The organism is Cohnella hashimotonis, assembly GCF_030014955.1.
GTDB classification, from domain to species: Bacteria; Bacillota; Bacilli; order Paenibacillales; family Paenibacillaceae; genus Cohnella; species Cohnella hashimotonis.
Genome location: NZ_JAGRPV010000001.1, coordinates 6,799,647 through 6,857,317 on the forward strand (window position 1 = coordinate 6,799,647; position 57,671 = coordinate 6,857,317).

General features: G+C 61.3%; 44 protein-coding genes (2 of these 44 cut by a window edge). 11 read left to right on the forward strand and 33 right to left on the reverse strand.

Annotated features, from left to right (window positions below; translation table 11 throughout):
• Window positions 1–805, reverse strand: partial view of a sensor histidine kinase gene (locus tag KB449_RS27030; RefSeq protein ID WP_282911336.1) — the 5' portion only. The gene continues 1,088 nt to the left of window position 1, outside the view; only the first 805 of its 1,893 coding nucleotides appear in the window; the start codon lies at window positions 803–805; the stop codon falls past the left edge of the window.
• A 231-nt stretch (window positions 806–1,036) separates the two neighbouring features.
• Between KB449_RS27030 and KB449_RS27035 the strand changes: the two genes are divergently transcribed.
• Together KB449_RS27035 and udk are read left to right on the forward strand one after the other, a co-directional pair.
• Complete coding sequence (locus tag KB449_RS27035) at window positions 1,037–1,288, forward strand: hypothetical protein (protein ID WP_282911337.1); 252 nt, start codon at window positions 1,037–1,039, stop codon at window positions 1,286–1,288.
• On the forward strand, window positions 1,282–1,911 hold the full coding sequence (gene udk / locus KB449_RS27040) for a uridine kinase (protein ID WP_282911338.1): 630 nt from the start codon (window positions 1,282–1,284) through the stop codon (window positions 1,909–1,911). Before KB449_RS27035 ends, udk begins: the two co-directional genes overlap by 7 nt.
• Before the next feature lie 150 nt (window positions 1,912–2,061).
• Here the strand turns inward: udk and KB449_RS27045 are convergent, their stop codons facing one another.
• From KB449_RS27045 to KB449_RS27065, 5 genes are all read right to left on the reverse strand, one after another.
• Window positions 2,062–4,152 carry an alpha-galactosidase gene (locus tag KB449_RS27045; protein ID WP_282911339.1) on the reverse strand — a complete coding sequence of 697 codons (2,091 nt, stop codon included), beginning with the start codon at window positions 4,150–4,152 and terminating at the stop codon, window positions 2,062–2,064.
• Window positions 4,149–6,530 carry an alpha-L-rhamnosidase-related protein gene (locus tag KB449_RS27050; RefSeq protein WP_282911340.1) on the reverse strand — a complete coding sequence of 794 codons (2,382 nt, stop codon included), beginning with the start codon at window positions 6,528–6,530 and terminating at the stop codon, window positions 4,149–4,151. Before KB449_RS27050 ends, KB449_RS27045 begins: the two co-directional genes overlap by 4 nt.
• 78 nt (window positions 6,531–6,608) lie before the next feature.
• Window positions 6,609–7,430, reverse strand: a complete 822-nt coding sequence (locus KB449_RS27055) for a carbohydrate ABC transporter permease (RefSeq protein ID WP_282911341.1) — start codon at window positions 7,428–7,430, stop codon at window positions 6,609–6,611.
• Window positions 7,427–8,296 carry a carbohydrate ABC transporter permease gene (locus tag KB449_RS27060; RefSeq protein ID WP_282911342.1) on the reverse strand — a complete coding sequence of 290 codons (870 nt, stop codon included), beginning with the start codon at window positions 8,294–8,296 and terminating at the stop codon, window positions 7,427–7,429. Before KB449_RS27060 ends, KB449_RS27055 begins: the two co-directional genes overlap by 4 nt.
• A gap of 52 nt (window positions 8,297–8,348) precedes the next feature.
• Window positions 8,349–9,710 (reverse strand): ABC transporter substrate-binding protein, encoded by a 1,362-nt coding sequence (locus KB449_RS27065; RefSeq protein WP_282911343.1) that lies wholly within the window; start codon window positions 9,708–9,710, stop codon window positions 8,349–8,351.
• Window positions 9,711–9,880: 170 nt separating this feature from the next.
• On the opposite strand from KB449_RS27065, the gene KB449_RS27070 reads away from it, so the two are divergent.
• The 3 genes from KB449_RS27070 (at window position 9,881) to KB449_RS27080 (ending at window position 15,948) form a co-directional block, all read left to right on the forward strand.
• Window positions 9,881–11,674, forward strand: a complete 1,794-nt coding sequence (locus KB449_RS27070; RefSeq protein WP_282911344.1) for a cache domain-containing sensor histidine kinase — start codon at window positions 9,881–9,883, stop codon at window positions 11,672–11,674.
• The gene (locus KB449_RS27075) at window positions 11,674–13,194 is read left to right on the forward strand and encodes an AraC family transcriptional regulator (RefSeq protein ID WP_282911345.1); all 1,521 of its coding nucleotides are present in this window, start codon (window positions 11,674–11,676) and stop codon (window positions 13,192–13,194) included. Before KB449_RS27070 ends, KB449_RS27075 begins: the two co-directional genes overlap by 1 nt.
• A 186-nt stretch (window positions 13,195–13,380) precedes the next feature.
• Window positions 13,381–15,948 (forward strand): glycoside hydrolase family 183 protein, encoded by a 2,568-nt coding sequence (locus KB449_RS27080; protein ID WP_282911346.1) that lies wholly within the window; start codon window positions 13,381–13,383, stop codon window positions 15,946–15,948.
• Between the two features lie 120 nt (window positions 15,949–16,068).
• On the opposite strand, the gene ltrA is transcribed toward KB449_RS27080, so the two are convergent.
• The 3 genes from ltrA to KB449_RS27095 form a co-directional block, all read right to left on the reverse strand.
• Window positions 16,069–17,352 (reverse strand): group II intron reverse transcriptase/maturase, encoded by a 1,284-nt coding sequence (gene ltrA, locus KB449_RS27085; RefSeq protein WP_282907093.1) that lies wholly within the window; start codon window positions 17,350–17,352, stop codon window positions 16,069–16,071.
• A 756-nt stretch (window positions 17,353–18,108) separates the two neighbouring features.
• A complete protein-coding gene (locus tag KB449_RS27090) occupies window positions 18,109–18,864 on the reverse strand; it encodes a MerR family transcriptional regulator (protein WP_282911347.1) in 756 nt (251 codons plus the stop codon).
• 74 nt (window positions 18,865–18,938) lie between these two features.
• Window positions 18,939–20,096: a glycosyltransferase family 4 protein gene (locus tag KB449_RS27095; protein WP_282911348.1), complete on the reverse strand. Its 1,158-nt coding sequence runs from the start codon at window positions 20,094–20,096 to the stop codon at window positions 18,939–18,941.
• A 190-nt stretch (window positions 20,097–20,286) separates the two neighbouring features.
• Between KB449_RS27095 and KB449_RS27100 the strand changes: the two genes are divergently transcribed.
• A complete protein-coding gene (locus tag KB449_RS27100) occupies window positions 20,287–20,820 on the forward strand; it encodes a phosphatase PAP2 family protein (RefSeq protein ID WP_434082526.1) in 534 nt (177 codons plus the stop codon).
• A 225-nt stretch (window positions 20,821–21,045) separates the two neighbouring features.
• On the opposite strand, the gene KB449_RS27105 is transcribed toward KB449_RS27100, so the two are convergent.
• From KB449_RS27105 to KB449_RS27190, 18 genes are all read right to left on the reverse strand, one after another.
• On the reverse strand, window positions 21,046–21,900 hold the full coding sequence (locus tag KB449_RS27105) for a sugar phosphate isomerase/epimerase family protein (RefSeq protein ID WP_282911350.1): 855 nt from the start codon (window positions 21,898–21,900) through the stop codon (window positions 21,046–21,048).
• 41 nt (window positions 21,901–21,941) lie between these two features.
• Window positions 21,942–22,760, reverse strand: a complete 819-nt coding sequence (locus tag KB449_RS27110) for a carbohydrate ABC transporter permease (protein ID WP_282911351.1) — start codon at window positions 22,758–22,760, stop codon at window positions 21,942–21,944.
• A gap of 29 nt (window positions 22,761–22,789) precedes the next feature.
• Window positions 22,790–23,662 carry a carbohydrate ABC transporter permease gene (locus KB449_RS27115; protein ID WP_282912919.1) on the reverse strand — a complete coding sequence of 291 codons (873 nt, stop codon included), beginning with the start codon at window positions 23,660–23,662 and terminating at the stop codon, window positions 22,790–22,792.
• 128 nt (window positions 23,663–23,790) lie between these two features.
• Window positions 23,791–25,158, reverse strand: coding sequence for an ABC transporter substrate-binding protein (locus KB449_RS27120; RefSeq protein ID WP_282911352.1), 1,368 nt, complete (start codon window positions 25,156–25,158; stop codon window positions 23,791–23,793).
• A gap of 117 nt (window positions 25,159–25,275) precedes the next feature.
• Complete coding sequence (locus KB449_RS27125; protein ID WP_282911353.1) at window positions 25,276–26,079, reverse strand: HAD-IIA family hydrolase; 804 nt, start codon at window positions 26,077–26,079, stop codon at window positions 25,276–25,278.
• 226 nt (window positions 26,080–26,305) lie between these two features.
• Window positions 26,306–31,744 carry a glycerophosphodiester phosphodiesterase family protein gene (locus KB449_RS27130; protein WP_282911354.1) on the reverse strand — a complete coding sequence of 1,813 codons (5,439 nt, stop codon included), beginning with the start codon at window positions 31,742–31,744 and terminating at the stop codon, window positions 26,306–26,308.
• A gap of 250 nt (window positions 31,745–31,994) precedes the next feature.
• Entirely contained in the window at window positions 31,995–32,558 is a 564-nt protein-coding gene (locus tag KB449_RS27135) for a glycerol-3-phosphate responsive antiterminator (protein ID WP_282911355.1), read from the reverse strand.
• Window positions 32,559–32,791: 233 nt separating this feature from the next.
• The gene (locus KB449_RS27140; RefSeq protein ID WP_282911356.1) at window positions 32,792–33,706 is read right to left on the reverse strand and encodes an N-acetylglucosamine kinase; all 915 of its coding nucleotides are present in this window, start codon (window positions 33,704–33,706) and stop codon (window positions 32,792–32,794) included.
• Between the two features lie 216 nt (window positions 33,707–33,922).
• On the reverse strand, window positions 33,923–35,509 hold the full coding sequence (locus tag KB449_RS27145) for a glycoside hydrolase family 3 protein (protein ID WP_282911357.1): 1,587 nt from the start codon (window positions 35,507–35,509) through the stop codon (window positions 33,923–33,925).
• An 80-nt stretch (window positions 35,510–35,589) separates the two neighbouring features.
• Window positions 35,590–36,735, reverse strand: coding sequence for an exo-beta-N-acetylmuramidase NamZ family protein (locus KB449_RS27150; RefSeq protein ID WP_282911358.1), 1,146 nt, complete (start codon window positions 36,733–36,735; stop codon window positions 35,590–35,592).
• A gap of 3 nt (window positions 36,736–36,738) precedes the next feature.
• Entirely contained in the window at window positions 36,739–37,443 is a 705-nt protein-coding gene (locus KB449_RS27155) for a PIG-L deacetylase family protein (protein ID WP_282911359.1), read from the reverse strand.
• On the reverse strand, window positions 37,440–38,426 hold the full coding sequence (locus KB449_RS27160) for a GNAT family N-acetyltransferase (protein WP_350356245.1): 987 nt from the start codon (window positions 38,424–38,426) through the stop codon (window positions 37,440–37,442). Before KB449_RS27160 ends, KB449_RS27155 begins: the two co-directional genes overlap by 4 nt.
• A gap of 875 nt (window positions 38,427–39,301) precedes the next feature.
• Entirely contained in the window at window positions 39,302–40,675 is a 1,374-nt protein-coding gene (locus KB449_RS27165) for an anhydro-N-acetylmuramic acid kinase (protein WP_282911360.1), read from the reverse strand.
• 37 nt (window positions 40,676–40,712) lie between these two features.
• Window positions 40,713–41,573 carry a carbohydrate ABC transporter permease gene (locus KB449_RS27170; RefSeq protein ID WP_282911361.1) on the reverse strand — a complete coding sequence of 287 codons (861 nt, stop codon included), beginning with the start codon at window positions 41,571–41,573 and terminating at the stop codon, window positions 40,713–40,715.
• Window positions 41,574–41,592: 19 nt separating this feature from the next.
• Window positions 41,593–42,495 (reverse strand): carbohydrate ABC transporter permease, encoded by a 903-nt coding sequence (locus tag KB449_RS27175; protein ID WP_282911362.1) that lies wholly within the window; start codon window positions 42,493–42,495, stop codon window positions 41,593–41,595.
• Window positions 42,496–42,597: 102 nt separating this feature from the next.
• The gene (locus tag KB449_RS27180; RefSeq protein WP_282911363.1) at window positions 42,598–44,061 is read right to left on the reverse strand and encodes an ABC transporter substrate-binding protein; all 1,464 of its coding nucleotides are present in this window, start codon (window positions 44,059–44,061) and stop codon (window positions 42,598–42,600) included.
• Between the two features lie 63 nt (window positions 44,062–44,124).
• Window positions 44,125–45,039, reverse strand: coding sequence for an N-acetylmuramic acid 6-phosphate etherase (gene murQ / locus KB449_RS27185; RefSeq protein WP_282911364.1), 915 nt, complete (start codon window positions 45,037–45,039; stop codon window positions 44,125–44,127).
• Between the two features lie 209 nt (window positions 45,040–45,248).
• Window positions 45,249–46,112, reverse strand: coding sequence for a MurR/RpiR family transcriptional regulator (locus KB449_RS27190; RefSeq protein ID WP_090116962.1), 864 nt, complete (start codon window positions 46,110–46,112; stop codon window positions 45,249–45,251).
• Between the two features lie 248 nt (window positions 46,113–46,360).
• Here KB449_RS27190 and KB449_RS27195 point away from each other — a divergent pair, with 248 nt between their 5' ends.
• Both KB449_RS27195 and KB449_RS27200 read left to right on the forward strand, forming a co-directional pair.
• Window positions 46,361–47,641 carry a 6-phospho-beta-glucosidase gene (locus KB449_RS27195; protein WP_282911365.1) on the forward strand — a complete coding sequence of 427 codons (1,281 nt, stop codon included), beginning with the start codon at window positions 46,361–46,363 and terminating at the stop codon, window positions 47,639–47,641.
• Between the two features lie 1,309 nt (window positions 47,642–48,950).
• Complete coding sequence (locus KB449_RS27200) at window positions 48,951–49,973, forward strand: N-acetylglucosamine kinase (RefSeq protein ID WP_282911366.1); 1,023 nt, start codon at window positions 48,951–48,953, stop codon at window positions 49,971–49,973.
• A 208-nt stretch (window positions 49,974–50,181) separates the two neighbouring features.
• Here KB449_RS27200 and KB449_RS27205 read toward each other — a convergent pair whose 3' ends face one another.
• A complete protein-coding gene (locus KB449_RS27205) occupies window positions 50,182–50,556 on the reverse strand; it encodes a c-type cytochrome (RefSeq protein WP_282911367.1) in 375 nt (124 codons plus the stop codon).
• A 157-nt stretch (window positions 50,557–50,713) separates the two neighbouring features.
• On the opposite strand from KB449_RS27205, the gene tatC reads away from it, so the two are divergent.
• Window positions 50,714–51,451: a twin-arginine translocase subunit TatC gene (gene tatC, locus KB449_RS27210; RefSeq protein ID WP_282911368.1), complete on the forward strand. Its 738-nt coding sequence runs from the start codon at window positions 50,714–50,716 to the stop codon at window positions 51,449–51,451.
• A gap of 73 nt (window positions 51,452–51,524) precedes the next feature.
• A complete protein-coding gene (locus KB449_RS27215) occupies window positions 51,525–51,725 on the forward strand; it encodes a twin-arginine translocase TatA/TatE family subunit (RefSeq protein ID WP_282911369.1) in 201 nt (66 codons plus the stop codon).
• Window positions 51,726–51,814: 89 nt separating this feature from the next.
• On the opposite strand, the gene KB449_RS27220 is transcribed toward KB449_RS27215, so the two are convergent.
• From KB449_RS27220 to KB449_RS27240, 5 genes are all read right to left on the reverse strand, one after another.
• Entirely contained in the window at window positions 51,815–52,507 is a 693-nt protein-coding gene (locus KB449_RS27220) for a hypothetical protein (protein WP_282911370.1), read from the reverse strand.
• A gap of 137 nt (window positions 52,508–52,644) precedes the next feature.
• A complete protein-coding gene (locus tag KB449_RS27225; protein ID WP_282911371.1) occupies window positions 52,645–53,349 on the reverse strand; it encodes a GDSL-type esterase/lipase family protein in 705 nt (234 codons plus the stop codon).
• A 13-nt stretch (window positions 53,350–53,362) separates the two neighbouring features.
• Window positions 53,363–54,487 carry a glycoside hydrolase family 88 protein gene (locus KB449_RS27230; protein ID WP_282911372.1) on the reverse strand — a complete coding sequence of 375 codons (1,125 nt, stop codon included), beginning with the start codon at window positions 54,485–54,487 and terminating at the stop codon, window positions 53,363–53,365.
• A 179-nt stretch (window positions 54,488–54,666) separates the two neighbouring features.
• Window positions 54,667–56,382 carry a GMC family oxidoreductase gene (locus KB449_RS27235; RefSeq protein ID WP_282911373.1) on the reverse strand — a complete coding sequence of 572 codons (1,716 nt, stop codon included), beginning with the start codon at window positions 56,380–56,382 and terminating at the stop codon, window positions 54,667–54,669.
• Window positions 56,383–56,404: 22 nt separating this feature from the next.
• Window positions 56,405–57,181 carry a gluconate 2-dehydrogenase subunit 3 family protein gene (locus KB449_RS27240; protein WP_282911374.1) on the reverse strand — a complete coding sequence of 259 codons (777 nt, stop codon included), beginning with the start codon at window positions 57,179–57,181 and terminating at the stop codon, window positions 56,405–56,407.
• Between the two features lie 125 nt (window positions 57,182–57,306).
• On the opposite strand from KB449_RS27240, the gene KB449_RS27245 reads away from it, so the two are divergent.
• Window positions 57,307–57,671, forward strand: the beginning of a protein-coding gene (locus KB449_RS27245; RefSeq protein WP_282911375.1) for a hypothetical protein. The gene runs 382 nt beyond the window's last position; the window shows 365 of its 747 coding nt (coding positions 1–365); it begins with the start codon at window positions 57,307–57,309; its stop codon lies off the right edge, out of view.

Below are 57,671 nucleotides of genomic sequence, written 5' to 3' on the forward strand. Positions count from 1 at the left end.
GATGCTCGAAAATCGAATCGTATCTGCGCTTGTTGGAGTCGGCGATCCGCAGGGCAAGCCGCTTGTCCAAAATCTGGCTCGCCATGACGAGCGCGAGGATAAAGAGCATCGAGCCACCTATAATGGCGGCCAGCAAAGCGTTTCCCGCCTGCATCCGTTCCGTCGTCTCGCGTGCGTGCATCGCCTCGGCCTCCGTTCCCGCGAACGAGACGGCCGCCATCCCGGTGTAGTGCATGCCCGCGATCGCCGCGCCGAGCAAGAGGGCGAGCAGCATCTTGGCGCCTTGGCCCGCGGCCCGTCCCTTCCGCTGGTTGGCGTGGGACAGCTTGAGCGCGGCAAAGGACACGGCGAACGCGATGCCGACCGATGCCGCGACCAGCAGCCAGTCGTAGCGCTGGTTATAGGGCATTCGAATCGCGGCCATGCCGCTGTAATGCATGCCGACGATGGCGACGCAGAGCCAGAAGCTGCCGATCGCCATGGAGAGATGGCTCGCCAGATTGCGGGACATCATCCGGAAGGCCGCGTACACCGCCAATACGGGCAGTAGTATGGAGACGACCAGCCATCCCGCATGGTAATGAATGTTAACGGGAAGATGATACGCGAGCATGCCGATAAAATGCATGGACCATATCCCGAAGCCCATGGCTGTCGAGCCGAGCAGCATCCATAAATTGCGGTACCCTCCCCGCAATGTCAACACGCGCTCGTAAACGAGCAGGGAGCAGTAGGAGGACAATACGGATATGAGCACCGACAAAACGACCAGAGGCGTATAATAGGTGCCATGGAGCTCTGTCATGGGATGTCCTTCCCGGGCTGTTCAGCGTCATGGGCCCATTTATGGTAGATGAACTTGTAGATAAAGCCTAATATTGCTATTTTCAGTCTAGCATACGACAGCGTTTTCAAAAGGAATGGCAAATCCTATTTTTCCGACCTCCGTCGACAATCTATTTCTAAGTATATAGGATGATACTCACCTGCGAAAAGACCTACTTTGCATGAGAGGGCCCGGGATGGCACGGGACGGATGGATGGCACGGGGCGCATGGATGGCGCGGGACGCATGGATGCGCGGGACGCATGGATGCGCGGGACGCATGGATGGCGCGGGACGCGTGGATGCGCGGGACGCATGGATGGCGCGGGACGCGTGGATGCGCGGGACGCATGGATGGCGCGGGACGGCATGCTGCGGCGAGCCGCCGGCCTGTGCTACAATACTGGCATCGAGAAAGCCCTTCAATACGGGCAAGCGGGAAGGTTGATCGAACCATGCTGATTATCGGCATCGCCGGAGGCACGGGCTCCGGCAAGACGACGGTCGCGCGTTCCGTCATCGAGCGTCTTGGCGCCGGCAAAGTCACGTTTATTTCGCAGGACAGCTACTATATGGACTATCCGCATTTGAGCATGGAAGAGCGCGCCAGGATGAATTACGATCATCCGCTCATGTTCGACAACGACCTGCTCGTCGAGCATCTGGGCATGCTGAAGACGGGACGCACGGCCTATGCGCCGGTATACGACTTTGGCTTCTACGGCAGGTCCGCCGACGAGCGGGAGGCGCTGCTCCCCAATCCGATCGTCATTCTCGAAGGACTTCACGTGCTGTACGAGGAAAAGCTGCGGGAGCTGCTCGACATCAAGGTGTTCGTCGACACGGATCCAGACGTGCGCATCCTGCGGCGGGTCGTGCGCGACATCGAGGAGCGCGGGCGGACGATCCAGTCGGTGTACCGCCAATATATGGAGACGGTCAAGCCGATGCACGAGGCGTTCATCGAGCCGTCGAAGAAGTATGCCGACCTGATCCTGCCCGAAGGCGGGCACAATCAGGTCGGCATCGAATTGCTTACGGTGTTGACGGAGAAATATTTGGACGGCGCTCCGCGCCGGTCTTGAACCTTGCGCGGCGCACGGCCCCGTCGCCTGAATTCGCGCAAAGCGAAAACAGCCCCTTGCCTGAAGTCGCGTCCGAGCGAACGGAACTCGTTTGCTCGGGCGCGCTTAGGTTGAGAGGCTGTTTTTTTGCAGTTTATCCGGGGGAAGGCGCTACTGCGCGCCGAACAAGACGATCGCCGCGGAGGACGAGGAAAATTCGGCCTCGATGACCGCGCGGCCGGACGCGTCCCACGCGAGGGTGACCCCCTCGGAGTGCCAGACCGGCAGCGCCGGCTTGCCCTTGGTAGCGTAAGTATATTTTCCGGGCGTCGCGGAGAAAAGCGCGACGAGACCGCGGCCGTTCATCGCGGACAATTTTTCGTGCACTTCCGCCGCACCGCCTATCTCGCCCTCCCGCACCGGATCGCTGTCGGCAATATCGTCCCGTACTTGCTTGTAGCGGTCAAGCGTCCCGCGTATAAAATCGCGGTCCGCTCGCGACAGCGCCGGCAAATCGCCCCATAAGCCGTTATGGCCGAGCATGAGCGAGGCAAGGGAGAGCAGCTGGTTGTCCCGCGGCGCATCCGGCAAATAATGCGCGAGGAACAGCGTCGACGGCAGCCAGCGATCGTAGGCGAGCGGACGGCGGCAGATCCAGCCTCGCGCGGGACCGGGATGAAAAAACAGGTTCCAGTTGTCCCGCTCCCGGTCGATCGGCACATCGTAATTAAAGTAATACGGACCGTTGTTCACCAGAAAATACTTGCCGGAACCCAGAAATGCCAATCCCATCGCGCGGCCTCCCTCGGTCACGTCGAAGTCGACGATCGCCTGCGGGCACGCCGCGCACAGCCGATCGACAATGCGCGCCATGGCCTGCACCTGCTGGAACGCGTAGCTCTCCCGCCGTTCCAGGCGGCTATGTCCCGCATCGCCGTGATCGTGCCCGGGCGCGTCGCAGCCGTACTGCGCGATCGCGTCCCATTTAAAATACCGGACGCCGTAATCCCGGGCCAGCCGGATCAGCTCCCCGGCGAACGCGTCCGCATACCGGCTCGCGAGGCAAAGCGGCACGCTCGCCTCCGTCTCCCACACCTCGGCCGGCTCTGCCTCCCGGCCTTCCTCCGACATGACGCAGTCCCGATGGGCGGCGAGCATCTCGCTGCCGAGCGCGGCCACCGTCGGGTTGAACCACAGCCCGAGCTTCATGCCGTAGCCGTCAAGCCGCGCCCTGACCTCGCGCAGATCGTCGGGGAAGCGCTGCGGATCCGCTCGCCAGTCGCCGGTCCGGCCGTACCAGCCCGTATCGAGGACGTATACTTCCACGCCCAGCTCGTGCGCGGCGTCGATATCGAGCAGCGTCCGCTCAAGGCGCATCGGATCCAGATACTTGCCGCCCTGCTCGTTGCGGACTCGCTCTTGATAGTTCCAAGTGTTATAGAAAATATAGGGCCTGCGGCTCTCCGCGTTTTCCGACCAATGGCGCAGGGCGAAGCGGCGGTAATGCGAAGCGAGCGCGTCATCGTCTCCCTCGATCGCAGCCGCTTGCATCCATACCGTTCGATAGGGCCGCTCCAGCGTCGGGGCGCTGCCGTCCAGATAATTGCCCTTGACCGCCTCCAGCTCGACCGTCCGGTCCGGCCGGAGCCGGTACTGAATGAAGGCGTCCGGGTACTGGGATCCGTGTTCGTAGGCAAGCAGCAGCCGGCGGCTCCCGTCTCCCGCGGTCAGCATCGGCCCCATCAACGTCTCTTCCCGCCTGAAATGCAGCTCGTCCACCTGGCGCTCGGTCAGGCAATAGCTGTGTACCGGTTCCACGAATTCGGACAACCGCCGCTCGACCGTAAGGTCGCAGCCGTCGAGGGAAGCCGAGACGTAGCGCAGCCGGTCGCTGCCGGTCCGCTTCGTCAAACGCGCGCCGTCCCGCGATGCCAGCTCATAACGGAAGCGGACGACCGGATTGCCGCCGTCCGCCACGCGCACGATCCAATGCAGGTCGGTACCCGGCGCGTCGCGCAGCGGTCCGCCCACCCGGTATTCGGTCACGCCGCATGTAAGCGTCCGGCGCGGCGCAGTCTCCGCGAGCGAGGCGAGCGCGCCGGACACCATCCGCCCTTCCAGCTCGAACGCGGGACTGCCGAACGTCCAGCCCGTTTCGATGCCGCCCGTATATTCAATCGCCCAGAAGCGTTTTTCCCCGCCATAGCAGACGACCTGCATGCCGGATCGCTCCGGACTGCGCCATGCTTGTTCCTCCGTCATCCCGGCTGCTCCTTCCGTTGCCATGCGTAAGGCCCTTCAATCTCAAGCGCGACCTCATAATCGTCCGGGATGTCCGTCTCGATGTGCAGCTTCCCGTCGGCATAGCGCCAGGACATCGCCAGCAGGTCGCCGCCGGCAGGCAGCATGCCCGCGCAGGACGACAACCCCGACGCCCCGGGACGAAGCACCACCGTCCGGCGCAGCGGGTCGACGCGGCGGAAGCCGAGCAGGTCTCGATACGCCACATGGACGACATGACTGACGAAGCCGTGGCTGCAGCTGGCGATCGGCTCGTCCTGCTCCCACAGCGTGCCGGTCACCCTCGCCATCTCGCCCAGCAGGTCGGGCAGCTCGGCCGCGATGACGTCGGCCCGGCCCGCGGCGGATAGCGCCTCGAGGCGCAGCATGTTGCCGATGAGCTGGTTCGTCGGCGCGACGCCCGGCGCACGGCCGCTCCCGATGCAGCGGCGGCGCGGTCCAAGACGGTCCACAAGCTTGCGCCACAGCTCAGGGTACGTATCCGGCTCCGCGATGCCGAAGCAGAAGGCGTAGTACTGGCACGCCTCCGACACGTGGCCGGTCTCGATCCGCAAGCCATCCGCGGTCCGCACGGCATGATCCGCGAAGTATTCGCCCGTAAAAGATTGGGACCGCACCGCGGTCCTCACCGCTTCGGCCTGCCGCAGCCAGTCGTCGAAGCCGTACAGCCGGCCCGCCGCCTCAAGCGCTGCCGCATACAGCATGTTGGTCGGATAGCTGACATCCTGCACCCACTCGCGCGCCGGCGACCAGTCGACGAAGATCCAGCCGTCCAGCCGCTCCAGCAGTCCGTCTCCGTTGCGGAAGGGCTCGAAGTACCGCATCAACGACTCGACGCGCGGCCTCAGACGCGCCAGCATGTCCGCATCGCCGCTGCGCGCGTCGTATTCGTCCAATTGAAGGACGAACCACAGCCCCCAGTTCGGAATAAAATTGCCGTCGAAGTGGTCTGCCGGATAACACATCGGCACCATTCCTTCGGGGAGATGGGCGAAGCGTTCCGGCAGCGCGTAATTTTCCAGAAACAATCGTTCATATAACGTCGTGCCGCTCAGCGCCGCCGCCGTGCGCGCCATGAAAAAGCTGTCGCACAGCCATCCCGCGCGCTCGCGCGACGGGCAGTCCATAAAGATGTCGACCGCATTCTGCCTGTAGGTCTCGATGCCCGCCGCGACGATCGCGTCGAGCGCCGGATCGCTGCTGGCGAACGAGCCCCGGACGGCATCGCCGCACACGTATTCCCGGACGCCGATGCCGCGGATATCGGCCGTCCCCTCCCATACGAGCAGCTTCAGATAGCGGAGCGAGTACGGTTCCATCGTCTCCAGGCTGTGGACGCCCGGTCCCAGCTTGTAGGCGACGGCATTGACGGCATCGAGCCGCAGGAAGTCGACCTCGCCGCCGCTCAGCACCTCGTCGAACAGCAGATACAATCGCGCCGATTCCGCGCAGACGACCTCGGCCTGAATGAAGCCTGCGACGACGCGGCCGAAGTCCACGATGCGGTAGCTTCGCGCTTCGATCCTCAGCGCAGCGTCCGGCAGATAAGGCCGATCGCAGGCGCGCCGGCCGGTCGTGACGGTCTCCTGCAGCAGCAGCGACGGGACGGTCTCCAGCTCGGCCTCGGGATAGCCGAGATAAAGCGGACCGACGCCCGTCAGCGAGCGGTCCTTGCGGTAGCCGTCGGATGGCAGGCGATGCGCCACGGCGCCGGATTCGCATATGAAGAGCGGCTGCAGCGTTGGAAAAGCCGGCAGCGGTACGCCCCTGGGCAGCGACAGCCGGCCTGATACGCGAGCCCAGTCCGCCCTTGCACCCGGGACGGCGGATGCCGAGAATCGCCAGTCCGCCGCGTCCGCCTCCAGCCGGTATGCCTCCGTGAAGGCTCGCTGGAAGCTGTACCGCTGCGTCCGGCGCAGCCGCTCCCGCAGCTCGCCGGCCTCGAAGCCCCGCTCGTCGTCCGCTCCCGTCCAGCAGAGCGGGCGACCGTCCGATGTCAGCAGCTCCGCCTGCAGGAACGAGGGCTCCGCCAGCGTATAGAAGCTGTTTACGTTATAGCCGGCGACCTCGATCGCGATGATCGTCTCTTCCTCCGCCCCGTCTCCGGGAAGCGCCCATTCGTCGACGCGGCAATACCCGTGAGGCGCGGCCGCCGGACCGTGGCCGACGAACCGCCCGTTCGCATAGCAGCGGTAGATCGACGCGGCGGCGATCCGCAGCCGCGCCCCTCTCCCAACAGGCGCGGCGACGCGGGCTCTGAAGCCTGCCGTCACATTCATCGTGTCTTCGAGCCCCGACAGCCAGACGGGCTCGGCACGTTCAAAAGCGAACGTTTCCATTGTCGTCTTCCCTTCTTCCCGGTCGCGAGCCGCCATTCCTCGCCAGTCTCGCAGCCCTTTTCTCGCAGTTTCCGATCCTCATCCCTTGATCGCGCCGGCCGTCATCTCCTCGATGATGAACCTTTGACCGACGGCGTACACGAGCAGCACGGGGGCCATCGCGATCAGCAGGTCGGCGAAGACGTAATTCCAGTCCGTGCCGAACTTCGACTTGAACATGTAGACGGACATCGGGATCGTCCACATGTCGGAGCTGCCGAGCAGGTAGAGCGGCCATTGAAAGTCGTTCCAGACGCCTAGAAAAACGAATACGGTCGCCGTCGTAATCGAGGGCAGCAGCAAAGGCAGTATGATCCGTATGAAAAGGCCGAACCCCCTCGCCCCGTCGACGAAGGCGGACTCGTCGATCTCGCGCGGGATTGCCTTGACGAAGCCGGTCATCATGAGCAAAATGAACGGCGTTTGCAGCGCCGCGTACAGCAGGATGACGCCCAGAAATTGATTGTTCAGCTGCAGCGACTGCATCAGCTTGACGGTCGGGATGATCGAGGGCGGCGCGATCAGTCCCGCCAGGAACAGCGTATAAATGACCGCGATCAGCCTTCCGGACCGCCGGGCCGCGATAAACGCACCCATGACGCCTATGGAGATAGACAATACGACGGAGCCGGTCGTGACGATCGCGCTGTTGGTCAGTCCCCGCAGCATCCGGCCCTGCTCGAATACAATCTTGAAGTTGCTCCAATGCCAGGCATCGGGCAGTTCGAGCCGCATAAGCGCCGCCTGCTGTGCGTCCTTGACCGCGCTGAGCAAGATGAACAGCAGCGGCACGACGACAATGAGGCTGAGCGCCAGCAACAGGACCAGCCTGAGCGCGGTCAGCGCGCCGCTCATCCTCATAGCTGAACCTCCCTTCGGCGCAGCAGATGCAGCGCGTAGAAGGAGATGACGGCGATGACGAGGAACAGGCAGACGTTGGCCGCCGTACCGTAAGCGTACAAGCCGTCCGAGAATCGATCGAAGATATACGTGTTGACGACCTCCGTGGCATCGCCCGGACCGCCGCTCGTCAGCGCGAACACGATCTCGAATACTTTTAGCGAGCCGATCAGGCTCAGAATGACGTTAATGGTGAACGAGGGCGCGAGCAGCGGAAATATCACGTAGCGCACGCGCTTCAGGTAGCCGCTGCCGTCGATGATCGACGCTTCGATCAGCTCCTTGGGAATGACCAGGATGCCGGCGATGTAGATCGCCATCGCGAAGCCTGCATACTGCCAGACGTTGGCGACGGAGATGGCGTAAAGCGCAACGTCGGCGTTGCCCAGCCAGTCCGTCGTCGCGAACCCGAGACCGACGAAGCGCAGCAGCTCGTTCAGGATCCCCTCCGGCCGGTAGATGGCGGAGAAGACATACCCGATCACGAGCGTGCTGAGCACGCAGGGCAGGAAAAAGACCGTGCGGAACGCGTTGCGGCCCGGCACCCTGGTCGTCAGGATCAGGGCCAGGCCGAGGCCCAGCCCGTTCTGGAAGACGGTGACGATGGCGGCGTAGACGAGCGTGTGCCGGACGGCGTGGACGAGGTCCCCGGCCGCCAGCAGATCGCGGTATTGCTGCAGGCCGACGAAGCGGATGCTTTCTTTATAGATGTTCCAGTCCGTCAGCGAATAATAGAAGCCCGACAGCGTCGGATAAATGTAGAGCGCTCCGTATACGGCCAGCACGGGCAGCAGCAGCCACAAGGGGTACATTTTTTTGATGTGCATGTTGCGTCAGCTCCCTCCTGCCCGGCCGGCGCACCCGGCCGGGCCCAACCGCTTACCAGCCCGCGAGACCCGCCGCCTTGGCGGCGGTGTCGATGTTTTTCTGCAGCGCCTTGGCGACTTCGGCCGCCGTCTTGTCGCCGCCGTAGAGCGCCTGCAGTTCCTTCGTATAGTCGCCGACCGACACGGCCGTCAGTCCGTTGAAGAACGGCGCGGCGCGCCCGGCTTCGACGACCGGCTGCAGATCGGCCGTGCCCCCGTTCAACGCGGCATCCACGCCGAGCCAGCTCGGCATTGTCTTGGCGGCGTCATAATACATTTTGAGCGTTTCCGGCTCCGCGATATAGGCAAGCAGGTCTTTGGCCTGCTCGACGTTCTTGGAGTTTTTGAATGCAAAAGCCGCCTGCGGATCGCTGATGCCGACGTAGCTGTCCGCTTCGAACGGCTGCGGGAACATGCCGACCGGCGCATCCGGATACTTGGCCAGCAGCGTGGGCAGCGCCCAGTCCGCGTTGATGACCATGGCCGACTTGCCGGTGGCCAGCTCGTCGAGCGACAGGTCGTACGTGCCGGAGAACAGATTTTTGTTGGCATAGCCCTTTTTCACGAGATCCGCCTGCTTCTGCAGCATATCCACGAACTCGGGGATCTGGTCGAACGTCGTCTGGTGCGCGTTGATCTTGTCCATCAGATCGGGCTGCTTGGCGAGCAGATTGGCGAATCCGCTGAAGGTGAATACCTGGAGCGGCCAGCCGTCCTTCCCCGCCTCGTAAAAGGGGGTGATACCCGCGGCCTTGATCTTCTCGGCGTCTGCGAGCAGCTCGTCGTACGTGCGGGGTACGGACAGGCCGAGGTCGGAAAATACTTTTTTGTTATAGAGGACGCCCGACACGTTCATCCCGCTCGTCGGAATGCCGTACACCTTGCCGCCGTCCTGCAGGTAATATTTCAAAATGGTCGGATTGATCCGCGAAATATAAGATTCACCCGACAAATCGACGAGGTTTTTTTCCGGATTGAGCTTCTTGATGGCGCTGCTCTGGCTGAAGAAAAAGAGTACGTCGGGGATGTCCTCGGTCGCGATCTTGGTCAGCACCATCTGCTCGAAGTTGTCGGACACGATCTGCAGATCGACCTTGTTGCCGCTTTTCTCCTCGTAGCCCTTCATGATTTTTTCCCAAGGTCCGCCTTTGGCCCAGTCGGCGTGCATAATGACGGACAGCGTCACCGGCTTGGCGGCGGGGGCCGTCTCCGACGACTTCGCGGAAGCGCTTGCCGAAGCGGACGGCGAAGGGGATGTGGACGAGGAAGGCGAGGCGCCGCTGCCGCTCTCGCCTCCTCCGCAGGCTGCGAGCGCTGCAGCCGTCAGCACGGACATGGCCACGGCGAGGCCGGACTTGATCTGTTTTGCATGCATAGGTTGACCCTCCAGAATTAAATGATGGCAGCGAGTATGCCGTATTCCTAACGATAATGAAGCCGCCTCGTCATGGAAATGGAAAATGTGCAGGTAGCGGCCTGTAAAATTCCTAGATCGGCTCCGCCGCGCGATCGTCGGTGCTATACTGCTAGCAAGAGGTGGGAGTCATGCTAAGCCGGCTGAGCATACGGGTCAAGCTGTTTCTGGCGTTTACGCTGTGCGTCAACATCATCATCGGATTGCTCAGCTACTTATACTATCGGCAGACGGCGGACGTCATCTACCTGCGTAACCGGGAGGCGACCCAGCAGATGCTGTACAGGTTCGTCACGTCCATCGACCGGATGTACAAGGACCTTGACCGGATTTCCGCGCAGATTTTGTACAACAACGATATTGCCGCCTATTTTTCGCCCCCCGAGCCGGACTTCGACAGCTCTTACGCCGCCTTCGTCAAAGTGCAGAAGCTGACAAATCTGCTCGAGTACTTCAACGGACCGCAGATGACGGCCAAGCGCATACTCGTCTTCAACCTGAACGGCGACTATATCGATTACGGTTTGAACTGGGACACGTATCCAAGTTTACGGGAGCGCTTCCACCAGGCGTCGTGGATCGAAGATACGCTGGCGCTCGGCGGCGAGAAGCTGCTCGTGCCGCCCCGGCCGACCGAATGGCAGACGACGGCGGAGGTTGTCTTCTCGGTCGCCCGGCGCCTGAACGCGCATACGCTGATCGAGGTTCAGCAGCCCTATGCGCTGCTCGAGCAGACGCTGACCGAGGGGCGGGACGCCGCCGAAGCCAGCCTGTTTATTTACGATGACGACGGGCGCATCTTCTATCCCTATGGCGCCGCGCGCATCCCGTTCGACGGCCGGGCGTTCGCAGCCGGGGCGGACGGCAGCGAGATCCGGCGGCTCGATACCGGAGAGACGAACGTCGCCAATCTGACCCGATCCTCGTATACCGGCCTCAATGTCGCCCTGCTGCAGCCAAAGGAAGCCCTGCTGAAGCCCATCCAGCGGCTCCATCAGCTCAGCATCGTCATCATCGGCGCGGCGGAGCTGCTCGCGCTGGCGCTCTCCTACGCGATCGCGCGCACGATCACGTCGCCGATCTTCCGTCTGCAGCGGTACGTGCGCAGCGTAGAGCTGGACTCCCATCCCGCGACGCCGGCGCCTCGCGCGTTCGCGTACTCCCGCGAGGTGAGCGACCTGTACGAGACCTTCGTCAAGATGACGCAGCGGCTGCACCGATCCATGAACGAGCTCATCGACCTTCGCAGCCGCGAGAGCACGGCGCAGATCCAGGCGCTTTATGCGCAGACGAACCCGCATTTTCTCTACAACACGCTCACTTCGATCGGCCGGCATGCAGAAGAAGCGGACGATCGCGAGGTCGCGGAGATGTGCTATGCGCTCACGCAGATGCTGCGCTACAGCAGCGTCGCGCCGGCGGCCCCCGTCGCCGTGCGCGAGGAGCTGGCCAACGCCCGCGCCTACCTGGAGCTCATGAAGCTTCGCTACGAATTCCAGCTGCAGTTCGATATCGCGCTCGACCCGCTTCTGGCCGAAGAGCCGATACCCAAGCTGATCGTGCAGCCCTTTCTGGAAAATTGCTTCGCCCACGCCTTCAGGCAGGTCGAGCCCCCGTGGCATATATCCGTCGCCGTCCGCGCGAGGCAGGACGACCCCGGCTGCTGGGAGCTGTCGATCGCGGACAACGGCGCCGGCATCGGCGACGAGACGCTGGCGGCCGTGCGCCGGCGGATCGAGACGCTGCGCGCGGACGGGGACGGCGAACTCTCGCAGATCACCTCGCGCGGTCTCGGTCATGTCGGCATCGAGAATACGCTGGCGCGCTGCCGGCTGTTCTGGGGCGACCGGGTCCGCTTCAACGTCGGCCGACTACCCGAAGGCACCGAGATTGTCATCAACGTCCGCAAGGAGGAATGCGACTGATGTTCCGCGTCGTGATCGTCGAAGACGAGCCGCCCATTTTGCGCAGCATTAAGCAGAAGATCTCCGCCATCGATCCCGACTTCAAGGTCGTCGGCGAGTACTACAACGGCGCGGCGGCGCTGCTTGAGATGGATATCGTGCAGCCGCACGTGCTGATCACCGACCTGCACATGCCTGTCATGGGCGGAGAAGCGCTGCTCGAACGCGTGCGCGAGCGGTACCCGGACATGCTCTGCGTCATCCTCACCGGCTACCAGCAGTTCGAGTACGCGCGCATGGCGGTCCGCATGGGCGTCGTCGACTACTTGCTGAAGCCGCCTACCGAGGCTACGATCGGCGAACTGCTGGTCTCGCTCCGCAGGCGGCTGCTGCAAAACCAGACGCTGGTCGAGTCGTTTATTTTGCAGCGTCTGCTGCTGCCCCATTCGTCCGTCGCCCATGCGGGCGCGGAGCTGGAACGGTATGCGCGGGAGTACTTTTACCACGCCAGCTATATGCTGCTGTACGCCTGGCTGCCTCCCGAACTGGAGCGGGACTTCCCGGCAGCGCAGCTGCGGAACGCCGCGGAGGCATGGCTGCAGGACGGCGAGCGATGCTACGCGCTCGCCGCTCCGTCGCACGAGTGCATCCTGCTGCTCGGCGTACACGAGCTTGGCGGGACGCGGCTCGGCGCCTGGGCGGCGGCCGGCGGTCCGGGCGGCCCGGACGCGGCCGCCGTGCTGGCGCTCCCGCTCCGCAGCGGCGGCATCGCCGGCGTGCCCGGCGCGCTCCGGCTGGCCCGGCGGGCGGCGCCGCAGCTCAGCCGCATGGCCGGCGCGGCGTTCGCTGTCCTCTCCCCGGGCGAGGCGGTGGGCGAGCCGCTGCGGGCGGAGCTGCCGGCCGCTGCCGTGTCGCACATGGCCGCCTTCCTGCGCAAGCGCAGGAAACCGGAGTTTATGCAGGCGCTGACGGGAGCGATCGGCGACATCGGGCTCGGCAGCCTGCCGCGGTCGACGTGGATCAGGACGCTGCAGCGCCTCGCGCGCGAGCTCGCGCCTCATGCGGGCGCCTCGGGGACCGACGGCGTACCGGAGCGGATGGAGAATGAGATCGCCCAGGCCATATGGGGGGCGGCACAGCCGGAGATCGCCCTTGCGCATCTGACGCGGATATTCGGACGGCTGTGCGAGGAGGAAGGCTCCGACGAGGAGAGTGCCGGATGGCCCGAGGAGGTCGAGGCTTACTTAAAGGCGAACTTCACCTCCAATCTGTCGCTCGCGGACCTCGCGGAGCGCTTCGGCCTGAATCCCTCTTACCTAAGCTTCGTATTCAAAAGCAAACGGGGCAAGTCGCCGGGCGATTACCTGATCGAGCTGCGCATCCAAGAAGCGAAGCGGCTCATCCGCGAGTTTCCGCGGCTGCTGTTCAAGGACATCGCGGAGCAGGTCGGTTACCCCGATCCGTATTATTTCAGCAAGCTGTTCAAGCAATGGGTCGGCTTGACGCCTACGGAGTACAAGCGGGGTCAGCGCTTCGACTAGCTGCGTCTCGGCCTTGGTATGCCCGGGCCCGCTAAGTGTGCCGCTAAGCGTGACGCAGAGGGTGACGCGCCGGGCAAGCCTGCGAATTTTACAAGCCGCATGCTGAGATTCGTCCATTTCGTTCTCCCTCCCTCGGGTGTAAGCTTTTCGTGGTAACGCTTACAACATTTTCGAGGAGGCAATGACGTGCGAAAAAAGCTATGGTACGGCTTGATGGCATGGCTATTGACGGCGGGGCTGGCGCTGTCGGCAGGACCGCAAGCGGCGGATGCCGCCGGCAACGGGCTCAAGGATACGTTCTCCGGCGGCGCAGGCGGCTGGAGAGCCGCGTCGGGGTCCTGGTCCGCCGCAGGAGACGAGTACGTGCAGAGCGCGACGGCGAACGGCACCTACTGGACCACGATTGCCGGCAAGCGTTGGGGCGACGCCACCTACGAGCTGGATCTGAAGCTGCTCGACAACGGCGGCAGCAGTCTGAGCTGGGCCGGCCTGCAGTTCAAAAAAATGGGCCAGGACGACGGTCCGTTCGATAGCGGAATGCTGCTGTACGTGCGGGCGAACGGCACCATCGAACTGTACAAGGTGAACAAGGTGCTCGTGTCGGCCGCCACCGGCCTATCCTTCGGCACTTACCGCCACCTGAAGGTCGTCAACAGCGCCCACAACATCAAGGTGTACGTCAACAACGAGACGACGCCGCGTATCGACTATACCGATTCGACCTTCGCCAGCGGGTATGCCGGGCTTGCGGCGAGCACGAGCAGTTGGGCGTTCGACAACGTGAGCGTGTCGGGACCCGATCTGCCTTACACGATCAACGTCGGCAGCCCGAACCTGCTTTACGCGGACGCGCAGATGCCGATCACGATGGACGCATCGTTCGCCACGCTGCGGGAGAGCGCGAGCGCGATGCATTTTTACCATGCCGAGTTCCTCCAGCATCTGAAAGGCCCGCTGGACGCTCCGTTCCAAACTTACGTGTCGGCGGGCGGCAGCAATTTAATCGATAAAAACGGCTTCGGCGCCGGCTACAGCGCCTATAAGATCTGGATTATGAACATGTACGAGATCGCACCCGGCGAGCTGCTTGGCTTCACGCACAACGAGGCATGGTCGACGCCGCAGCCGACGGGCTTGCCTACGAACTTCAGTCTCGGCATCGTCTACTCGACCGACGGCGGCGCGACCTGGGAATACTGCGGCGAGATCGTGCGGCCGAAAAATACGGGCGTCAACATCGGCGGCGTCCCCTATATCGTCCGCAACGGCGAGTTTTACGTGTACTTCAACGACGGCATTTACGGAGAAGGGGACGGCATGGGCTATCCGCGACATGTGGCCGTAGCCAAGGCGAACGTACAGGACGTCGTGAATGCGGCTCGCAATCTGCAGACGACGACCTGGACGAAATACGTCAACGGAAGCTGGACCGGAAACGCCGTGACGAGCGTCGGCAGCGCCGTACTCGACAACACCTACCTATATGAAGACGTGCACTCGGACGCTGCATTCAGCACCGCGCTCGGCAAGTATCTGATGACCGTGCAGACGCATCAATCGAGCCGGCTTAACCTCTACTCCTCCTCCGACGGCGTCGTCTGGAGCATGGAGGCCGCGCTGGACGTCGCGGCGCCGGGCTCGGTCATGCAGCCGTATTCGACCTTCGTGGACTACGAAGGCGGGACCAACGACGGCCGCGAGGTCGACGGCGCGTTCTCCATTCTGTATCCGCGCAAAACCTGGGGCAACTACGAGCACGACGACCTGTATCGGCGCTCGATTACGATCTCGGCCGATCAGGCCGACCGATACTCCGCTTCCGGCGGCTACGGCCAGACGCAAGGCGCGAACGGCTGGTCCTATGAGCAATGGGACGGCTCCGCTTACAGCAATATGACGTGGGATGCCGCGAACGGACGCTGGAAGGGCGCGCAGACCTACGCGATCGTCGGCGGCAGCTGGCAGCATCCCGACGCGAACGATTCCGTGCGGACGTGGACGGCGCCGAAGGCGGGAACGGTCAATGTGTCCGGCGTCGCGCGCAAGGCGGACAACGCGCTTGGCGGGGACGGCGTGCAGGTTAAGATTATGAAAAACAATACGCAAATCTGGCCGGCGAGCGGCTGGCAGTCGATCGGCGCTTCGGACACGAACGGCTTCGCGCACAACCTGACGGTCAGCGTCGCCCTGAACGACAAAATACGCTTTGTCGTCAATAAAGGCGGTACGATATCGACGGACGCCACCTGGTGGGACCCGACGATTCAATACGATCTTTACGAAGCCTCGAGCGGTTTCAGCCAGACTCAAGGCGCGAATCAATGGTATTACAAGCAGTGGGACGGCTCCGCCTACAGCGATATGACCTGGGACGCGGCAAACGGACGCTGGAAGGGTGCGCAAACCTATGTCCTTGTCGGCAGCGTCCTTCAGCATCCGGACGCGAACGACTCCGTTCGCGCCTGGCTCGCGCCGAAAGCGGGGAAAATCCGCATCTCCGGCACCGCGAAGAAGGAGCCGGGCAGCGGAGCCGGCGACGGCGTCAACCTGAAAATCATGAAAAACGGTTCGCAAATCTGGCCCAGCGTCGGAAGTTCCGCAACGCTGGCCTACAACGACTTCGCCGGCATCTCTCACGACGTCTCCGTGTCCGTCTCCGCGGGCGATTATATCTACTTCATCGTCAATAAGCGGAGCAATCTGACGTCGGACGGCACGCTCTGGAACCCCACGATCCAGTATACCGGCTTGTAGAGCGCCGGATTGCGGGGCATGGAACATACGGTAAGGGCGGCATCGAGTAGGCCCATGCGCAATTGCATGGGCCTCTCACAGATCCGGACATGCGGGTCGACGCATCCGGCTCCTCCGTGCTTATCCCCGTTGGGGACGCAGTTCTTGGCTTCGCTCAAGCAAACTGCATAGTCCGATTTCGGCAAACCATTCGTTTGGCATTGCGTATTGGGCATAGGTGGAATGCGAGCTCCGCCAGGCCGTCATTCGGAGTCCGGGCATATCTTTATTGTCCCATCCCCGTCTCCTCATTTCCCGGTGGAGTTTGCGAATTTTCTTCCAACTCCTTAGTTGCACGGCCCGTATTCGTCTTCGAATCCAGGCATCCAGTCCTCGGAATCGGCTCAACACATCTCCCGTCCCAAAGTAGTTCCCCCATCCCCGCAAGTATGGGTTTAGTCGCTTCTTCACGATCTGCTCGACCTTCACCGTCTGGTTTCTTCGCGTGATCTCCTTCACCCGTTCTTTGAATCGCTTCATCGCTTTTTCCGACGGCACCATCCGTTTTCCCGGCTTGAACGCATGACCCAGGAATACGAATGTTTCCTTGTAGCTGTTTACGATTTTCGTTTTCTCCGGGTGTATGATAAGTCCCATCTCGCGTTCCAGCAGTCCCACGACCGAATTCAGTACACGCTCAGCGCCTTTTGCCGTTTTGCAACAGATGACGAAGTCGTCTGCATATCGCGTCATTCGGTGTCCGCGCGCCGTCATCGCTTCGTCCAGCGGATGCAGATAGATGTTCGCTAAAAGCGGACTAATCACCCCGCCCTGCGGCGTCCCCGTCTCGTTCAGGTGGAAGCTGCCGCCTTCCATGATCCCGGCCTTCAGGAAGCTCTCCAGCAACCGCAGTACACTGCCGTCCACGATGGTCTCTCTCACCTTTTCAATGAGCTTCTCATGCGGGATGGTGTCAAAGTATGACTTCAGGTCGGCGTCGATCACGTACCGGTAGCCTGCTTCCAGATCCTTGCGGATGTTGGCCAGCGCCATATGCGCGCTTCTTCCCGGCCGGAATCCATAGCTGCAGTCCTTGAACTGCGCTTCGAATAGGGGTTCTATGATACGCCTTGCCGCCGCTTGCACGACTCGGTCTTCCACGGTAGGAATGCCCAGCGGTCTTTGCGTCCCGTCAGCTTTCGGGATATACACGCGTTTTACCGGCTTAGACCGGTAAGTCTTGTTTCGCAGCGCCAGCTGAAGCCCCTCTAGATTAGGCTCCAGCTTCGATTCGTATGCCTTTACGGTCACGCGATCGATCCCTGCCGCTCCGCGGTTTCGCTTGACCTCCCGGAACGCTTCCTCCAGGTTTGGCTTCGCCCAAATCTTGTCGATGAGGCTGTACCATTTGCGTTTGCTTGGCACTTCAGCTCCTACGTGTGCGTGTTTGTCTTGCCTTGGTCCCTCCATGCTCGTTCTCCTTCCCTTCCCGTTCCTCGGCTCGTAGCCTTGCGGCAATCTCCGTGTCCCGGTCGGTACTCGCCCCAGACGGCTTCTCCTTTTGTTCATTCCCCGGATCTACGCACATCTTAGCTCCCCGGCTCCTGCCTGGCGCATGGTTTCCCTCATTCACGCTTCTTTCACGGTTCCGGGCTTCACACGTGTCCCCGCCTTTTGAGTCGGGGCACGCATCGGCGACCTGACGCCGATTCACCTACCTTTGCGGCCTTTCCGGCAGGCTTTCTCGCTACTATCCCTTCTTCTGACTGCCCACCGTCCGTACCTTCCTTCTTGATCCTCACGATCTTGAACTCTGATACCGCTACAAAAAAAAACTTTCTGCGCGGAGACGATGGGCTCTCCTTGGGTCACGTCAACCGGCTTTCCCCCGAATCCAGTCCTCTTAACTTACGGAGCCTATGGATGGTATAGGACTACCCTTCTTTTGCAGGGTTATCCGGCTCCGTCAGCCAACTTGGTGTATGCCGCCTGTTCCGGGTTTTGCCTTGGCATCCTCCGCACCGTCCCTTGCGGGCCCCGGCACTACGCCTCTGCTATGTACTTCCGCCACCTCGCGGCGTACGCGGGACTTTCACCCGTTAGTCGGTTGCGCTGCCAAGCGCACAAAAGGCGGGATCGCGCAGCTACCTTGCGCGATTCCGCCTTCTTTTCTTGCATACTTTACTGCCGTGTATACGCCACGATCGCGTCCCGCAAAAACGCCGTCATGCCCGGTTCCTTTTCATAATAAGCCTTGAACCGCTCGTCGTCGACGTACATCTGCGCGAGTCCCGCGTGCGCCTCCTTGGAATAGCTGCCCCAGGAGTAGGAGAGCCACTGCTTGTGCAGCTCCGCCGTTCGCCGAGCGGCTTCCCCTTCCGCGTCGCCGGTCTTGAACGCTTGGGCCAGCGAGGCGTGAATCTCGTCCGCCAGCTTGTTCATCTCGGCGTAATCCGCCTCGCTCATTCCCCGCAGCTTCGCGTTGGACCGGTCGATCGTCTCGTCGCCGTATTTGGCGCGGATCTCCGCGCCGTACTTGGCCTCGTTGTCCGCGATCAGCTTATCCTTGAAGCCTTCGAACTTCTCTTCGTCGCTCATGTCCGTTCCTCCTTCACGGGCGTCGATGGTGCGCTCGACATTCGCGATCAGCGCATCCAGCCGTTCCCTTCGTTCGAGAAGCTCCTCGCGATGAAGCCGCAGCGCCCGCACGCCGTCGTAGCCCGGATCGCCCATGATCTCCTTGATCCGGTCCAGGCCGACGCCGAGCTCCCGATAGAACAAAATCTGCTGCAGCCTGTCAACCTCCGCGGCCCCGTAGATCCGGTAGCCCGACGAGCTGATTCTGGCCGGCTTCAGAATTCCGACCTCGTCGTAGAACCGCAGCGTCCGGGCGCTTACGCCCGCCAGCCTGCCCAGCTTCTGTACCGTATATTCCATGCGATCGCCTCCCGACGACTTAACTGTAAACGTTGACGCAACGTGAAGGTCAATCGTTTTTTTGCGAAATTATTTTAGACCGCGGACGCTTCTACGCAGACGCCAGCCAACTGCGCGAGCAGCTCGCCGAATACGCCGTCCCAATCGCGCGTGCCCGCATAAGCGTATGCCCGATCCGAGATCGCCTCGCGCAGCGCAGGCTCCTCATACAACCGGGCGAGCGCCGCGGCGAAGGCGTCCGCGTCGTCCGGCGGGCAGAGCAAGCCGGTCTCGCCGTCCTTCACGAGATCGGGCAGCGCCCCCGCGTTCGCCGCGATCACGGGCAAGCCGCAGGCCATCGCCTCCAGCGCGACATTGCCGAACGTCTCCGTCGGCGACGGGAACAGCAGCGCGCCGGATGCCTGCATCCAGCGCTGGAGCTCGCCTTGCGACACCGCGCCAAGGAACAGGGCGTCGATGCCGAGCTGCTCGGAGAGCCGGCGCAGCTCAGCCTCTTGAGGCCCGTCCCCGGCGACGACCAGCCGGGCGTCGGCGTTCGTCCTTGCTTGGAAGCCGTGGAAAGCGCGTATCGCCGTACCCAGGTTTTTCTCCGGCGCGAGCCTGCCCGCGCATAGAACCGGGAAGCTCGAAGCGGGCAGGCCGTGCTCGCTCAGCCATCCCGCGCGGTCTCCCTCTCTGCCGAAGAGCGAGGCGTCGATGCCGCGACTCCATACGCGAAGGCCCAGCCAGCCGTCGCGCCGGCATTCCTCGAGCACGGACGGCGAAGGCACGAAAATACGCCGGCAGGGGCGGTGGAACCAATGCAAGTACTTACGCAGCAGCGCGCCTGCCCAGTTGAGGTTGTAATAAGGAAGATAGCGCGCGAAGTGCGTATGATGCGACGCGAGCAGCGGGATGCCGTGCTTCAGCGCGAGGCGCCGCCCGGTAAGGCCGGTGCCGAAGGGCGTCGCCACATGCACGACCGTAGGCTTGAAGGCGAGCAGGCTACGCTCGGCCGCCGGAGACACCGGCATGGCCAGCCTGCACGCCGGATACAGAAAAAACGGCAGGCTGGCGAGGCGCTCCGCCGTCTCCTGGTAGCCCGGCGCGCGACGCGGTCCGGCAGGCGCGAACACCTTGACGGCGATCCCCCTTTTTTCCAGATAAGCCGTCCAGCGCTGCAGCGTCTTGGCTACGCCGTTGATCTCCGGGGCGTACGTGTCCGTAAACAAGGCCAGGCGGATCTCGTTCATGCGACTCCTCCTCCTCCGACGATGCGTTTTACGCCCATCGTACTGCGCCCGCGTTAGCGCGGAATCAGCGGAGTGTCAATTCGCGGCAGGCTTGTTCCTTTACAGTAGGGCCGACGGAACTTCATCTTGCAATGACAATTCGCGATTAGACTGAAGGAACATAAAGCCGCGCCCGCGCGCCGAAGGAGAGATGGCCTTGGCACAGTTCTATCGCATGTTGAGCCGCTTCGAGAGCAATTGGTTCCTTTATATTAACATCCGGTGGAACCGGGCAGCGCTGACAACGCTGTTCCGGCTGTTGTCGCTGATCGGCGGAGCGACATTCTCGCTCTGCGTCTCCCTCGCCGTCGGCCTGCTGGCCGACGGCATCTGGCGCACGGCCGGCTGGCAGGCACTCGCCGCGGTCGTCATCAGCCACATTCCCGTCGCGCTGGCCAAACGCCTGTCCCCCAGGTCCCGCCCTTATCAAGTATTGCCCCAAGCCCGGACCGGTCCTCGCCCGCTGCAGGATCCCTCTTTTCCTTCGGGCCATACGACCGCGGCCTTCGCCCTGCTGACGCCCTGGATGATCGCCAGCCCCGCCCTCATCCCGCTGCTGCTCCCGATCGGCGCCGGCGTCGCGCTGTCCCGCGTCTACTTCGGCCTCCACTACCCAAGCGACACCGTCGCCGGCATGCTGCTCGGCAGCACGACCGCGCTGCTTGTAGGCGTATGGATCGCGTGAAACATTAGCCCGGCTAACGATTTATGCCATAAAGCAACAAGCCCGCCGGCAGCGTTCCGAAAGGGAACTGCCGCAGCGGGCTTTTGACGTTTTCCAGCCGAAGGCGCTCAGCTCTTCCGGGTTCTTCGCCAATCGATCAGCGTATGGATCCGTTCCTCGGCGAAGCGTCCGCCTTGCCGCGCATTCCCGGACGCCGATCGGGTCGGACCGAGCGGTCCGGCCGCGCTAGCGGACGTCGGCCAGTGAGTCGCTTGCCCGCAGCCGCTCAGCCAGCCAGGCTGCCGACATCACCGCATCCGGCAAGCTGCGCATCTCAAGTGTCCAGGCGCCTGCATAGCCGGCTGCGCGCAGCAGCCCGATGGCCTCCGACAGCGGTATGGTGCCCGCGCCCAGCCGGAGATGCTCGTCGCTATCTCCCCCGTTGTCGCTTAGGTGCAGGCCGATCAGACGGGGCAGCGCCTGCCGCAAAGCCGCCAGGCAGCGCCCCTCCCCCATCATATGGGCATGTCCCGTGTCGAAAACGACGCCGACACGCGGAGAGGACGTCAGCTCCGCCACCCGAAGGAGGAATTCGACGTCGGTCCCGAGCAAGCCCGGGTACGGCGGCACATTTTCCAATCCGATGGCGACCCGGGAGTCCCCGCTCGCTTCCAGCGCCCGCTTCAGCATGTCCGCCACCCGGACGGCGAGCGCTTCCCGATGTCCGGCTTCCGCCCTACCGATCGCTTCGCCTTCCGCAACCCCCGGATGCAACACGATATATCGGGCATCCAGCCGTTCCGCGACGTCCAGCGTACGCTCGAGCGCCGCAGCCGCAGCTCGCGCCTCTCCCGCTTCGTGCGCCGCCGGATTCAATCCGGTTATCGGCGCATGCAGGCTCCAGGAGATTCCCCGCGCCTTGCCCGCGTCCCGAAGCCGGGCCAGCCGTTCCGCCGGCCAATCCAGCAGCTCGCCGTGCGGGCCCTCGCACATCACCTCGATGGCATTCCACGGTCCTTCCAGCAGCGCGTCCACCGCTTCCTGCAGCGGCAGTTCCATCAATGCATACGTCGACACGGCGTACTTGAATTGCGCGGTCAATACAGTGCCCTCCTTCGGCATATGCGACGCGAATAGGCCGCTCATTTAATCCCGGATTGAATAAAGCTGTTCATGAACTGTCGCTGGAACAACAGAAAAACGGCCAGCAGCGGGGTGACGACCAGCAGCGTAGCGGCGCTGACCTCGCTCCACTGCGCGCCGGTCTCGAACGACAAGGCGAAGATCGCCAGGCCGACCGTCAGCGGACGATTCTCGATGGAATTGGTCACGATCAACGGCCACAGATAATTGTTCCACTGGTAGCTGACGGACACCAATCCGAATGCAAGGTATGCCGGACGAGCCAGCGGGAAGTAAATTTTCCATAAAATTTTCCACCTAGAGTAGCCCTCCATCGTCGCCGCCTCGTCAAGCTCCGACGGAATCGTCAAAAACGTCTGCCGCAGCAGGAAGATGCCGAACGCCGAGGCGAAGTACGGCAGCATGACGCCAAGCTTCGTATCGAGCAGCGACAATTCCTTGAGCACGGTGTAATTCGGAAAAATCAGCACGTCGGCCGGCACCATGATCTGCGCGAGAAACAGCAGAAACACGAGGCTTTTCCCATAAAAACGCAGCCTTGCAAAAGCGAACGCCGCCATCGTCACGGATACCATCTGAAACGCGAACACGCAAACGACAATCAGGATCGTGTTGATATAATACTGTCCGAACGGCGCGGCCGCCCAAACGGCTGCGAAGTGCTGCAGCGTCAAATCCAGCGAAAACGAAGCGGAAAGCGCAAGCGCCTTCGGACGGAAAGCGGTCGCGGTCAGCCACAGCAGCGGCACGCTCCACAAGGCAGCGAATAGAAAGAGGAGCCCTCGGCTCGCGAACCTTTTCAAATGCGGCATCGGCATCGCCTTTCTGCTCCCCGGCACCAAGAGAGCTATTGATAGTGAACCTTTTTATCCAGGCCGAAAAATTGAAGCGCAGAGAGCAGCAGCAGCAGCCCGATCATCACTACGGTCAAGGCGGAAGCGACGCCCTGATCCCAGAAGCTGAAGGCCGTCTCGTAAATGTAGTAGAGCAGCAAGCTGCTGGCGTTGTCCGGCCCGCCCTTGGTCATGACCATCAAGTGATCCACCAGCTTAAACGAATTCGTCAGGGCGACAATCGCAACAAAAAGCGTCGTCGGCATGAGCAGCGGAAACGTTATTTTGCGGAAAATCGTCCAGCGGCTCACGCCGTCCACATACGCGGACTCGTAAAGGTCGGGCGAAACATTTTGCAGACCGGCCAAATAAAAGATCATGAAATAACCGGCTTCCTTCCAGACCATCATCACGATCAACGCCCACATGACCGTATGCGGCGATCCGAGCCAGTTCATGTCGCTCGCCCCAAGCGCGGTGACGGCGCGGCTCAGCAGCCCGTATTCCGGCGTGTATATGAACAGCCATATGTTGGCTGCCGCAATCATAGGGATCACTGTCGGATAGAAGAAGGCGGCGCGGACCAGTCCGATTCCCCGCGTCGCTTTGTTGACGAATACGGCCATCACCATCGCCAGCGCAATCGAAGCAGGCACCGTACCCAGCGCAAACCACAAATTGTTGGTCAGCACCTTCAGGAAGATCGAATCGTCCAACAGTCGGACATAGTTGTCTACCCCGACAAAAAGCGGTTTAGACGTCGCCAGATCCGCTTGGTACAGACTCAGGCGAATCGTCTTCGCAATCGGATAGAACGTGAACAAAAACAAAAACACGAGCGACGGCAGCAGCAGCAGCCAGGCGAAAACGTTTGTTTTCCAGCGCATTCGCGTATTGACACCCAATGGACAGCCTCCTTCAAGCCGGTATGCCAGCCAGTAAAACGAAAGCGCGCCTTGGCCGGGGGAATCCAGGAAACGTGCGGCCGGCCAAGGCGTTCTTCCGTCAGCCATGCTTATTTGTTAAATGCTGCAAGCGCCCGATCCGCTTCCTCCTGCGCCTTCTTAAGCGCATCTGCGGGCTTCAACGTGCCGGTCAGCGCAGCCTGCACCTGATCGTTCACCGTCTTCATGACCTTGCCGTTATTGTGCGTGGACAGTTCGGCCGAAGCGTATTCGAGCTGATCGCGGGCGACTAGCGCAGCAGGGAATTCAGCCGTATACTGCTTCATCCGCTCGGTTTCGTAAGCGGACTTTTTGACTGCAACATAACCGGTGTCGATGCTCCATTGAGCCGCGCGTTCGCTCTCGGTCATGAACTTCACGAATTTCCAGGCCGCTTCTTGCTTCTTCGGATCGATGTCCTTGAAGATATAGAAGTTGCCGCCGCCCGTCGGGCTGCCGTACGTCTTGTTGGCAGGCAGGAAGCTGACGCCGAAGTCGAACTTGGCGTTTTTCTTCACGTTGGTCAGATTGCCCGTCGTATGATACATCATCGCGGTCTTGCCTTCCAGGAAGTCGGACGGAACCGTTCCCCAGTCGGTCGCTCCTTCCGGCATCACCTTGTCCGTCTTGGACAGATCCGTCCAATACTGCAAGCCCTCCACATTCTCGGGCGTGTCGAGCATGACCTTTTTCCCGTCCTGGGTCATCAGGTTATTCCCGTTTTGCAGCGCAAACGTCTGAAGCATCCAGTAGCCGAAGCCGGTTACCGGTATTTCCAATCCCCATGTACCGTCATGGGTGAGCTTTTTGGCGTAATCCTTCATCTCTTGCCAGGTCTTCGGCGGCTTCGCCGGATCGAGACCCGCTTCCTTGAACTTGTCCTTGTTGTAATAGAGCACGATCGTGCTGCGTTGGAACGGAATGCTGTACGTCTTGCCGTCCGTCTGGGAGTTAGCCAGGAAGGCCGGATAGAAGTCGGATAGATACGAAGCTCCGCCCTCTTGCGCGATGAAGTCGTCGAGCGGAACAATGGCGTTCATATCCAGCAGGCTGAACAGCTCCGTCGATTGGAGTACGGCGACATCCGGAGGCGTCTTGCTTTGCACGCCTGCCTGCGTCTTCACAGCCGTATCCGCATAGCTGCCCGTATACACCGGCTTGACCGTGATGTTGGGGTTTTGCTTGGTAAATTCCTGTGTCATCTGCTCGATCGTCGCCGTCAGCGGGCCGCCTACCGATATCGGATAGTAGAAGGTCAGATCAATCTTCTCATCGGCGTTGGCGTCGCCGGTTGCAGCGGCGGAAGCGGAACCGGAAGCGGAAGCCGCCGGCGAGGAAGATGCGGGGGCGGAGGAGGAATCTGAGGCCGCCTGGCCGCAGGAAGCCAATGTAAGGCAGCAGAGCGTCAAATAGACCAATTTCTTCGACATGGAACGCATACAATCTCTCCTTTAAATGAATTACATAGGATATAAAACGGTTCGGCGCCACGTCTGCTTTTACTGTAGCAGACAAGTGTCAAAGCCGATCGCAGCCGTGTGAAGCCTGCGTAAAAATCAGACGCCGCCCGTCTGGAAAATAGTCGTAAATTCGCGCAACGAGGTCCATACGTAATCCGGCTTGATCGGGGATTGCCGCATATCCTGCTCGGAAGCGACGCCGGTGAGCACAAGAGCGGTACGCAGTCCCATATTGGAGCCGAACAGCATGTCCGTCTCCAGCCGGTCTCCGACCATCAGGCAGCGTTCTGCCGGCAGCCCGCTTTTCTCCAGCACCTTGGCGCCATAATACTTCGAGGGCTTGCCGATCACTGCCGCTGCGGGGACGCCGCTCGCGGTCTCGATCGCCTTGACCATGGACCACGTATCCGGTATCAGATCGCCGATCACCGGACAGTTCGGGTCGGGATTGGCCGCGATCAGGGAAGCCCCGTTGCGTACGGCTTTCGTCGCCCGGTGCAGCTTGCCGTAGTCGAAGTGCATATCCATGCCTACCAGCACATGCGAAGCGGAAAGCGGGTCGGCGGTATGCGCGATCCCTTGCTCCTCCAGTTCGTCCATCATCGCTGCTTCGCCTACTACGTAAACCGTCGGCTTCCCCTGCGCTTCGCTCAGGTAGACGGCAGAGAGGTAAGCGGCCGTCACGATCTCGTCCAGCTCCACCTGCAGTCCTAGCCTCCGCAGACGCAGACAGCAATCGGCTCTCGTTCGCGTCGTCGTGTTTGTGAGAAACAATATTCGCTTGTCCGCCCCACGCAGCGCGCCCAACGCTTCCGGCACGCCCGGGAGCACCTGCTCTTCGAGCATGATCGTCCCATCCAGATCAAAAAAATAGCCATCCAATTGAATCCATTCCGGCAATCTTTGCGCAGCCTCCCCCTGGTGCAAAATGCAAAAAAACCCTTTTATCCGGCAGACGGATGCAGGGCCATAAGGCCGCGCGCTCCGTCCGCCGAATAAAAAGGGTTTTCTCCTCGTCTCGCACCCTTGTTTATTCTATTTCTTTCTTCTCTTTAAATATAGCTCAATTTTGTTATGTTTGTGTCAACTTGATATGAATACTGTGTAAATCCGTCGACTGTGTAAATCAGTTGATAAAGCTCGCGCGGGTCAGCAGCCGCTTCAGCATAACGGCGGATTGGGCCCGGGTTGCCACGCCGTTCGGCTCCAGCATATCGGCTGTCTTGCCGTTGATCAGTCCCGCTTGAACCGCTGCGGCCAGCTCGGACTTCGCCCAGCCTGTCGCATCGGCATCCTTGAATGGCGCCAGCGCTTCGTCGCGCTGCGCTGCCGACAGATTGAGATCGATACCTGCATACTTCATGGCGCGGATCAGCATCGCCGCCATCTCTTCGCGCGTGATCTCTCGATTCGGACGGAACGTACCGTCCTCGTAGCCGCTCAGTATGCCCGCCTGGGCCGCTGCAGCGACTGCGTCGGCATACCAGTCCGCACCCTGCACGTCGCTGAAGACGCCGTTTGTGCCCGCAGAAGCCAGCCCCAGGGCGCGTGCGACCAAGGCCGCAAATTCCGCTCGGGTAACGCTTCTGTCGGCATCGAACCGGTTTTCGCTGACCCCGTTCACGACCAGCTTGTTCGCCAGCAGCTCGATGTCGGCCTTCGCCCAATGACCGGCGGCCAGATCGGCGAAGTTTCTGTTGCTTGCGACGACCGCGTATACGCCATCTTCGCCGCTCTTTATCGTCACGATCGCCTTTCCGCCCAGCGTCGCGAATGTGGCAGGAACGAATTGCAGCCGGCCCGTTTGCGGATCGTACCGGACGACCGTCGCCTTGCCCGGATCGAGGATGCCGTCAAGCGTCCATACGCGGGACACCTTGCTGTTTTCCAGTCCGACAGCCATAGCTTTTCCGTCTTTGCCGGACACTTCCGTTCCCAGCTTCACCGCTTCCGCAGCCAGCTTGCCGCCGGCAGCCGTAACCGCGCTGCTCACAGCCGCTGCGTCGCCGGCAGCCAGCTTGCCGACTGTAATGCGGAGATTCAATTCATTCACTTGGCCGCCGAGCTGCTGCGCCCATTCGTCAAGCTTCAGGGCGGACAGCGGGAGCGTGTAGGCCATGCGATTGCCTGCCACCGTCAGCGTCTTGTCTCCCGCACGGACCGCGTCGATCAGCCCGGCCGCCGGCAGGACCACCGTGTCTCCGCTGAAGACGATTTGCACCTGGCTGTTTGCCGCGAACGATTTTTTCAATTCATCCGCATCCGCTTTGCCGTCATTGGCCTGAATGGAGCCTGCAGCCCCAGTACCGCCGGACGATTGGCCGGGAACCGTCGACGGCGTGCCATTGTTGCCACCGTTGTCGCCGCCATTGTTGTTGCCGCCGTTGTCGCTTGCGACTTCAATGGTGATCGGCTGCGAATACATGTCGTACTGGCGACCCGAATCGATGACCTGGGTCGCTCTCAGCAGCGCATGAGCCTGCCCTGCCTTTTTCGCCGTAACCGTCGTTCCTTTCACCTCAACCACATCTTGCCCGTCCAGCAGGACGATTTCAGGCACGACATCCATTTTCGCTCCCTTGTAGGAGACCACGGAAGCGGACAGGCTGAGGCTGCCGTTTTGAGCCATTTGATACTTGTCCTTTGCGGACTGGACGGAAGCCATCCAGTCCGAAGCATAATCGGCGTAGTCGGTCGTGATCCCCCAAGGTCCCCGCAGGAACATGGCGATAAAGTCGTTCCGGTCGTTGACCGTCCAGGGCGATACGATGAGGCCGCGGTAATGCGCCGCATCCAGAAATTTTTGACCGATTCTGTAGAAGCCGACATTAAAGGTCGAATTCGTCTTTTGAACCATGAGGAGCGCGTCGCGCAGCGATTTGTTCACATTCGATTCATCCGCGCTGATGCCGTTGACCAGCAGACCCGTCGGCATCTCCGGCATTTGCTGCCGCAGCCTCGCCAATTGCTCCGCATTGAAGGACATCATGTTTACCGCATTCTCCGCCTGCTTCTCCGTCATCTCCCGGATGACCGCATCGATCATTTCCGGCTTGGAGGACTTGATCTCGGACTCGACCATTTTCCCGACCGACATGGCAAGCTCAAGCTGCTCCTTCCACGTCGGTATTTTCAAATTGGGGTATGCCGTCGGATTCGGCTTGTTCGCATTGAGCGCCTTCAACTGCTCCAGCGTGAAGTCCTCGACTTTGCCCGTTCCGTTCGTCGTACGATCCAGCGTGTCGTCGTGCACGATGACGATATGCCCGTCCCGTGACAGCCACATATCGTTTTCGATAAAGTCGCCGCCCGCCTCGAGGCCGAGAATGTTGCTCTCGATCGTATCCTCGGGCGCCTGCGACGGCAGCCCCCGATGCGCCAGAATAAACGGCTTGCGAATAAGGGTCGTATTGCCGTCGTACAGCTTCATGGCATCGTTCGCCGCTTCGGGCGAATCGGTCACGATGCCGTCCACGCCCGCCGTGATCACCCGGTGCATGTTCAAGGCCCGCTCCGCCTGCGGAGAACGGTCCGTCGCCCAGACGACGATCGACCGCATTTGGAGGTATTCGACCGTTTCTTTGGATGCTCCGGCGTCCTGCGGCAGGATGGCGATCCGCGCATCGCTGGCGGCCGTCTCCCTCCGCACGGCAAGCAGACTGTCCTTCGTAACGGCGCGGCCGCTGAAGTCGAGTATGCCTCCCAAGATCGGATACGCGGCCCGCGCTTGCTTGATCAGCGCGCCGTCGTCGGACGCGACAAGGGCGTCTTCAATCCCCTTCGTCTTCAGGAAGTCGACCAGCCGGTCCACGGTTTGCTTGTCCTTGACATAAAAAACCGGAATCATCGACGTCCCGATCGCGTCCATCGCCGCATCCAGACCGCCGATTTTCACGTTACCCTCGCGGGCGCTGACTTGCAAATCGCCGTCCACGCGCAGCAGGACCGATGCCGGCGCATTCTCTCCGCCCCACTTTTGGAGATCGCCGAGCGACTGGATTTCCGCCGCGACCGCAGGCGCAATCGCGATTTTCGTATCCGGCGCCTTCACCTGCACGAACTTCTCGGCTGCCGAAGGCGGCAGCTTGCCGTCCTGCAGGGCGATCCGGATGTTGTCGACCTTGATTTGGCTGCCGTTCGCCTGCAGTCCGATTCGGCCTTGCTTATACGCCGTTGCCGACTCCGTGTCGACGATCAGTTGGTCGTCGATCCACTGCTGCACACGATTGCCAAGCGTCAACACTTTGTAATGATACGCTTTGCCCGTTTGCAGCGATTCGCTGTGCGAGGCCTTCTCGAGGACATTCCATCCATTGGCAGGCGTTCGTTCGGCGAACTCGACGCCGTTGGCGGAAGCACTCTGCCGTACAGCCATTTGGTAGTAAGGATAATTGTTGTTTTGAACGCGATACATAATCGACTGCCATCTTCCCGAATCGTTCGCCGCCAACAGCGTGACGTCGGCTTCAATCTTGTAGTCGCCGAACTTGCCAAGATACTCCGGGAGCAGCACTCTCGAAGGATTGTCTCCCCCCGAGCGCGCGTCCAGCTCGAACGCCCCCGATTTGACGGTCGCCGCGGCAGCCGTCGAGCCCTCGATCCGCGTCCAGTCCGGCGGCATGACGCCGTCCGTCAAGGCGTCGAAGTTCTGCTCGTACAGAACATAGTCGCTGTCTCCCGCATTTTTGACCGCCACGGTCAGATCGACGCGACCCGCTCCCTTTTGCGCGGTAACCGTATAGACCCCTTTTTTCACAAACGACTTGAGCTTGCCGTTGTCGATGACGACCTCTCCGGACGAGGACGACCAGTCCACTTGATCGCCCTTCAGCTTCGCCGTAGAGAAATCATTGTAGCTGCCCTCGAACGGAATCGTGCCCAGATCGATCGGCTGGCCGGATACGGCCAGCAGGTAGCCGGTATCATGCTTCAACGACGTCAGTTGGACGCCGGCGGCGGACGGCGTGACGCTAATCTCCTTCTCGGCTTCCGCATTGTAGTAGACGGCCTTCACCTTGGCCGTACCTTCCTTGACCGGATAGATGCGGTTGTCGACGATTTTAAGGACGCTTTCGTCGGAGGAATACAGCTTGACGCGATCCGCCGGCACCGGGTCGGTTATACCGTCCGAGTAGTAGACGGCGTATGTAACGCTGGCCGGTCCGGTCAGGGCCTCCAGCGAATTCGGCAGCGCCATGTCGAGCCGGTCCGCCGTGATTCTCGTCACCTTCAGATTATCGAAGGATACGTTGCTTTGATCTCCCTGGAAGCCGACTCTTCCCTTTTGCGGAAGGACGTCGGACGGCAGATTTTTATCTCCGTAGAGCGTAAATTCGGCGTCGCTCTTCGCTTTCAAGTATTGTTTGACATTGTTGTCGAACACTCTGAGCTTCATCGTATACGTCTTGCCGGTGTCCAGTTGCGCGCCCGTCGCGCTGATCGGCGTAGGCGAGTACCAACTGCCGTCCGCTTTTCGGTAGGCCGTCTCGATCGTGCCGTTTTTCTTGATCGCCATCTGCGGGTACGGCGCCTTGCCGGTCGAAGGCGCACGGAACATGACCGAGGCCCAGCGGCCGCTGTTCAGGAAGGCGTCGAACTTGACGTCCGCCTCAATCGTGTAATTGTCCCATTGGACGGGAGCGACAATCCGGCTTTGCTTCCCCGATTCGTTCCCGTCGAACACGAGGCTGCCGTTGCCGTAGGTGTCCCGGACGACCGAGAACGACTTGCTGCCCGCATTGACATCCGACACCCAGCCGGACGGCGTGCCGCCATCGGGATAGCCGTCAAAATTTTCGTCCAGCAGCACCGGATCGATATTGCCCGACACCGGATGACTGTCCGAAAGCGTAAGGACGCCGTAACCCGACGTATCGTTCCAGAAGGAGTCCTCGTGATATGCGCTCCAGAAGCTCGTCCGCTGCTCGGCGGAGTCGGCTCCGTACCGGTCCGTCGTGCCGACATTGAAGCCCAGTTGCTTCTTCAACACCGGGTCAAAGTTCAATACATCCCACGGCACCGCCATTTCCAGACTCCAGCCCGTCTGCGTCTTGCTGATGGAGCGGAGAATTTTTTTCTCATCCTTGCTGCCTTGATTGTTGGGCGCCGCTCCAAAATGAAATTCCGGCGTTTCCGTCCCATCCTGGTACACGAGTCCGATCTGCATATCGTTCTCGATAAAAGGAGCCGACTGATGCATCGAAGGGTCCAGAAAAATATTGATATTGTCTTGTTCGAACCAGTAACCCGAGGCGTTAAAAGCAGGCGTATCGTCGTCGGCCTTCACGCCGACATACAAATATTGATTGTCCCACAGCAGACCGAAGGAGGAATCCTTGAACGCCCCTTGGCCCGCCTGCACCGTCATTTTCTTATCCAAGCTCCAAACCGATTCATCCAGCTTGCCGTCGATGACCGGCGCCGTCAGCGTCTTATTGACCTCCATCGCAATTCTGTCCGGTTCGGCCGCAGAGGCAGTCGAAGATGAGCCGAGCGGCTGCAGCAAGCCTGCGACAATTGCGCCCGCAGCAGCGATTTGGACTAGCCTGTTCCTGATTTTCGGCATACGTTTCTACTCTTCCTTTCGCCATAGAGATTGGATTGCGATTGATGCGAGCAGCACAAAAAAACCCTTCATCCAGCTAACGGCAAAGCACCGCCCCGGCGGGGGCTCCCGTTCACTGCACAAAAGGGTTTTCTCCTCGTCTCGCACCCTCGGTATTCGATTGTGTTTCCTGCTATTACTCTAGCAGCGAATTGTTAACCCCGCATCAACGAGGCTCTCATAGATTGTAAATCCGCAAAAGATGCCCGCGTTACGTCCAGAGATGCCGGCTCCCCATCGAGACGGCGCTCGCACCGGCGCGCAGAGCGGTCTCGATCTCGTCGTGATTCTGAATCAGGCCGCCCGCGATGATCGGCAGCGAAATCCGTTCCTTCAGTCGGGAAATCACGCTCGGGAGCAGGCCCGGCATAATCTCCGCCGCATCCGGCTCGTTCTGCACAATGTTCTGAACGCTGTGCTCAAGCGCAGACGTATCGATGAGGAACAGTCGCTGGATCGCCAGCAAGCCGTTTTTTTTCGCCTGCTTGATAAAATGGCTTTTGGTGGAAATAATGCCCGTCGGCTTGACCCGATCGGCAATATAGCGCATCACGATCGGGTCGCCGCCCAGACCGTTAATAAAGTCAACGTGGAGGAATACCTTTTTCCCCGCTCTCGTCACCTGCGCTACATAATCGTCGACCGTCAGCAAATCGCCGATCAGCAAAAAAACGGCCGGCCAATCCCCGCGGCAGGCCGCCTGCAAATCCTCTGGCTTCCGGACTGCGGGAATGATCCGTTTGTCTCCCCAGTAATCGTGTAATCCCGTCTTCAATTTACCGCTTCTCCTCTCCATCCATGCCGTTGCAAAAAGGCACTCTTTATCAACTTAACAGCGAAATGTTTGTAGAATGTGAAGGAGAAAGGAAAGGGTGAGCGAAACACGCAAGTCGAATCGCGGAGAAAGCCCATGCGCAAGCGCATGGGCTTAAGAACAAAAGGAACGGCGCCGGCCAGTCGCACGAAGCTAAACCCAGGAGACCGCCTCGCATCGCGCCGAACGGCTGCTTACTTCCCGAGCCGCGCCAGCGCCATGAGCGCGGCGCCGGCCGAGGCGTCCCGGCGGGGCGCGACGGCCCGGATGCCTGGGCAGCGCTCCCGCAGCTCCGCTTGAAACGCTTCGCGCACCTGCGCGCTCCGCAGCAGCACGCTGCCCGCCATCGCCAGCTCGCCGCCCTCAAGCGACAGCCGCTCCGCGACGGGCAGCACCAGCTGCACCAGCTCTGCGGCCGTGCGCTGCGCGACGCGAAGCGCCGCCCCGTCCCCGGCGGCGCAGCCGTCCGAGAGCAGCGGCGCGAGCGCCGCGATGTCCTGCTTGCCGGTGCCCTTGTCGTAGACGAATCGGACGATCTCCTCCACCGATCCGATGCGGAGCCGATCGTAGATCATCTCCGTCAATACGGTCGCCGGAGCGCGGCCGTCATGGGCGCGCACGACAGCCGCGAGCAGATCGCGGCCGATGCTGTAGCCGCTGCCTTCGTCATCGATCAGATAGCCGAAACCGCCCGTACGGTGAACGAGGCCGGACTCGCTGCGGCCGAAGCAGATCGATCCCGTGCCCGCAATCAGAATCATGCCGTGCTCGCGCTCCAGCGCGCCGTACAGCGCGGTCTCGTGGTCGCCGACGACATGCAAGCCGCCTTGATAGCCGGCTTCGCGCAAGGCGGCGCCCAAGCGGCCGGGTACGGTCGGATTGCTGACGCCGGCAGCGCCGACGACCATCTGCCGGCAAGCGTCCGGACCGCCGCAGGCCGCGGAGATCGCGTCGGCGATCTCCGTCAGGCTGCGTCTGATATCCATCTCGTCCCGCCCATTGTAGTTGATCCCGCCCGATTCGAACGCGAGCACCATGCGCCCGGTCTCGTCGAGCACGGTTACGGCCGTCTTCGTGCCGCCTCCGTCCAGTCCCGCCGCATATATCATCCGCGCCTCCCCGCCTTCCTCATCCCATTCGTTTGCTCCCGAAATCTGCCGTATCCGCCTGCGTTCGCACCGGTTCGATCCTGCCCAAGCTTAATCCGGTACCGGAACCCGGAACCCGCTATCCGGAACCTTCGACCGTTTCCCCGTCGTCATTCGCGCTCTATGGCTTTGGCACGATGTTCGCCCTTCCGAATCCGAGGCCGACGCCGCGGTTCTTTACCGATGCCACACGTTCCCGATGCGTCCCGCAGGACGAACTTTTCCAGACAACACCCGTGCCACGGAATCCAGCGACAGCGCCGTGTATTCAAACGCGGCGAGCCCGCAATCGATGCCCTCCAGCGCTTCCAGATCGTAAGGCTTGCCTAGCGCGACCGCCGTCACCCGCTTGCCAGCGGCGACGAGCCTGCGCACAACCTCGAGCTGTCCCGGATTGTCGCTCCCGTTGAACAGCCCGTACATGACGCGGTCATAGCGTTCGGCTTCCCGCAACACGCTGTCGATCTCCGCTTCGACCGGATCGATGCCAACGAGCATCCGCCCGCCTCCCAGCCGGTCCGCCATAACGTCGGGGAAGCTCAGATCGCCCGCGACCCGGCTCGAAGCCTGATCGGTCCGGTACGGAAGGCTGCCGACAAACAACGTGCGCGTCTCTTCCGGCCGCAAGGGGTCGAGACTTCCCGACACGACGCAGATGCTCGCATCGCTGATCGCCGCGGCTTCCTTGCGGTGCGTCTCGCAGCCGACGACGGTAAGCGGCGGCGCCTCTGCCCCGGAAGCGTATTTCCCCTTATAATACAGCACTTTGTCCAACGCCGCGTCCAGCGTCTCCATCGGCAGCTCGCCGGACTGCACCGCTTGCTCGATCACCTCGACGGTCTCGCGGACCAGCGACGGCGTATGGCTGACGAACAGCAGGTGGATGCCCGCCTTCAGGGCGCCGAGCGCCCCCTGGGCCGTGCCGAAATATTTTTTCACAGCGTCCATCTCCAGGCAGTCCGAAACGACCAGCCCTTCGTAACCTAGCTTGCCCTTCAGCAAGTCCCCGACGATAACGGACGACATCGTGGCCGGTACTCGCCGCGGCTCGATATTAGGGAACATCATGTGCGCGATCATGACCGCCTCGGCGCCATCCGCAATCGCGACCCGGAACGGCAGAAGCTCCAGCGCCTCGAGGTCCGCCAGCGATTTGCCCGACGACGGCAGTCCCAAATGGGAATCGACCTCGGTGTCTCCGTGACCCGGGAAATGCTTGAGCGCAGCCAGCACGCCGCCGTTCCGAAGCCCGCGCAGCGCCTGCACGCCGTATTCGGCCACCGTTTCCGCAGTGTCGCCGTAAGAGCGGACGTTGATGACCGGGTTGCGCTTGTTGTTGTTGATATCGAGCACCGGCGCCAGATTGAAGTTGATGCCAAGCGCCCGCAGCTCCGCCGCCGTGATCCGGCCTGCCGTCAGCGCGCCCGACGGATCTCCGGCGGCCGCGATCGCCATCGCGCCCGGGACGTTCACCGCGTCGCGAGGCAAACGCGTCACACGCCCGCCCTCCTGGTCGATCGAGATGAGCGCCGGGCAGCCGGTCCCCGATTCGACGAGACGATGCAAATCCCCGCACAATCGTGCGAGCTGCGTTTTATTTTCCGCATTATGGGCGAACAAAATGATGTTGCCGACCTTCCAATCCCGTACGAGCGCCTCAAGCTCCTCCGTGACCGACGTCCCGGGAAATCCGGTTACGATCAGCTGGCCTATTTTTTCGCGCAGCGACTGCGGCCTGCAGTATGCGGGTTCCATGTCCGCCATCGATTGATTCCTCCTTCTAAAAGAAACGCGGCCACCAGCGGCTGCGCATGCGCAGCATACCGGTTGTCCGCGGCTTCGTTTCAATACAGATGGAACTCCGACTTCATCTCCCCGAACGACCGGCTCTCCTCGCGGAATCGCGCGAGCAATCCGGGCACGTCCGCCTCCGCGCGCTCCGCCCGGTACATGTCGTCCCCGCCGAGCAGGTCGATGAACGGTCTTGAGCCCTCGCGCACCGGCGGCAAAAACGAAAACGCCTCGTAATTCCGCTTGATCGCGTACAACAAAGACACGCCGGTCTCAAGCGGACGCACCGCGCGTACGTCGGTAACATGAAGCTGAACGCCCCGGCAAAACTCTCCTTGATGCTTGGAAAAGGATGGCTTGAAGTAGGCGGGTCGGAAATACACGCCCGGCAGCGCCAGTCCGTTCATCTCGTCCGCCAGCCGTTCCGCGTCGATGAAGGGCGCCCCGATCATTTCGAACGGAAACGTCGTTCCCCGTCCCTCCGACAGATTCGTCCCTTCGAACAGGCAGGTGCCGCTATACAGCAGGGCCGTTTCGAACCGCGGGATGCCGATCGACGGGTGAATCCAAAGACGGCCCGCATCCGGGAAAAGCATGTCGCGCTCCCAGCCCTCGCAGCGGACGACGTGCAGATCGGCGCCCCAGCCCTGCTGTGCGTTCGCCATCGTCGCGACTTCGCCGGCTGTCAGTCCGTACCGCACGCACAGCGGATAGCCGCCGACGAACGACCGGTAGCCGTCTTTCAGCACATTGCCTTCGACCGTGACGCCGCCCAGCGCATTGAGGCGGTCCAGCACGACGAACGGCTTGCCCGCCTTGGCGCAGTCCTCCAACGCATAGAGCATCGTATAGATAAACGTATAATAACGCACGCCGACGTCCTGGATGTCGTAGACGACCATGTCGACCGCGTCCAGCATCTCCTGCGTGAGCCGCTTCGAGTCGCGCCTATACAAGCTGTATACCGGCACGCCCGTCCGCTCGTCGGTGTAGGTCTCCACCAGCCCGCCGGCATCCTGATCGCCGCGCACGCCGTGCTCGGGCGAGAACAGCGCCGCCAGCTCGTATTGCTCGTGCAGCAGCTCGATCGTTGACTTGAAGCCGTGCGACAGGCCGGTCGGCGAGGTGATCAGGCCGAGGCGTTTACCCTTGAGGAGACCGTCGTAGCGCGCGAGGTTGTCTACGCCGTTCAGGATCATCGCTTACAGCTCCGATTGACGCAGTCGCAGCGTTTCTTCGGGGACCATGAACGTCTCCGCATACGTCTTGCGCGCTTCGATGCCGCGTACGCGGGCGAGATGCTTGTAGTACTCCATGTACGGGAACGACTTGCTGCCGGTCACGAACCAATGCGTCGACAGCGCCTCGATCCACAGGTCGTATGCCGCCTGATCGAAGTCCACGTAGACGTATGGGCGATAGTCGACGGCGTCCTCCCAATTTTCCGCATAGTAAAGCTTGCCCGCGAAGGCCGCCGGCAGCTCCCTTTCAATGGAAGGCAAACCTGCGAAAAAGCGCGCGTCGTTGACGATCCGGTGCGTCGTCATATGGTCTTTGTGCATGCTGTTTTTAAAATGCGTGATGATGATGCTCGGACGCACCTTGCGAATGACGTCGCATACGCGCCAACGGATCGCAGCGTCGTCCGGCAGCTCGCCGTCCGGAATGTCGTCGAACACGATCGCTTCGCCGCCAAGCAGGTCCGCGAACGCATGCGCTTCCCGAATTTTCTGCAACCGGTAATCCGCCATATCCTGACCTGCTGGCACGCCGCGTTCGCCCGGCGTGAGCGCCAGCGTCACGATGCGGTCGCCCTTGAGCGAATGACTCGCGAGCACGCCGCCCGCCGTCAATTCCATATCCCCTACATGGCCCCCGATGGCCAAGATCGTCTGCTTGTCGCTCATTGTGTTAGCTCCTTCCGCATGATCGCGAATTGACGTACCGTGTCGAAGCCGGCCTTCTCGTAGATTCGAATGGCCGGATTGCTGCTCCCCGTGAAAAGCGACATATAATCGGCGCCGACGTCGCGCAGCGCCTCGCACAGCTTGAAGAACAAAATGCTTCCGAGCCCGCGGCCCTCATGGTCCGGATGGACGCCGATGCCGGCGAAGTAGCCCCGGCCGTTGTCCTGCCGCACGACCGGCCCCGCGAAGCCGGCCGCCCTGCCTTCGCGGTCCGCGGCGATGACGACGGGCACGCCGTCCGCGGCGCAGGCCGCGATCTCGCGCTCCCAGGCGGGATTGGCGAGACCGGCCAGCATGTCGGCCAGCCCGGCGTGCCTGCGCGAATCGAACAGCTCGACCGCGTAGCCTTCCTCCGCGGCCTTGTCCTCCTTGGCCCGGATGTCGGCAGGGATCGCGAAGTCCGCGAGCGGCCTGTACATGGCGCACTGACGCGCCCGGTCGATGTAGCCCGCGCTTATGAGGAAGCGATACAGCCCGGAGTCGGCCGGTACGCCCGGCGCGTTGTTGTGCTCGTGTCCCGGCGTGCCAGGTATGTACCAAGGCAGGCGCATGGGGTTGAAAAAAAGCAGCTCGGATTGGCGCTTGTCCAGCGCTCGGAAGCGCGCTTCTATCGCCTCGAGCAGCGCCGTCCGGTTCGCGTCCGAGCCAAAGCCATCGGCCAGCACGATGCAGGTGACATAACCGGCCGTCTCGCCGAGCGGCAAGTCGTCTCCCGTGCAGCCGCAGGAGAAGCCGCGAACCTGACCATCGTCCAGCAGCACGAACGCGCAGGCCGGATCGAAGTACCGGTTCGCCGTGAAAATCTCCGCGAAGGTGTCTCGCGTCAGCTCCTTATACCCGTCGCGGACGGCAGCCCCGTTCCAAAGCGCCACGACCGCGTCGACATACCGGTCCTCCCATGTTGCCACCAGCAGATGCTCCATAAGCCGCACCTTCTTTCATCTAAGTAGCCGCTTCCATCGTCGTCCTCGGGGAAGACCGCGGGAGACGCAGGCCGGCCTCGATGCGCGCAAGTATGTTCACGCTTCATCTCCGGCAGTGCCGCAGACGCGTCATAAATACGCATAAGCTCGCAGCTTGCCCAACCGACCGTCTCGATCGCGACACGTGTGCACGCTGAGGTCCCGCTCACGCTTCATCCCCGGCAGTGCCGCCGTCGCGTCCTTTACACACATAAACTCACAGCTTGCCCGACCAACCGTCTCGGTCGCGACACGTATGCACGCGGAAGTCCCGCTCACGCTTCATCCCCGGTAGTGCGGCCGGTGCGTCCTTTACACACATAAACTCACAGCTTGCCAGACCAAATGTCTCGGTCGCGACACGTATGCACGCGGAAGTCCCGCTCACGCTTCATCCCCGGTAGTGCGGCCAACACGCCATGTATGCAGACACGCTCAGCGTTCAATCGCAACTGGCTCGTCGTCTCACCAAATATTAGCGCTTTGCCAGTGACCCACTTGTCCGTTAAGCGCTTCATTCTGATCGCGAACTGCACATCGTCTATCCACCGCACGCGGTCGTCACTCCGCATACCTGCATTTATGCAGGTATTTTTGCGCACCCCGATATTCGGATTTAAATAAATGCAAATATGCAGTTATTTCCTTCGGTTTGGCACGATTCGGGTCAAAATATCGAAAATAACTGCATATTTGCTCGCCCGGCTGGTGGTCGTGCGAGGGAAAATACCTGCATATTTGCAGGTATTGCTCGTCCCGTCCTCCGATCCATTCGCGGGCGCGCGGCTGCTGCCACCACATTGTCCTGACTGCATACAAGAGCGGACAACGTTCGCTCAGTACGAGATCTTCCCCAGCACCGCCGGTCGCGCCGCGCCCGTCGCCGCCGGCAGGTTGGCCGGCTGCCGCGCCATCGCGTAGTCCGCGAGCAGCGCGAACGCGATCGCCTCCTTCGCGTCGCTACTGCCGCCGACCTCCTCCTGCGTCGCCACGGCCACGCCGCGCGCCGCCATCTCGGCGGCGAGATCCCGCATCAGCACGGGGTTGTAGCTGCCGCCACCGCCGACGATCATGAGATCCGCGGCATGCCTGCCCGCGATAAACCGGTCGTACGCGTCGCCGATCGACCAGGCGGTCAGCTTCGTGACCGTGGCCGCGAGATCCGCGTCCGACAGACCGAGCTCGCGGCCGTGGCGCACGATCCGCTCCACGTAGTCCGCGCCGAACCGCTCGCGCCCCGTCGACTTCGGCACGGGCAGCGCATAGTACGCGTCCTGCCGAAGCTCGCCCAGCAGCGTCTCGCTCGCGCTGCCCCGCGCCGCCAGCGCGCCGCCCGCGTCCATCGCGAGCGCGCCTCCCGTCACGAGGCTCGCGACGCCGTCGATGAGCATGTTGCCCGGCCCCGTGTCGAAGGCGAATACGTCCTCCGGGCCGCAGCCCGCAGGGATGACGGTGACATTGCCGATGCCGCCGATGTTCTGCAGCAGCAGCGTCCGGTCCCGCTCCCGGTAGAGCAAATATTCCGTGAACGGGACGAGCGGCGCGCCCTGTCCGCCGACCGCGAGATCCGCGGGGCGGAAGTCCGACACGCACGGAATGCCCGTGCGCGCAGCGATGACGGCGCCTTCGCCGATCTGCACGGTATAGCCGGCTTCGGGCGCATGATAGATCGTCTGCCCGTGCGAGCCGACAACCAACACGTCCGCGGGCGACAAGCCCGCCGCGCCGATGACCGACAGCGCCGCGTCCGCGTACAGCCGCCCGAGCCGGACGTTCATCGCGCCCACCCGGTCCACCGTCGCCCGCGCCGGATCGAACAGCTCGAAGATCTCGCGCCGCACGTCCGCCGGGTACGGCTTGTTCTCGAAGGCGAGCAGCCGCACCTCGATGCGTTCGTCGCCCGGCATGCCCAAGATCTCGACCGCCGCGGCGTCGATCCCGTCGACGGAAGTGCCGGACATCAGGCCGACCGCGTAACGCCGCGGCTTCTCCGTGAATCTGCCCGCCCCCGGATCTGAGGCGCCTCGCCGCGACGGCTCGTCCTCGTCCCGTGACATGTCCGGTCTCGGGCCGGGGGCGAACCGTAGCGGGTGCTCCTTCTGCCCGCCGCTTCCAGACGCCCCGCCGGCCTCGCGGCGTGCAGCCGCTACAGCCGGGGTCTCCGCAGCAGTCCCGTCCCGCTCGTCCGCAGCTTCACCGCTCCCCGGCATCGCCGTTCGCCGAGTCTCTCCCTTTTCCCCCGCCATATCAGCCCTTGACCGCGCCGACGGTGACGCCTTCGAGGAAGTACTTCTGCAGGCTGAAGAACAGGATGAACATCGGCACCGCCGAGATCGTCGCGCCCGCCATCATCGGGGAGAAGTAGGTCGTGTTCGCGAAGCGGAAATTCTTGAGGCCGACCTGGATCGTCTGCATATCCATCGTGTTGGTGACGAGGAACGGCCAGAAAAACGTGTTCCAGCTGTCCATGAACGTCAAAATCGCGATGACGGCCATGACCGTCTTGGACAATGGCAGGATAATCCGGAAGAAAATCTGGAATTGACTGCAGCCCTCCACCTTGGCGGACTCCATGATCTCGGTCGGGATGCTGCTCATGAACTGCTTGGCGAGGAAAATGTTGTACACCGTCACTAAGCCCGGGAGAATAAGCGCGCTGAACGTATTTTCGATATGGAACGTGTTGACGATCAGAATGTACAGCGGCACCTGCGTCACCTGATACGGGATCATCATCGCCGCGAGCAGGATGGAGAAGAGTACGCCCCTGCCCTTGAAGCGCAGCTTGGAGAACGCGTAGCCCGCCATTGTCGCGAAGAAAACGTTGGTGACCGTCACGGCGCCGGCGACGATCGTCGAGTTGAGAATCCAGCGGTACGAGTACTCGCTATAGTTGAAGAAAAAGGAATACGACTCCAGCGTGAACTTCCCCGGCCAGAGGGAATAGCTGACGGCCCCCGCCTCGACCGGATCTCCGAACGAGGAGATGACCATGAAGTAGATGGGGAACAGCGTCGCCAGCGCGAAGAGCAGGAGAAGGACGACAATCACGGTATTGCGCGCGGTCTTGCCCGCCCGGCTGCCGGTATGGTTATTGTATAGTGACATCTGCGGTTGCCTCCTTCCCCTAGTAATCCACGTCTTTGCCCAGGAACTTGAACTGGAACAGCGAGACAAGGGCTATGATAAGCGCCAATATCAGAGATTGGGCCGCGGCTTTGCCGAATTCAAAGTACTTGAAGGCATTGTCGAAAATGAGCAGGCCGACCATCGTGGTCGCGTGGTCCGGTCCGCCGCCGGTCATGAGATACGCGTTCTGGAACACCTGGAACGATCCGATCACGGCCGTCACGAGCAGGAACAGCGTCGTCGGCTTGAGGCTGGGCAGGACGATGTGCCACAGCTTCTGCAGGAAGGACGCGCCGTCCAGGTCCGCCGCTTCGTAGTAGCTGTCGTCGATGCCGAGCAGGGCGGCCAGGTAGATGATGATGCTCGCGCCATGGCTGGACAGCCAGGCCATGATGACGAGCGAGAACATCGCCGTGGCGCTCGAGCCGAGCCAGTTCTGGTTGTGCGCGCCGAACCAGCCGATGAATTGGTTGAAAATGCCGCCCGGCATCGGATCGAAGATCCACAGCCAGACGAGCGAGAGCGCGACGCCTGAGGCGACAACGGGCAGATAGTACACCGCCTTGAACACAGTCTGCAGCTTCTTGCGCAGCGGCAGGATCATGATCGCCACCAGGAAGGACAGCAGCAGCGCGACCGGGACGGTCAGCACCGTGTAGACAAGCGTGTTTTTGATCGACTTCCAGAACAGGTCGTCCTTGAAGGTCGCCGTATAATTGTCGAAGCCGATGTAGGTCGAACCCAGCGGCTTATATTCCTGGAAGCTGATAAGAAACGCGCTGAAGACCGGGTATGCCGTAAACAGGGCGTACACGATGAGCGCGACCGCGATAAACGCGTAGCCCCATACGCCGTCGCCTTTGATCTTGCGCTTTTTGACCGTTTGTGCCGACTGGGCCATGTGCAGGACTCCTCTCCTCGCGTTCGCGAATGAAGAAGGATAGCCGCATGGGGGTTATTCACGCGGCTATCCGTACGCGAGTGCGTTATTGCGAATGCGTTTCTAATCTTGGACGATGCCGTCCTCGCCGAAGGCGTCGATCGCGGCCTTTTTCACCGCGTCGTACATCTCCTGCGGCTTGATCTCGTTCGCGAGCAAGGCTTGCATCTTCGGAATGATGACCTCGTTCTCGATCTTGATCGCCTTGGCGCCGAGATCGGCCGGGATGTCCGGACGGGCAGGCGCGGCGTGGGAGAGCATTGTCTCGACCGCGGCGACGTTGTCGGCGCTGCGCTCGATCGGCATCGAGGCCGCGGCTTCGCGTCCGCTCTTGGTGATGTGCGCGGCGAACAGGTCGTTGTTCGTCGTGGCCGCCACTTGGCCGCTCGATAGGAAGTAAGCTGCCTTGGCGATGTTCGCTTTATGCTCGGCCGTCGGCTCCTTCTTGCCGCGGAAGGCGACGTAGCCGTCGACGACCGTGTAGGAGACCGGCTCCGCGCCGGCGAAGGTCGGCACCGGCAGGACGATGTAGTCGACCTTGATGCTGTCCTTGACCGCGCTGCCGTCTTTGGCGTCGATCTTCGCGTTGTTCTTCTTCGCGGAGTTCTCGAACGTCGCCAGCCCCTTGCCGGTAATCATCGTCTGGCCGGTCAGGAACATGTTCCAGCGCTTGCCAGCGTCGACGGAACTCAGTTCCTTCGGCATCGAGCCGTCGTCGATCAGCTGGCGAAGGTCCGTCAGCAGCTCGAGATAATTTTTGCTCGTATACGCATACTTCAGTTCCTTGGTAAATGCCGCAGGCATGCCCGCGCTCTTCGCCATGATGCCCAGATAATCCTTGGAGGCGACGCCGGCCGTCGCGAAGACGAAGCCGTAGCGGGAAGTCGCGTCGCCGTTCTTCACGACGCCCTTCTTGATCGCCTCGCGGAACTCGTCGTAGGTCCAGCCGTTTTTCTGAACGTTTTTCCAGTCGATGCCCGCGGCTTCGAGGAATTCTTTGTTGCCGCCCAGGGCGTGGACTTCCATATAGGCAGGGAAGCCGTACAGGCCGGAGCCGTTTTTCATGTACTCAAGCGGCGCGGCGTCGTAGTCGCCCGTCATCTCGGGCGTCGCGACGTCCGTCAGGTCGAGCGCCATGCCCTGCTGCACGTACTTGGCGATGCCGTCGGAGCCGATGAACGCGATGTCCGGCGGACTGCCGGCGTTGACTTGCGTGTCGAGCTTCTGGGTCATGTCTTCCCAGCTGGCGGGCTCGATTTTCAGCGTCAGGTTCGGGTACTTGGCGTTGAAGTCCTTTTCCATCTGGTCGAAATTGTCCTGGTACGTCGGCGATACGGGCGGCAGCAGCGCCGTGATCGTGTCCTTGGCGCCGGAAGCCGCCGAGCCGGATGCGCCGGCCGAACCGGATGCGGCGGAGGACGGGCTGGCCGCGCCGTTATTGTTGTTGTTGCCGCCGCACGCGGTCAGCGCGGATACGGACAGCGTCGCTGCGAGCATGAGCGAGAGTGCTTTGCCTTTGTTCATCATTCGAATGCTTCCTCCTTGGGATGGCCCCTCTATCGGGTGAATGATAAGACTAACGCTTGCCGGTTAAACGACTTGCTTGTGCGCGCGGATCGTCGCCTTGAGATTGCCTTCGAAGCGGGCCAGCGATGCGGCCGCCTCCGAAGCGGCGAGCCCCGTCTCGATCATCAGAATCGCGAGCTTGCAGCTCTGCGATGCCCGCGCCAGGTAATCGGACGCCGTCTCGGCGTCGACGCCGGTCGCGGCCTTGATGATGCGGATCGAGCGATCCTGCAGCTTCTTGTTGCTCGCCTTGAGGTCGACCATCAGATTGTTGTAGGTTTTCCCAAGCTTGACCATCGTCGCCGTCGTCAGCATGTTGAGCACCAGCTTCTGCGCCGACCCGGCCTTCAGCCGCGTGGAACCCATGATGACCTCCGGTCCGACGACCGGCGCGATGCAGATGTCGCATACTTCGCCGAGCTTCGAGTCCTTGTTGTTGACGACCCCGATCGTGGCCGCGCCGATCTCCCCGGCCCGACGGATCGCGGCGATGACGAAGGCCGCGCTGCCGCTGGCGGAGATGCCGACGACCGCGTCCTTGTCGGTGACGCCGATGCGCTCGACGAGCGCCGCTCCCTCCTCCGCATTGTCCTCGAATCCTTCCACCGCTGTCCGAAGCGCCGTATCCCCGCCTGCTATATGCCCCTGCACGAGCTCAGGGTCGACCCCGAAGGTGGGCGGACACTCGGATGCGTCCAGTACGCCGATTCTGCCGGATGACCCGGCGCCAATGTAGAACATTCTGCCCCCGCTCTTGAGCCTGGCATGCAAAACGTCTACCGCCTCCATGATGTTCGGAATTTCTTCCGCCACCGCGGCCGGAACGGCGGCATCCTCCCGGTTGAGAAGATGCAGCATCTGCTCCGTTGTGCACTCGTCGATCGTCCGGGTTGCCGGATTGATCTTCTCTGTGGTTAGACCCGCGAGATATTCGTTCATGGCCATTCTCCTACCCTTTGTTTGTGAGGATCGTCCTTTCATGGATCTATTTAATGCCCCCTCTTGGGGTATATCTTATCGTTTTCGCTTTGGAAGCGTCAATACTTTTTGAAATAAAATTTCATTGTAAAAATTTTTATTGCATTTTTATTTTCGTAAAAGCAACAAAAAAAGACACTGCCGCGCGTGCTCGGCAATGTCTGTAATCGTTATCTGCGGTGCTTGCCCGCTAAAATATTGTGAGTTTTCAACAAATACTTTTTAATATTCGGATATTCCGCGCTCGCTACGCCTGCAAACAGGATGTCGATGACGGTCAGCATGGCGATGCGAGAGCCCATTGCGCCGCTGCGAATCGTTACTTCCGGCGTCGAGATACTGAGCACGATGTCCGCCTTGTCTGCCAGCTCGCTCTTGTTGAACTTGGTGAGGGCGATCGAAGTCGCGCCCGCGCGCTGCGTGATCTCCAGCGCCTCGAGAATCTCGATCGTATCGCCGGAGTTGGAGACGAAAAAGGCGACGTCGCCCTTGCCGAGCAGCGTGGCTGCGGTGAGCTGGCTGTGGCCGTCCGTGTAGGCATGGCACATCTTGTTGATGCGGGAAAACTTCTGTTCGCCGTCCATGCACACAAGTCCCGAGGCGCCGATGCCGAAGAAAACGATCCGGTTCGTGTCGCGCAGCGCCTGGACCGCCTTCGCCACGGCCCCCCGGTCGATGATGCTGAGCGTGTCCTCGATCGACTTCATGTTGTTGTAGGAAATGTTCGAGACGACGACGTTCAGATCGTCCCCGGGCTGGATGTCGGTATACTCGTCCTTCTGCTCTTCGTCCATCGAGCCGACCGACGCCGAGATGCTCACGATAAAGCTGCGGTAGCCGCTGTAGCCGAGCGTCTTGCAGAAGCGCAGCACCGACGCGTCGCTCGTCCGGCTGAACTGCGCGAGGCTCTTGATGGAGAGATGCGGGATCTCTTCCGTATTGGCGAGAATGTACTCGGCCACCATCCGTTCGACCGGCGTCATGCTGTCCTTCATGTCGCGGATCTTGAGCAATATATTGTTCTGGATCGCCATGGTAGGTACCTGCGCATTCTGTCGTATTTTAGTAAATAGTAAGGCCATTTTTTACAAAAGACAAGGGAGCTTCGCGGCATGGGCGCAGAATAGATTTAGAAATAATATTTTGAAATAAATATATCACACTGAAATAAAATTTCTATATTTTATTGTTGGCAGCTAGACCCCGTGCTATAATAGCCGCAAATGAAGGGCCGGCGCTATGAGGACATGCCTTACGGATAGAGGCCCGCAGGAGGAACGTCATGAGCAAGCTGAAAATCGCGATTGTCGGGTCCGGCAGCACGTATACGCCGGAGCTGATCGAAGGCATCATCAAGCGCAAGGGGGTTCTGCCCGTCAGCGAGCTCGTGCTGATGGACATCGACGAACGCAAGCTGAACGTCGTCGGCAGTCTGTGCCGGCGCATGATCGAAGCGGAAAATCTGTCCTGCCGCGTCACGCTGACCCAGGACCTGGACGAGGCGCTGCGGGATGCCGACTTCGTGCTCGCGCAAATTCGCGTCGGCAAGCTGTCCGCCCGCGTGCTCGACGAGAAAATCCCGCTCAAGTACGGCCTGATCGGCCAGGAGACCTGCGGCATCGGCGGCTTTTTCAAGGCGATGCGCACGATCCCGGTCATGCTGCAGATCGCGGAGCGCATGCAGGAGCTGTGCCCGAACGCTTGGCTGATCAACTTCTCCAACCCGGCGGGCATCATCACCGAAGCGCTGCTGAAGCATACCGGCGTGAAGATGCTCGGCCTGTGCAACGTTCCGTATAATATGTACAAGAGCATCCGCGAGACGCTCGCGCTGCCGGACGCCAAGATGACGTATGTCGGCCTTAACCATCTGAGCTGGATTACCGCGATCGAGCACGACGGCAAGGACTATCTGAAAACGGCGCTGGAGCTTGGGCTCAACAGCGAGGCCATGAAGAACATTCCGTCGAGCGGCTTCAGCCGCGAGCTGGTGAACATGGTCGGCGCCATCCCCTCCTCCTACCTGGAATACTACTACTTCAAGGACAAGAAGCTGAAGCTGTTGATGGAAAGCGAGCAGACGCGCGGCGAGAAGTGTATCGGGATCGAAGCCGACCTGCTGCGGATTTATGAAGATGCCGAGCTGCACGTGAAGCCGGAGCTGCTCTCCTCGCGCGGCGGCGCCAACTATTCGGAGGTGGCGATCAGTCTCGTGGACGCGATCTGGAACGACAAGCGCGAGGTGCACGTCGTTAATCTGCTGAACCGCGGCGCGCTGGAATTCATGGAGGACGACGATGCGGTCGAGGTGTCCGCGGTCATCGGCAAGGACGGCGCGGTGCCGGTCGCGGTGCCGGGCTTCGCGAATCGCCACATCATCGATTATATGCGGATGGTGAAGGCGTACGAGCGAGAGACGGTGGCGGCTGCGGTGAGCGGAAGCGAAGACGCCGCGATGCGGGCGCTGCTGATGAACCCGCTGGTTGGCGACTACAACACGGCGCTGTCCTGCTTCGGCGAGCTGAAGGAAGCGCACAAGGCGTATTTGCCGCAATTCGGGTGAGGGTGACACGCGAGGCGGCAGTTCGGTTGAGTAGTGAGGCGCGAGGCAGCGGCTCGGCTGAGTTGCGAAGCAGCGGCTCGGCTGAGTTGCGAAGCAGCGGCTCGGCTGAGTTGCGAAGCAGCGGCTCGGCTGAGTTGCGAAACAGCGGCTCGGCTGAGTTGCGAGGCAGCGGCTCGGCTGAGTTGCGAAGCAGCGGCTCGGCTGAGTTGCGAAGCAGCGGCTCGGCTGAGTTGCGAAGCAGCGGCTCGGCTGAGTTGCGAAGCAGCGGCTCGGCTGAGTTGCGAGGCAGCGGCTCGGCTGAGTTGCGAGGCAGCGGCTCGGGCGGTGGTGGTGAGGCCACGGGGCTGAGGAGACGGGGCTGAGGCGATGGTGCTGAGGCCTCGGTGCTGGGCGACGGCGGCAAGGCTGATGGGTTTGCATGGTGCGCAATGGCAAGGCGGTACGCCGGTTTGGGGAGGTAGCGGCGGGCCGGGTTCGCGCGATAGCGGCAGATTTTGCCGCTATGGCCTACCGGCGAGCCGGTTCGCATGGCGATAGCGGCAGATTTTGCCGCTATGGCCTACCGGCGAGCCGGTTCGCATGGCGATAGCGGCAGATTTTGCCGCTATGGCCTGCCGGCGGCCGGGTTCGCGCGCGATAGCGGCAGATTTTGCCGCTATGGCCTACCGGCGAGCCGGTTCGCGCGCGATAGCGGCAGATTTTGCCGCTATGGCCTGCCGGCGAGCCGGTTCGCATGGCGATAGCGGCAGATTTTGCCGCTATGGCCTGCCGGCGGCCGGGTTCGCGCGCGATAGCGGCAGATTTTGCCGCTATGGCCTACCGGCGAGCCGGTTCGCATGGCGATAGCGGCAGATTTTGCCGCTATGGCCTGCCGGCGGGCCGGGTTCGCGCGATAGCGGCAGATTTTGCCGCTATGGCCTGCCGGCGGGCCGGGTTCGCATGCGATAGCGGCAGATTTTGCCGCTATGGCCTGCCGGCGGCCGGGTTCGCATGCGATAGCGGCAGATTTTGCCGCTATGGCCTGCCGGCGGCCGGGTTCGCATGCGATAGCGGCAGATTTTGCCGCTATGGCCTACCGGCGAGCCGATTCGCATGGCGATAGCGGCAGATTTTGCCGCTATGGCCTGCCGGCGGCCGGGTTCGCACGCGATAGCGGCAGATTTTGCCGCTATGGCCTGCCGGCGGCCCGGTTCGTACGCGATAGCGGCAGATTTTGCCGCTATGGCCTACCGGCGGGCCGGGTTCGCGCGCGATAGCGGCAATTTGGTGAGCAAAGTGTAATGGATTGAAAAGAAATGAGCGTGATACCATGAACGGAGCGGAAGCCGGGAGCGGCTACGTCATCGGCGTTGACGGCGGCAACAGCAAGACCGATTATTTCTTGTTCGACCGCGAGGGCGGCTTCGTTAACCATATTAATGCGGGCACCTGCAGCCACGAACGGTTCACGGACGGCTACGCCGGCGCCCATCGCGAAATGGATGCGCGCATCCGGGAGCTGCTTGAGCCGTGCGGCATCGCGCTGTCGCAGGTCGAGGCCGCGGCGTTCGGCCTGGCCGGCTGCGATCTGCCGACGCAGCAGGAAGAGCTATGCCGGATCGCCGGGCGGATCGGGCTGCGGCAGTATGCCGTGGACAACGATTCGTTCCTCGGCATCAAGGCGGGCACCGAGCGCGGCTACGGCATCTGCTCGGTCAACGGCTCGGGCGCGGTCACGGGCGGCATATCGCCCAGCGGCAAACGACTTCAGGTCGGCGGCATCGGCAGCGAGCTCGCCGGGGACGAAGGCGGCGGCTATTACCTGGGCCGAAAGGTCGTCCGCGCCGTCTATGACGGCTTCTACCGGCTGGGGCCGCCGACCGCGATGGCCGAGCCGGTCATGGCGCTGCTCGGCGCGCCGTCGCGCGAGCGCTTCATGGCATTTGCGGCCGAAGCGGCGTACAAGCGCACGCTCCCCAACACGGAGCTAATGCGCGTGCTGTTCGCAGCGGCCGACGCAGGCGACGAAGCCGCCGTCTCGCTCGTTGCGCACTCGGCCCGGCAGATGGCGCTCTCCACGGCCGGATGCATCGCCCATCTCGACTTCAGTGTGGACAACGAAGTCGAGATCGTTTTGTCCGGCTCGGTCTGGATCAAGGCCGAGAGTCCGCTTATGATGCAGCGCTACATGCGGGATGTGGGCGAGCTGACAAGCCGCCGCTGCCGGTTCCTCCCGCTCGCGGTGCCGCCAGCCACGGGCGCCGTACTGTGGGCGCTGGAGCTGGCCCATGGCGCGCCGGTCGACGCCGACATGCGAAGCAGGGTGCTTAACGGCGTGCAAGCGCGGCTCTAATCGCCACGCGCAGACGGACCCCAGCCCTCTATGCAGAGGCGTGAACGAAATGCTGAATCATCTGATCGCCTGGAGCGCGGCCTTGCAGCCGGCCAACTCCAATAATCCATCCTTGCCGTTGGCTGTACGCAAAAAGCCCGCGACGCGGATTCCTGATCGGAATCGCGTTCGCGGGCTTTTTGCCGCGCTTTTCCCGCTGCCGGCGAGATCAGCCCTTTTTCGTGCTCAACCAGTTCACGAGCGTGTTGATTTGATCGTCCGTGAGCGTTCCCTTGAACGCCGGCATGCCGCCGCCGCCGTTGTGGATACGCGACGAGATCTCGTCCGTCGACAGGCGCGCGCCGACGTCCGTCAGATTCGGACCGACGCCGCCGCTCAGATCGGCGGCATGACAGGCGATACATTGCGCTTTGTAGATCGTCTCCGCGCCTTCGCCGGATGACGTCGTCGTGCCGCTGGGCGATGCCGGCGCCTCGCTCGACGGCGGGGTCGTGGAAGCGTTGTTGTTATTGCTTTTGCCGCAAGCCGCCGTCGTCATTGCCAGCAGCGCGGCAGTTGCTGCGATTGCCGCCCATTTTCTCATGCGAGCTTGACCTCCTTCTTGTCGTTTCGGTTAGATTTCTCCATTTATCGGAATGGCATGCACGCGACATCTTGCCTTTGACTTCGGGAATAGCCCCGGGCGAATTGGACACGATAAAGACAAAGCTATGCAATATATGGCAACGGCGGTGATGCTTATGAACGCCAATCAAGAATGGATCGGCCATCTGTCCGAGCTGCGCAAGCGGCTGATTGTCACGGGCATCTGGTTCGTCGCTTCGATGGGCGCCGGCTTGTACCTGTCTCCCTCCATCCTGCTGCTGCTCAAATCGCGGGCAGCTGCGGGCGCGCCGATCGACTGGCACGTTTTCTCGTTCACCGACGGCTTGTTCGTCTACCTGAGGTGCGCCTTCCTGCTCGCCGCGCTGCTCACGTTCCCGCTCGCGATGTATCAGGCTTGGGCGTTCGTCCGGCCCGGGCTGACCGGCAGGGAAGCCCGCGGCACGCTTGGCTACGTACCCGCGTCGTTCCTGCTGTTTCTCCTCGGCGTCTCATTCGGGTACTTTCTCGTTTTTCCGATGATGCTCCGGTTCATGCAGTCGATGAACGAAAGCGTGGGCGCCGTGGAAATGTACGGGATCGAGCGCTACTTCGCCTTTATGTTCGGCGTGCTGATGCCGCTCGGTATCGCGTTCGAGATGCCGCTCGTCATGCTCTTTCTGACGAAGCTCGGTCTGCTGGACCCTGCGCGCATCAAGTTTATCCGCAAGTACGCCTACGTAGGGCTCGCGGTCGTCGGCTCGTGCATTTCGCCGCCGGACCTGTTCTCCCACTTGTCCGTGACAGTGCCGCTCCTGCTGCTGTTCGAGTGCAGCGCGCTCGTCGCGAACCGGCAATTCAGGCTGCGCCGCGCCGCGGGGCCTGCACCTGGTTGACGGCATTCAAATTTAAGCCGGCTAAATAAGAATATGAATGCGATCAAACGTTTATAAAGGAGGTGAACCCACGATGTTTCACAATATCGGCATCTCCGGACTGCTGATCATCTTCGCCATCGCGCTGATCGTTTTCGGTCCGGCCAAGCTTCCCCAGCTCGGAAAAGCCTTCGGCGAGACGCTGCGCGAATTCCGCAGCTCCACCCGCGGCATCATCGAGGACGACAAGCACGAGCCCGTCGCCGAGCTGATCAAGGAGCGGAATCCGACCTGAAGCCGCTCGTTCAATAAAAACCCTTCCTTGTTCCGACCACAACAGTCGGCAGGGAAGGGTTTTTTACGGTCGACGGTATAAGGGTTAAGCTACGCCTCCCGCCGGATCCGCTTTACGATCCGGTCATAGTCGTACAAATTATGCGTCTTGAACGCGAGCTTGCGCGTACCCTTTTCAAAAGAAAATGTGTAGTAGTCCTTGCCCTCGAGATAATCGGCGGAAAAAGAATGCAAAGGAATGGTCTCGACGGTCTGTGCTGCCTCATCCGCTTGAAACATCGATTGGCTCACGATCTGAAGCAGCTCGGGGCCGAACCGAAACGTGCCTTTGATCTTCCGCTCGTCCAGCAGGATCGTCAGTCCTTTAAACTGCTCGACGCCTCTCGCCGGGCCCCCATGCTGAACGGCGGTCTCCGTCTGAACTTCGGGCCGCGCTTGATTCGCCGGCGCAGAATAGCTCCCGGTCCCTTCCGCAGCTCGAGCCGATCCACCTGCCGTCGTATTGGACGTCGGCAGCCTTCCGGCGCCCGACTGTTCGGATTGGTACGGCGCGGACGGCGCGGCTCCCGCGGAACGGTCGAGCAGCTTCTGCAGCAGATGGACGACCTCCGACAAGCCGATGAACAAAAATCCGGCCGCCAGTGCGGACAGCCACCAGTACAAGGCAATCGCAAGCGAGAATTCGCCGTTCGCGTCCTTGCCCAGGCCGATGCCGGCAATGAAGCCGATGGCAATAATGAGAACGCCGATCCCCATCAGAAAAACCGATACCGTGTTTCTCACCATGCAGCCCCCCATTCAAAATATATAATTTCCACGATATAACATTTTATTTCATCAGGCAAAATAAAACGAGGGACCGCTCCCTCAGTCACAGGTATGACTGTTGAGGCGGTCCCTCGATTCAACTCGTCTCGAAGTTAGATATAAATCCCCTTCTGCGCCAGTGTCTCGCGTAAAGCATCGGCCATAATATCGTAGCCCAGCACGTGCGGATGAAGCCCGTCGTCCGCAAGCCCTTCGCGCAGCCGGCGGCCGTCTTCCTGGGTCATACGCGAATGATAATCGACATAGATCGCGCCTCGTTCGGCGGCAACTTTTTGCAGTCTCTCATTCGCGCGGACGATGCCGGCGTTTCGCCCGTCATTATGCCCGGATTGCGGCATATCCGTCGGAAGGATGGAACAGACGACCGGCACGATATCGTTCTCTTTCGCTTTCTTGACCATTTCCTCGATATCCTGGACCAGACCCGGAATGATTTGTTCCGCCGTTTTCCTGTCGCCTGCCGTCCAGCCGTCCATCGCCCAGAAGTTGTTCACGCCGATTTTAATGACCACATGCTTCGGCTTCAACTGGATGACGTCCGCATCGAATCTTCGCAGGACATGGCTGCTGATATCTCCGCCGATGCCCCGATTCACGATAAAACGACCGCCGCGGCCAAAATAGGCATTTAACTCCCACATATGCGTGATCGAGTCCCCGATAAAAACAAAGTCAACCGGCACTTCGTGCGCGATCAAAATTTCGTTGCCGATGTCGAATTCTCCTCTGCGGCTGTCCGCCGCGGCAGCCGTTGCAAAATAGCCCGGTTTAACTAGCTGTACGCGATTTGTCGTCATATTCCCTATCCTTTCACCATGGCTCCAGGCCGTTATATTTCAGTTTAAACAGTGCTTCGGCAAAATAATAGTCTCCATAAATGGACGGTGCGTCAACGCCAATATCGGCGGCGTAGTAACCGGTCGCATGCAGCAGCAGACCTTCTTCGTCCTCGTCCCATGCGCCGTAGTTTTCATGCAAGGAACAAAGGATGCGCTCGGCTGCGTGCTTATACGCGCCTCCTTCCTCTTCCGACACCAAGGAGGCCAAGTCCAGAAGCCCTGAAGCGGCTATGGCCGCCGCAGAGGAATCTCTGGGCATGCCATCCGCATCCGCAGGCAAACGAAAATCCCAATACGGCACCGAGTCTGCCGGCAAATGATCCAGAAAAAAGCGCGCCACCTTCTTCGTGGCCGAAAGATACTTTTCCTTGCGGGTGTATGTATAGCTAAGCGCAAATCCGTACAAAGCCCATGCCGCGCCCCTTGCCCACGCCGAATCAGCGGTGTAGCCTTGGCCGGCCAGCGCTTCCTTCCGCTCGCCCGTTTCCGGATCGAAGCTGACGATATGATGAACGGAGCCGTCTTCTTGCAAAAATTCCCGAAGCACCGTATTCGCATGAATCTCGGCGATGAGACGGTACCGCGGATCGGCGATTTCCTTGGAGGCCCAGTACAGGAGCGGCAAATTCATCATACAGTCGATGATCGCCCAACCGGCGTGATCCTCGTCGCCCCAGTTCGGCCAGGCGCGGATAAACCCGCCCGCCGGATTAAATCTTCCGGCAAGCAGACTGGCTGCCATTAGCCCGTGGCGCTTGGCTTCCTCGTCTTGCAGGAGCTTATATTGATTAATGCTGCTTAACCCAAACATAAAGCCGACATCGTGGTGCAAAGCGTCGAACGCCCACAGCGTCTTGCTGATCTGCTGCTCGCATTGTACGGCCAGCTCCTTCAACCGTTCATTTTGGGTGTCCCGGTAGACCAACCATAGCAGACCCGGCCAAAATCCCGCGACCCAATCATGCGCAGGACTTCTGTTGTAGCGGCCATTGACAGAGCCATTCGGGAATGACGCTCCGATGTTTGCGCTCGTTCTGCCGATCTTGTCGATGACCTGCCGCCAGGCTTCTTCCGCCCAATTCGCCTTCACATTCATCTTGTTCCTTCCTTCTGCAGGTGGCTTGCCATTTATTTTGACATTCCCTAAATGCGAATGAAATGGCCGTGTTTCAAGGTTATGAACTTTACTTAACCATGTCAGCAAGCCGTATCCGCCATCCGAACACGCCAAAGAGCCCCTGCTTCCTCGAAGCAGAGGCTCTCCCTTTACGCGATTTACACCAGACTGCCGCCCTTTTGCCGATACTTGAGAATGCCCTCGGACGCCCGGAAGGCGAGCGCGCCGACCGTGTCGGTCGGATTGTAGCCCGAGTTGTGCGGGAAGGCGCTGGCGCCGACAACGAACACGTTTTCCGCATCCCACATCTGCAAATACGTGTTGACCGCGGACGTGTCCGGCGAAGCGCCCATCACGACGCCGCCCGTATTGTGCGTGGACTGGTACGTCGTGATTTCGTACGGGCCGAGCTCCTTGAGCTGGTCGATATGGCTCGCGCCCATCTCCTTCATGATCTCCGCGCACTTGCCCGACAGGTACAGCGCGAGCTGGCGGTCCTGCTCCTCGAAGTCGAACGTCAGCCGCACGAGCGGATCGCCGTACGCATCCTTGTATGTAGGATCGAGGTCGAGGAAGTGATGGCGAAAAGGCATGCACGACCCCTGCCCGCCGACGGACAGAAAGCGATTGGCGTATTTGACCGAGTTGGCCTTGAACTCGGCCCCCCAGGATGCGGTCCCTCCGGGCACGGGATTGTTGGCGATCGGACGCATGCCGGTCTGGCTGAGGCTGATCGAGCCGCCGTGGATGAACTTCAGGTCAGTATGGTCGAAATTGTCCCCGTTGTAATCGTCGAGGGATACGCCGAGCGAACCCGCGCCCGCGTACGTGTTGAACTGCTTGTCGTCGAAAAAGCCGGCCGCGTTGCCCTTCAGCACCTGGTATGCGTAGTTGCGGCCGATCACGCCCGTTCCGCTCGCGGGATCGTACGGCTTGCCAAGCCCCGACATCAGCATCAGCTTGACGTTGTTGAACACGTAGCTGGTCACGACGACGATATCCGCCGGCTGCACGAGCTCCTCGCCCGTCGTGACGTCCGTATACATGACGCCGGTCGCCTTGCCCCCCTGGTGAAGGATGCGGCGCACCTGCGAATGCGTGCGAATCTCGAACTTGCCCGTCTTCAGCGCCACGGGAAGCACGGTGACGACGGGGTCCGCCTTCGCGCCGTACTCGCAGCCGAAGCGCTCGCAGAACGCGCAGTACTGGCAGGCGGCGCGGGAGATGCCGTCCGGATTCGTGTAGGGCTCCGACAGATTGGCCGACGGCATCATGTACGGGTGGAGCTTGAGCTTGGACGCCGCGTCGCTGAACATGCTGAGCGCGGGCGACTTCTTCATCGGCGGCGTCGGATAATCGGCCGAACGCTTCCCTCCGAGCGGGTTGGGCTCGCCCGAGATGCCGGCGAGCTTCTCGAACTTGTCGTAATACGGCTCCATCTCGTCGTAGGTGAGTCCCCAGTCCTGAATCGTCATGCCGTCCGGAATCTTGTTCTTGCCGTACCGCTCGATCGTCTTGGAACGAATCTCGAAGTCGTACGGTAGGAAGCGATAAGTTTGCCCGTTCCAGTGGACGCCGGCTCCGCCAAGCCCTTCGCCCAGCAGGAACGAGCCGTACGAGCGCATCGGCAGCGCGCGAATTTTCTCCGTGCTCCGGAAAGTCACCGTATCCTTCGATAAATCCTGCATCAGCTCGTACCGCAGTCCATAGCGGAGCTCGTCGTGGACCATAAAATAGTCCTCCGTCTTGCGTTCCTTGCCTCGCTCCAGGCCGACGACGTTCAGCCCGCTCTTCGTCAGCTCGGCGGCGATGATGCCGCCCGCCCAGCCGACGCCCACGATGACGACGTCCGTTTTCGGCAGCGTTTTGGCCATAGTTGGTCTTGTCCTCTCCGCCTTAGTGGGCGCTTAGATGGTCTTGCAGGCTGCTCGGCGCGATGACCGCGAAGTCCTTGTCGATGACGTCCGTGTAGCTCATCTGGTTGCCGGGGTAGCTTCGCATTTTCCAGCCGTTCATGTCCGCGTTGCCGCCGTACAGCGGATCGCTGTACGCGCCTTCGAGCGTGCTGCTCCGCAGCATTTTGAAAAAACCGCTCGCCGAGATCGTCGTCAGCTTCACCTCGTCGGACTCGAACGCCTTCAGCACCTCGTCCTGCTGCTCGGCCGCGAGCTCCGAGAAGCCCTTCGTAAATTTCGTCTGGCTGTAATTTTCCAATTCCCGCAGTCCGATCTCGAACATTTCCCGCCGTTTCAAGCGGCCCTGATAGCCCTGCACCTTCTCTCCCGCGTAAAAGGGAGGCGACATGTATTCCCTGGAATTGAATCCCCACTCTCCCGCCAGCTGGTGGTCGATAAAAAACGGGACGCCGAGCGCGAGCGCGCCGGGACCGGCGTCGTCTGCCGGAAAGATCCGCTCCGTAGCCGCCGATACGATGCCAAGCTGCTCCTGCGTAAAGAACATTGGCGCGCGATTGTAGCTCTTGATGTCCGCAGCCGTGCCTTCGCCCGTTTGGGGAGCGTTCTCCGTTTTCTTCGACGGCCGGATCAGGCTGCCGAGCGCCCCGCCCACGATGACGCCGCCGACCGCATAGCCGGCCTGGACGAGAAATTTCCGCCGGGAAGGCTGCTCGACGTTGTCATGGCCGGAGCCGCCTTTGTGATTCTGGTCAGCCATCCTTTCACCTCCAATTTTCGTTCCGGATTTTCCCGATTAGTTTTTTCCAAAATTAAGTCCTTATGCATTCCGGGCGGCTGGCTATGCTAACTTCAAACCAATCCAATATAAGGTGGAGATTCGCCATGGCAACCGCAATCGCAACAAAGCGCCGGATGCTCGCGATCGCTTGCGCCGCAAGCGTACTGACGCTGGCCGCCTGCCAGAGCCACAGCTTGCGCGAGCAGTCGGTCAAGCAAGCGGCAGACGCGCAGCGCATCGTAGACGACCGGCTGAAGCTGCACTCCGTGCAGCGGCCGCAGATCGCCGGACAGCACGATCCGGCGGTCATCCCGAGCGTCGACCGGGAGAAGACGAGGACGACCAACCAATACGGCGCGTCGGGACAAGGCATGGGCAGCGGCGTGCTGAGCCGGATCGGCAGCTCGGGGCTGCGCGGGCGCGGCGCCTCGTCGGACCTGGAGGCCGAGCTTGCCGGCGCAGGGTTGGC

Excerpts from the sequence above, each read along its gene's own strand:
- KB449_RS27035 (WP_282911337.1), top strand. The coding sequence starts at position 1,037 with ATGGATGGCACGGGGCGCATGGATGGCGCGGGACGCATGGATGCGCGG.
- udk (WP_282911338.1), top strand. The coding sequence starts at position 1,282 with ATGCTGATTATCGGCATCGCCGGAGGCACGGGCTCCGGCAAGACGACG.
- KB449_RS27045 (WP_282911339.1), bottom strand. The coding sequence starts at position 4,152 with ATGACGGAGGAACAAGCATGGCGCAGTCCGGAGCGATCCGGCATGCAG.
- KB449_RS27050 (WP_282911340.1), bottom strand. The coding sequence starts at position 6,530 with ATGGAAACGTTCGCTTTTGAACGTGCCGAGCCCGTCTGGCTGTCGGGG.
- KB449_RS27055 (WP_282911341.1), bottom strand. The coding sequence starts at position 7,430 with ATGAGGATGAGCGGCGCGCTGACCGCGCTCAGGCTGGTCCTGTTGCTG.
- KB449_RS27060 (WP_282911342.1), bottom strand. The coding sequence starts at position 8,296 with ATGCACATCAAAAAAATGTACCCCTTGTGGCTGCTGCTGCCCGTGCTG.
- KB449_RS27065 (WP_282911343.1), bottom strand. The coding sequence starts at position 9,710 with ATGCATGCAAAACAGATCAAGTCCGGCCTCGCCGTGGCCATGTCCGTG.
- KB449_RS27070 (WP_282911344.1), top strand. The coding sequence starts at position 9,881 with ATGCTAAGCCGGCTGAGCATACGGGTCAAGCTGTTTCTGGCGTTTACG.
- KB449_RS27075 (WP_282911345.1), top strand. The coding sequence starts at position 11,674 with ATGTTCCGCGTCGTGATCGTCGAAGACGAGCCGCCCATTTTGCGCAGC.
- KB449_RS27090 (WP_282911347.1), bottom strand. The coding sequence starts at position 18,864 with ATGGAATATACGGTACAGAAGCTGGGCAGGCTGGCGGGCGTAAGCGCC.
- KB449_RS27095 (WP_282911348.1), bottom strand. The coding sequence starts at position 20,096 with ATGAACGAGATCCGCCTGGCCTTGTTTACGGACACGTACGCCCCGGAG.
- KB449_RS27100 (WP_434082526.1), top strand. The coding sequence starts at position 20,287 with ATGGCCTTGGCACAGTTCTATCGCATGTTGAGCCGCTTCGAGAGCAAT.
- KB449_RS27110 (WP_282911351.1), bottom strand. The coding sequence starts at position 22,760 with ATGCCGATGCCGCATTTGAAAAGGTTCGCGAGCCGAGGGCTCCTCTTT.
- KB449_RS27115 (WP_282912919.1), bottom strand. The coding sequence starts at position 23,662 with ATGCGCTGGAAAACAAACGTTTTCGCCTGGCTGCTGCTGCTGCCGTCG.
- KB449_RS27120 (WP_282911352.1), bottom strand. The coding sequence starts at position 25,158 with ATGCGTTCCATGTCGAAGAAATTGGTCTATTTGACGCTCTGCTGCCTT.
- KB449_RS27130 (WP_282911354.1), bottom strand. The coding sequence starts at position 31,744 with ATGCCGAAAATCAGGAACAGGCTAGTCCAAATCGCTGCTGCGGGCGCA.
- KB449_RS27140 (WP_282911356.1), bottom strand. The coding sequence starts at position 33,706 with ATGATATATGCGGCGGGACTGGACGGAGGCGGCACGAAGACGGCCGTA.
- KB449_RS27145 (WP_282911357.1), bottom strand. The coding sequence starts at position 35,509 with ATGGCGGACATGGAACCCGCATACTGCAGGCCGCAGTCGCTGCGCGAA.
- KB449_RS27150 (WP_282911358.1), bottom strand. The coding sequence starts at position 36,735 with ATGATCCTGAACGGCGTAGACAACCTCGCGCGCTACGACGGTCTCCTC.
- KB449_RS27155 (WP_282911359.1), bottom strand. The coding sequence starts at position 37,443 with ATGAGCGACAAGCAGACGATCTTGGCCATCGGGGGCCATGTAGGGGAT.
- KB449_RS27160 (WP_350356245.1), bottom strand. The coding sequence starts at position 38,426 with ATGGAGCATCTGCTGGTGGCAACATGGGAGGACCGGTATGTCGACGCG.
- KB449_RS27165 (WP_282911360.1), bottom strand. The coding sequence starts at position 40,675 with ATGCCGGGGAGCGGTGAAGCTGCGGACGAGCGGGACGGGACTGCTGCG.
- KB449_RS27170 (WP_282911361.1), bottom strand. The coding sequence starts at position 41,573 with ATGTCACTATACAATAACCATACCGGCAGCCGGGCGGGCAAGACCGCG.
- KB449_RS27175 (WP_282911362.1), bottom strand. The coding sequence starts at position 42,495 with ATGGCCCAGTCGGCACAAACGGTCAAAAAGCGCAAGATCAAAGGCGAC.
- KB449_RS27180 (WP_282911363.1), bottom strand. The coding sequence starts at position 44,061 with ATGATGAACAAAGGCAAAGCACTCTCGCTCATGCTCGCAGCGACGCTG.
- murQ (WP_282911364.1), bottom strand. The coding sequence starts at position 45,039 with ATGAACGAATATCTCGCGGGTCTAACCACAGAGAAGATCAATCCGGCA.
- KB449_RS27190 (WP_090116962.1), bottom strand. The coding sequence starts at position 46,112 with ATGGCGATCCAGAACAATATATTGCTCAAGATCCGCGACATGAAGGAC.
- KB449_RS27195 (WP_282911365.1), top strand. The coding sequence starts at position 46,361 with ATGAGCAAGCTGAAAATCGCGATTGTCGGGTCCGGCAGCACGTATACG.
- KB449_RS27200 (WP_282911366.1), top strand. The coding sequence starts at position 48,951 with ATGAACGGAGCGGAAGCCGGGAGCGGCTACGTCATCGGCGTTGACGGC.
- KB449_RS27205 (WP_282911367.1), bottom strand. The coding sequence starts at position 50,556 with ATGAGAAAATGGGCGGCAATCGCAGCAACTGCCGCGCTGCTGGCAATG.
- tatC (WP_282911368.1), top strand. The coding sequence starts at position 50,714 with ATGAACGCCAATCAAGAATGGATCGGCCATCTGTCCGAGCTGCGCAAG.
- KB449_RS27215 (WP_282911369.1), top strand. The coding sequence starts at position 51,525 with ATGTTTCACAATATCGGCATCTCCGGACTGCTGATCATCTTCGCCATC.
- KB449_RS27225 (WP_282911371.1), bottom strand. The coding sequence starts at position 53,349 with ATGACGACAAATCGCGTACAGCTAGTTAAACCGGGCTATTTTGCAACG.
- KB449_RS27230 (WP_282911372.1), bottom strand. The coding sequence starts at position 54,487 with ATGAATGTGAAGGCGAATTGGGCGGAAGAAGCCTGGCGGCAGGTCATC.
- KB449_RS27235 (WP_282911373.1), bottom strand. The coding sequence starts at position 56,382 with ATGGCCAAAACGCTGCCGAAAACGGACGTCGTCATCGTGGGCGTCGGC.
- KB449_RS27240 (WP_282911374.1), bottom strand. The coding sequence starts at position 57,181 with ATGGCTGACCAGAATCACAAAGGCGGCTCCGGCCATGACAACGTCGAG.